Annotated in this window: 55 protein-coding genes, 1 pseudogene and 1 riboswitch (1 of these 57 cut by a window edge); of the genes and pseudogenes, 41 read left to right on the forward strand and 15 right to left on the reverse strand. The window is 73.4% G+C overall.

Features of this window, described 5'->3' with window-relative positions; all coding sequences use genetic code 11:
* Positions 1-218: 218 nt before the first annotated feature.
* Positions 219-631: pseudogene (locus BXY45_RS24710) on the forward strand (VOC family protein); the annotation flags it as partial.
* Here the strand turns inward: BXY45_RS24710 and BXY45_RS11900 are convergent.
* Positions 589-1,428 (reverse strand): TetR/AcrR family transcriptional regulator C-terminal domain-containing protein, encoded by an 840-nt coding sequence (locus tag BXY45_RS11900; protein WP_109774731.1) that lies wholly within the window; start codon positions 1,426-1,428, stop codon positions 589-591. The pseudogene BXY45_RS24710 and the gene BXY45_RS11900 overlap by 43 nt on opposite strands.
* Positions 1,429-1,501: 73 nt before the next feature.
* On the opposite strand from BXY45_RS11900, the gene BXY45_RS11905 reads away from it, so the two are divergent.
* Positions 1,502-2,200 (forward strand): DUF998 domain-containing protein, encoded by a 699-nt coding sequence (locus BXY45_RS11905; protein ID WP_211319504.1) that lies wholly within the window; start codon positions 1,502-1,504, stop codon positions 2,198-2,200.
* Between the two features lie 7 nt (positions 2,201-2,207).
* On the opposite strand, the gene BXY45_RS24545 is transcribed toward BXY45_RS11905, so the two are convergent.
* Positions 2,208-2,339 carry a hypothetical protein gene (locus tag BXY45_RS24545; protein ID WP_281270588.1) on the reverse strand — a complete coding sequence of 44 codons (132 nt, stop codon included), beginning with the start codon at positions 2,337-2,339 and terminating at the stop codon, positions 2,208-2,210.
* Positions 2,340-2,490: 151 nt separating this feature from the next.
* Entirely contained in the window at positions 2,491-2,949 is a 459-nt protein-coding gene (locus BXY45_RS11910) for an Lrp/AsnC family transcriptional regulator (protein ID WP_109774732.1), read from the reverse strand.
* A gap of 85 nt (positions 2,950-3,034) precedes the next feature.
* Here BXY45_RS11910 and BXY45_RS11915 point away from each other — a divergent pair, with 85 nt between their 5' ends.
* On the forward strand, positions 3,035-3,481 hold the full coding sequence (locus BXY45_RS11915; protein WP_109774733.1) for a rhodanese-like domain-containing protein: 447 nt from the start codon (positions 3,035-3,037) through the stop codon (positions 3,479-3,481).
* Positions 3,482-3,497: 16 nt separating this feature from the next.
* Positions 3,498-4,043: a DUF1990 domain-containing protein gene (locus BXY45_RS11920; protein ID WP_211319506.1), complete on the forward strand. Its 546-nt coding sequence runs from the start codon at positions 3,498-3,500 to the stop codon at positions 4,041-4,043.
* A 76-nt stretch (positions 4,044-4,119) separates the two neighbouring features.
* Here the strand turns inward: BXY45_RS11920 and BXY45_RS11925 are convergent, their stop codons facing one another.
* Positions 4,120-4,752, reverse strand: a complete 633-nt coding sequence (locus BXY45_RS11925) for an STAS domain-containing protein (RefSeq protein WP_146211172.1) — start codon at positions 4,750-4,752, stop codon at positions 4,120-4,122.
* A 154-nt stretch (positions 4,753-4,906) separates the two neighbouring features.
* Positions 4,907-5,365, reverse strand: coding sequence for an STAS domain-containing protein (locus BXY45_RS11935; RefSeq protein ID WP_170131472.1), 459 nt, complete (start codon positions 5,363-5,365; stop codon positions 4,907-4,909).
* A gap of 190 nt (positions 5,366-5,555) precedes the next feature.
* Between BXY45_RS11935 and BXY45_RS11940 the strand changes: the two genes are divergently transcribed.
* The 10 genes from BXY45_RS11940 to treS all read left to right on the forward strand — a co-directional run bounded on the left by BXY45_RS11940 (position 5,556) and on the right by treS (position 17,775).
* The gene (locus BXY45_RS11940; RefSeq protein WP_109774737.1) at positions 5,556-6,251 is read left to right on the forward strand and encodes an SDR family NAD(P)-dependent oxidoreductase; all 696 of its coding nucleotides are present in this window, start codon (positions 5,556-5,558) and stop codon (positions 6,249-6,251) included.
* A 131-nt stretch (positions 6,252-6,382) separates the two neighbouring features.
* Positions 6,383-7,588: an MFS transporter gene (locus BXY45_RS11945; protein WP_170131473.1), complete on the forward strand. Its 1,206-nt coding sequence runs from the start codon at positions 6,383-6,385 to the stop codon at positions 7,586-7,588.
* Positions 7,589-7,802: 214 nt separating this feature from the next.
* Positions 7,803-7,923: riboswitch (SAM riboswitch) on the forward strand.
* A gap of 26 nt (positions 7,924-7,949) precedes the next feature.
* A complete protein-coding gene (locus BXY45_RS11950; RefSeq protein WP_109774739.1) occupies positions 7,950-8,897 on the forward strand; it encodes an LLM class oxidoreductase in 948 nt (315 codons plus the stop codon).
* An 82-nt stretch (positions 8,898-8,979) separates the two neighbouring features.
* Positions 8,980-10,233, forward strand: coding sequence for an LLM class flavin-dependent oxidoreductase (locus BXY45_RS11955; RefSeq protein WP_109774740.1), 1,254 nt, complete (start codon positions 8,980-8,982; stop codon positions 10,231-10,233).
* Positions 10,230-11,633 (forward strand): NtaA/DmoA family FMN-dependent monooxygenase, encoded by a 1,404-nt coding sequence (locus BXY45_RS11960; RefSeq protein WP_109774741.1) that lies wholly within the window; start codon positions 10,230-10,232, stop codon positions 11,631-11,633. Before BXY45_RS11955 ends, BXY45_RS11960 begins: the two co-directional genes overlap by 4 nt.
* Positions 11,630-12,790, forward strand: a complete 1,161-nt coding sequence (locus BXY45_RS11965) for an LLM class flavin-dependent oxidoreductase (protein WP_109774742.1) — start codon at positions 11,630-11,632, stop codon at positions 12,788-12,790. Before BXY45_RS11960 ends, BXY45_RS11965 begins: the two co-directional genes overlap by 4 nt.
* A complete protein-coding gene (locus BXY45_RS11970) occupies positions 12,787-13,539 on the forward strand; it encodes a GNAT family N-acetyltransferase (RefSeq protein ID WP_109774743.1) in 753 nt (250 codons plus the stop codon). Before BXY45_RS11965 ends, BXY45_RS11970 begins: the two co-directional genes overlap by 4 nt.
* Before the next feature lie 293 nt (positions 13,540-13,832).
* On the forward strand, positions 13,833-14,006 hold the full coding sequence (locus BXY45_RS11975) for a CsbD family protein (RefSeq protein WP_109774744.1): 174 nt from the start codon (positions 13,833-13,835) through the stop codon (positions 14,004-14,006).
* A gap of 10 nt (positions 14,007-14,016) precedes the next feature.
* The gene (locus BXY45_RS11980) at positions 14,017-14,433 is read left to right on the forward strand and encodes a hypothetical protein (protein WP_109774745.1); all 417 of its coding nucleotides are present in this window, start codon (positions 14,017-14,019) and stop codon (positions 14,431-14,433) included.
* Between the two features lie 1,083 nt (positions 14,434-15,516).
* Positions 15,517-17,775: a maltose alpha-D-glucosyltransferase gene (treS, locus tag BXY45_RS11985; RefSeq protein ID WP_109774822.1), complete on the forward strand. Its 2,259-nt coding sequence runs from the start codon at positions 15,517-15,519 to the stop codon at positions 17,773-17,775.
* Between the two features lie 115 nt (positions 17,776-17,890).
* Here treS and aqpZ read toward each other — a convergent pair whose 3' ends face one another.
* Complete coding sequence (gene aqpZ / locus BXY45_RS11990) at positions 17,891-18,619, reverse strand: aquaporin Z (RefSeq protein WP_109774746.1); 729 nt, start codon at positions 18,617-18,619, stop codon at positions 17,891-17,893.
* Positions 18,620-18,741: 122 nt separating this feature from the next.
* The gene (locus tag BXY45_RS11995; protein WP_170131474.1) at positions 18,742-19,200 is read right to left on the reverse strand and encodes an Asp23/Gls24 family envelope stress response protein; all 459 of its coding nucleotides are present in this window, start codon (positions 19,198-19,200) and stop codon (positions 18,742-18,744) included.
* A gap of 308 nt (positions 19,201-19,508) precedes the next feature.
* Here BXY45_RS11995 and BXY45_RS12000 point away from each other — a divergent pair, with 308 nt between their 5' ends.
* Entirely contained in the window at positions 19,509-20,207 is a 699-nt protein-coding gene (locus BXY45_RS12000; RefSeq protein ID WP_342799551.1) for a TetR/AcrR family transcriptional regulator C-terminal domain-containing protein, read from the forward strand.
* 7 nt (positions 20,208-20,214) lie between these two features.
* On the opposite strand, the gene BXY45_RS12005 is transcribed toward BXY45_RS12000, so the two are convergent.
* Positions 20,215-21,279, reverse strand: a complete 1,065-nt coding sequence (locus tag BXY45_RS12005; RefSeq protein ID WP_146211173.1) for an FUSC family protein — start codon at positions 21,277-21,279, stop codon at positions 20,215-20,217.
* Positions 21,280-21,477: 198 nt separating this feature from the next.
* On the opposite strand from BXY45_RS12005, the gene BXY45_RS12010 reads away from it, so the two are divergent.
* The 3 genes from BXY45_RS12010 (at position 21,478) to BXY45_RS12020 (ending at position 23,705) form a co-directional block, all read left to right on the forward strand.
* Positions 21,478-22,164, forward strand: coding sequence for a hypothetical protein (locus BXY45_RS12010; protein WP_109774750.1), 687 nt, complete (start codon positions 21,478-21,480; stop codon positions 22,162-22,164).
* Between the two features lie 72 nt (positions 22,165-22,236).
* On the forward strand, positions 22,237-23,019 hold the full coding sequence (locus BXY45_RS12015; RefSeq protein WP_211319508.1) for a YcnI family copper-binding membrane protein: 783 nt from the start codon (positions 22,237-22,239) through the stop codon (positions 23,017-23,019).
* A 56-nt stretch (positions 23,020-23,075) separates the two neighbouring features.
* Positions 23,076-23,705 carry a copper resistance CopC family protein gene (locus BXY45_RS12020; RefSeq protein WP_170131475.1) on the forward strand — a complete coding sequence of 210 codons (630 nt, stop codon included), beginning with the start codon at positions 23,076-23,078 and terminating at the stop codon, positions 23,703-23,705.
* A 429-nt stretch (positions 23,706-24,134) separates the two neighbouring features.
* Here BXY45_RS12020 and BXY45_RS12025 read toward each other — a convergent pair whose 3' ends face one another.
* Positions 24,135-24,539: an ArsR/SmtB family transcription factor gene (locus BXY45_RS12025; protein ID WP_211319509.1), complete on the reverse strand. Its 405-nt coding sequence runs from the start codon at positions 24,537-24,539 to the stop codon at positions 24,135-24,137.
* 74 nt (positions 24,540-24,613) lie between these two features.
* Here BXY45_RS12025 and BXY45_RS12030 point away from each other — a divergent pair, with 74 nt between their 5' ends.
* The 4 genes from BXY45_RS12030 (at position 24,614) to BXY45_RS12050 (ending at position 30,022) form a co-directional block, all read left to right on the forward strand.
* Entirely contained in the window at positions 24,614-25,675 is a 1,062-nt protein-coding gene (locus BXY45_RS12030; protein WP_109774752.1) for a HoxN/HupN/NixA family nickel/cobalt transporter, read from the forward strand.
* On the forward strand, positions 25,672-26,388 hold the full coding sequence (locus BXY45_RS12035; protein WP_218566923.1) for an HAD family hydrolase: 717 nt from the start codon (positions 25,672-25,674) through the stop codon (positions 26,386-26,388). The genes BXY45_RS12030 and BXY45_RS12035 overlap by 4 nt, the downstream gene beginning before the upstream one ends.
* Positions 26,389-26,543: 155 nt before the next feature.
* The gene (locus tag BXY45_RS12045; RefSeq protein WP_146211174.1) at positions 26,544-28,553 is read left to right on the forward strand and encodes a hypothetical protein; all 2,010 of its coding nucleotides are present in this window, start codon (positions 26,544-26,546) and stop codon (positions 28,551-28,553) included.
* 50 nt (positions 28,554-28,603) lie between these two features.
* The gene (locus BXY45_RS12050; RefSeq protein ID WP_109774825.1) at positions 28,604-30,022 is read left to right on the forward strand and encodes a M20/M25/M40 family metallo-hydrolase; all 1,419 of its coding nucleotides are present in this window, start codon (positions 28,604-28,606) and stop codon (positions 30,020-30,022) included.
* Between the two features lie 54 nt (positions 30,023-30,076).
* On the opposite strand, the gene BXY45_RS12055 is transcribed toward BXY45_RS12050, so the two are convergent.
* Entirely contained in the window at positions 30,077-30,313 is a 237-nt protein-coding gene (locus BXY45_RS12055; protein ID WP_109774826.1) for a DUF5703 family protein, read from the reverse strand.
* Between the two features lie 36 nt (positions 30,314-30,349).
* Between BXY45_RS12055 and BXY45_RS23285 the strand changes: the two genes are divergently transcribed.
* Positions 30,350-30,670, forward strand: coding sequence for a primosomal protein (locus BXY45_RS23285; RefSeq protein WP_109774756.1), 321 nt, complete (start codon positions 30,350-30,352; stop codon positions 30,668-30,670).
* Between the two features lie 44 nt (positions 30,671-30,714).
* On the opposite strand, the gene BXY45_RS12065 is transcribed toward BXY45_RS23285, so the two are convergent.
* Complete coding sequence (locus BXY45_RS12065; RefSeq protein ID WP_109774757.1) at positions 30,715-31,650, reverse strand: aldo/keto reductase; 936 nt, start codon at positions 31,648-31,650, stop codon at positions 30,715-30,717.
* Between the two features lie 112 nt (positions 31,651-31,762).
* Between BXY45_RS12065 and BXY45_RS12070 the strand changes: the two genes are divergently transcribed.
* Positions 31,763-32,818: an LLM class flavin-dependent oxidoreductase gene (locus tag BXY45_RS12070; protein WP_109774758.1), complete on the forward strand. Its 1,056-nt coding sequence runs from the start codon at positions 31,763-31,765 to the stop codon at positions 32,816-32,818.
* Here BXY45_RS12070 and BXY45_RS12075 read toward each other — a convergent pair.
* Positions 32,796-33,782 carry a magnesium and cobalt transport protein CorA gene (locus BXY45_RS12075; protein ID WP_211319510.1) on the reverse strand — a complete coding sequence of 329 codons (987 nt, stop codon included), beginning with the start codon at positions 33,780-33,782 and terminating at the stop codon, positions 32,796-32,798. The genes BXY45_RS12070 and BXY45_RS12075 overlap by 23 nt on opposite strands.
* 128 nt (positions 33,783-33,910) lie before the next feature.
* On the opposite strand from BXY45_RS12075, the gene BXY45_RS12080 reads away from it, so the two are divergent.
* Genes BXY45_RS12080 through mshC form a run of 4 tightly spaced genes read left to right on the forward strand, consistent with a single transcriptional unit; the run spans position 33,911 to position 37,449 of the window.
* Positions 33,911-34,684 carry a histidine phosphatase family protein gene (locus BXY45_RS12080; RefSeq protein ID WP_109774760.1) on the forward strand — a complete coding sequence of 258 codons (774 nt, stop codon included), beginning with the start codon at positions 33,911-33,913 and terminating at the stop codon, positions 34,682-34,684.
* A 21-nt stretch (positions 34,685-34,705) separates the two neighbouring features.
* Entirely contained in the window at positions 34,706-35,269 is a 564-nt protein-coding gene (locus BXY45_RS12085; RefSeq protein ID WP_109774761.1) for a DUF3090 domain-containing protein, read from the forward strand.
* On the forward strand, positions 35,266-36,123 hold the full coding sequence (locus tag BXY45_RS12090; protein WP_425468324.1) for an SCO1664 family protein: 858 nt from the start codon (positions 35,266-35,268) through the stop codon (positions 36,121-36,123). Before BXY45_RS12085 ends, BXY45_RS12090 begins: the two co-directional genes overlap by 4 nt.
* A gap of 51 nt (positions 36,124-36,174) precedes the next feature.
* Complete coding sequence (gene mshC / locus BXY45_RS12095; protein ID WP_109774762.1) at positions 36,175-37,449, forward strand: cysteine--1-D-myo-inosityl 2-amino-2-deoxy-alpha-D-glucopyranoside ligase; 1,275 nt, start codon at positions 36,175-36,177, stop codon at positions 37,447-37,449.
* A 131-nt stretch (positions 37,450-37,580) separates the two neighbouring features.
* Here mshC and BXY45_RS12100 read toward each other — a convergent pair whose 3' ends face one another.
* On the reverse strand, positions 37,581-38,408 hold the full coding sequence (locus BXY45_RS12100) for a PAC2 family protein (protein WP_109774828.1): 828 nt from the start codon (positions 38,406-38,408) through the stop codon (positions 37,581-37,583).
* A 180-nt stretch (positions 38,409-38,588) separates the two neighbouring features.
* Here BXY45_RS12100 and BXY45_RS12105 point away from each other — a divergent pair, with 180 nt between their 5' ends.
* From BXY45_RS12105 to BXY45_RS12150, 10 genes are all read left to right on the forward strand, one after another.
* Positions 38,589-39,890, forward strand: a complete 1,302-nt coding sequence (locus tag BXY45_RS12105) for a sensor histidine kinase (RefSeq protein WP_109774763.1) — start codon at positions 38,589-38,591, stop codon at positions 39,888-39,890.
* A gap of 50 nt (positions 39,891-39,940) precedes the next feature.
* Entirely contained in the window at positions 39,941-40,840 is a 900-nt protein-coding gene (locus BXY45_RS12110) for an ABC transporter ATP-binding protein (RefSeq protein WP_109774764.1), read from the forward strand.
* Positions 40,840-43,743: an ABC transporter permease gene (locus BXY45_RS12115; protein WP_109774765.1), complete on the forward strand. Its 2,904-nt coding sequence runs from the start codon at positions 40,840-40,842 to the stop codon at positions 43,741-43,743. Before BXY45_RS12110 ends, BXY45_RS12115 begins: the two co-directional genes overlap by 1 nt.
* A 32-nt stretch (positions 43,744-43,775) precedes the next feature.
* Positions 43,776-44,462, forward strand: coding sequence for a response regulator (locus tag BXY45_RS12120; RefSeq protein ID WP_281270590.1), 687 nt, complete (start codon positions 43,776-43,778; stop codon positions 44,460-44,462).
* An 11-nt stretch (positions 44,463-44,473) separates the two neighbouring features.
* Complete coding sequence (locus tag BXY45_RS12125) at positions 44,474-45,253, forward strand: HAD family hydrolase (RefSeq protein WP_245961778.1); 780 nt, start codon at positions 44,474-44,476, stop codon at positions 45,251-45,253.
* A gap of 168 nt (positions 45,254-45,421) precedes the next feature.
* On the forward strand, positions 45,422-47,149 hold the full coding sequence (locus tag BXY45_RS12130) for an ABC transporter substrate-binding protein (protein WP_245961779.1): 1,728 nt from the start codon (positions 45,422-45,424) through the stop codon (positions 47,147-47,149).
* 29 nt (positions 47,150-47,178) lie between these two features.
* Positions 47,179-48,183: an ABC transporter permease gene (locus tag BXY45_RS12135; protein WP_109774768.1), complete on the forward strand. Its 1,005-nt coding sequence runs from the start codon at positions 47,179-47,181 to the stop codon at positions 48,181-48,183.
* 17 nt (positions 48,184-48,200) lie between these two features.
* Entirely contained in the window at positions 48,201-49,127 is a 927-nt protein-coding gene (locus tag BXY45_RS12140) for an ABC transporter permease (protein ID WP_109774769.1), read from the forward strand.
* Complete coding sequence (locus BXY45_RS12145; RefSeq protein ID WP_109774770.1) at positions 49,127-50,167, forward strand: ABC transporter ATP-binding protein; 1,041 nt, start codon at positions 49,127-49,129, stop codon at positions 50,165-50,167. The genes BXY45_RS12140 and BXY45_RS12145 overlap by 1 nt, the downstream gene beginning before the upstream one ends.
* A complete protein-coding gene (locus tag BXY45_RS12150) occupies positions 50,164-51,312 on the forward strand; it encodes an ABC transporter ATP-binding protein (protein WP_109774771.1) in 1,149 nt (382 codons plus the stop codon). Before BXY45_RS12145 ends, BXY45_RS12150 begins: the two co-directional genes overlap by 4 nt.
* Here the strand turns inward: BXY45_RS12150 and BXY45_RS12155 are convergent.
* On the reverse strand, positions 51,309-52,211 hold the full coding sequence (locus tag BXY45_RS12155; RefSeq protein ID WP_245961780.1) for a RecB family exonuclease: 903 nt from the start codon (positions 52,209-52,211) through the stop codon (positions 51,309-51,311). The genes BXY45_RS12150 and BXY45_RS12155 overlap by 4 nt on opposite strands.
* A gap of 49 nt (positions 52,212-52,260) precedes the next feature.
* On the opposite strand from BXY45_RS12155, the gene BXY45_RS12160 reads away from it, so the two are divergent.
* The 3 genes from BXY45_RS12160 to arc all read left to right on the forward strand — a co-directional run bounded on the left by BXY45_RS12160 (position 52,261) and on the right by arc (position 56,462).
* The gene (locus BXY45_RS12160) at positions 52,261-53,427 is read left to right on the forward strand and encodes a site-2 protease family protein (RefSeq protein ID WP_109774773.1); all 1,167 of its coding nucleotides are present in this window, start codon (positions 52,261-52,263) and stop codon (positions 53,425-53,427) included.
* 54 nt (positions 53,428-53,481) lie between these two features.
* Entirely contained in the window at positions 53,482-54,612 is a 1,131-nt protein-coding gene (locus BXY45_RS12165) for a tRNA (adenine-N1)-methyltransferase (protein ID WP_109774774.1), read from the forward strand.
* Between the two features lie 68 nt (positions 54,613-54,680).
* The gene (gene arc, locus BXY45_RS12170) at positions 54,681-56,462 is read left to right on the forward strand and encodes a proteasome ATPase (protein WP_109774775.1); all 1,782 of its coding nucleotides are present in this window, start codon (positions 54,681-54,683) and stop codon (positions 56,460-56,462) included.
* Between the two features lie 30 nt (positions 56,463-56,492).
* Here the strand turns inward: arc and BXY45_RS12175 are convergent, their stop codons facing one another.
* Positions 56,493-56,665, reverse strand: partial view of a DUF3054 domain-containing protein gene (locus BXY45_RS12175; protein ID WP_342799553.1) — the final stretch only. It continues 283 nt past the right edge of the window; 173 of the gene's 456 nt are visible here — the last part of the coding sequence; its start codon lies off the right edge, out of view; the stop codon is at positions 56,493-56,495.

Consider the following 56,665-nt stretch of genomic DNA (forward strand, 5'->3'; position numbering starts at 1 on the left):
GGGGGGGGAAAAGAGGGGGGGGGGGGGGGGGGGGGGGAGGCGTCACCGGTGACGATCTCTGGTGCTGCGATTCGCGGGGCTCGGAGAATGTGCCCCTTCGTTGTGACGACGCGACTACTCCCAAAGGGCCGATTCTCCGAGCTCTCCCGGCAGAGCGGAGAACGTCCCGCTCCCGCGCGCTGTGCGGATGGCGCACGCCTGTGCCTGGAGCCTCGTCCGTGAGCGCGGCCTCCGCGTCGAGGGGCTCGCTGCACCACGTCGAGCTCTGGGTGCCCGACCTTGCCCGCGCGGTGCCGCGGCGCTCCCGCGGTGGTCGTGGCTGCTCGGTGAGCTCGGCTACACGCTCTACCAGTCGTGGGAGCGCGGAGCGAGCTACCGGCTCGGGGTCACGTACATCGTGCTGGAGCAGTCGCCAGCGCTGGCGGGTGACCGGCATGAGCGGCTGCGGCCCGGCCTGAACCATCTCGCGTTCCGCGCCGGCACCCGTGAGCAGCTCGACGCGCTCGTCGCTGCCGCTGGTGAGCACGGGTGGCGCCTGCTGTTCGTTGACAAGCACCCCTTCGCCGGCGGTCCTGACTACTGCGCCGGCTACCTCGAGGACGACGACGGCTTCGAGGTGGAGCTGGTCGCGGAGTCCGAGTCTGACGCCGGGTCCGAGTCTGACGCCGGGTCTGAGTCTGACGCCGGGTCCGCGTGTGATGCCGTGCCGGAGACCGCGCAGGGCGTTTGAGTCTGGTCGGGTCGGTAGGCCCGCCAGAACACTTCGACGCCGGTGGCGGCGCGCTCGCGACTGCGCTGTGACGACGGCGGCGGCTCGCCGAGCATGCCGCGGTCGAGGTCAGCGCCCATGACGAGAAAGGCGAAGTGCTCGGCTGCGATGCTCGGGTTGTCAATGCTGAGTCGGCCGTGTTCGGCGAGTACGGCGAACGTGCCGGTCAGAGCGGTGAGCACGGCCTCGGGGGCGCGGCGGCGGTAGTCGGCGAGCAGCTCGGGGAAGCGCTCGCCCTCGCGAGCGAGCAGCCGTCGCAGCGGGACGACGGGGCCGGCGAGCACCGTGAGCGCCAGCTCCTCCGCGAGCGCTCCCAGGGGTGCGCGTACGTCGGGGGCCTCGGCCAGTTCGTGCACGTGGGCGAGCAGCTGGCACGTGAAGCGCTCCGCGGTGTCGAGGGAGCACTCCAGCGCGGCGCGGAACAGCGACGGCTTGTCGGCGTAGAGGTTGAACACCGTCCGCTTGGCCAGTCCAGCCTTCGCGGCGACCTGCTCGACGGTGGTGGCGTCGTAGCCGTGAGCCAGAAAGCAGGCCGTCGCGGCGGTCAGCACGCGGTGGCGTGAGCGCGCGGCCCGTGGGTCCTCGCGGCGTGCGTCGTCGTCGTGATCCTTGGTGACCGCCACCAACCCTCCCTCCGCGTGGAGTCCTGGGACGTGCATCCCGTCGGCGCTACCGTACGACCGGCACTCTTGCACTGACCGGTGCAAGATCGTGGGGGGAGAGGTGGCGGTCGTGGCACGGGCAGAACTCGACGGGTCGGCGGCGGTGACGCGCAGCCTGCTGGGCTGGGGCGTGGTGGCAGGACCGTTCTACGTGGTGCTCGGGCTGGCGCTGGCCCTGACCAGGCCCGGGTTCGAGCTCTCCCACCATGCGCTGTCGCTGCTCATGCTGGGCGAGCACGGATGGTTGCAACGGACCAATCTCGTGCTGACCGGGCTGATGGTGCTCGCGGCAGCGCTGGGCGCCGCGCGGGCGCTGCGTGATGGTCGCGGGTTGGCGATCGCGACGACGACGGCGATCTACGGCCTGGCGTTGCTCGCCAGCGCTGTCGCGCTGCCCGACCCCGCGGCGGGCTTCCCACCCGGATCGGCCGATGTGCCGACAGCGACAACCATCAGCACCCACGGGCTGCTGCACATCGTCTTCGGGGCGCTCGGGTTCCTGGCGCTGGCGGTGGGGACGTTCGCTGAGGCGACGTGGCGCGCGTCGCTGGGGGAGCGCGGCGCCGCCCGGCGCTCGCGGCTGCTGGGTGCGGTGGTGCTGGTCGGCTTCCTGGCCGGGGCGGCGCTGGCCCAGCTGGTGATCGGGACGCTGCTGCTCTGGGTGGCCGTGCTCGCCGGGTTCGCGTGGTTGGCGCTGGCCACCGCGCGCCTGTACGCGCACGTGCCGCACCCGCTGTACGCACGGCGCTCGGCCCCAGCCGCCGGCTGAGGGCGTCTCACTGCTCTGCGGTGAGCGAGACGCTGCGGACGGGCACCGGAACCGGCAGCGCCGCTGCATCCGGCGGCCCGGGATGAGGTGGGCGCGGGGCGCCGACCAGCGCGCCGGCCTCGCCCGGGCCGTCGTCCACCTCCCCTGGGTGGATCCGCGCCACTCCCCGAATGGCACGGGGTGGCCCTGTGCCAGTAGGAGTGGCACAGGGCCACCCCGTGCCATTCAGGGGCGGGCGGCACGGCGGCCAGGGGCGGGCGGCACGGCGAGAGCGGGCGCGCCAACGCTGCCTACGCGGGCGTGAGGCTCCGGCGGGGGAGCGGGCTCGAGTAGACGACGTTCGTCGTGATGCCGCCGAGCGTCGCCAGCTTGCCGGCGATGCGTTCCAGGTCCCGCATGCTGCGCGCGAGCACCTTGAGGATGAAGCAGTCGTCACCGGTGACGTGGTGCGCTTCGACCACTTCCGGCAGCACGGCGAGCAGGTCATGGAACGGCTTGTAGTTGCCGCTCGGGTAGGCCAGCCGCACGAACGCCTGCACGCTGTAACCGAGTGCCTCCGGATCAACCACGGCGGTGTACCCGGTGATGACGCCGAGGTCGGTGAGCCGACGTAGCCGGTCTGCGGTGGCGCTGGGGGAAAGGTTCACCGCGCGGGCGAGGTCGGCGACGCTCATCCGCCCGTCGCGCTGCAGCACCTCCACGACGCCGCGGTCCACGGCATCCAGCGCGATCTGTGGGTTCGACGGCACGAGCGCCAGGATGCCAGCGGATCCACGGCACAACGACGCCAATGCCGTGGATCACCCCTGTCCAGCGCAACACCGCGCCGCTTCCATGGACGCCATGACCACCAACTCCACAGCCCGCCCCGCGGTCTCCGCCGTCGACTTCTTCACCGCCAAGCTCGCCCACCAGACCGACCCGGCCGACCTCGCGCACGCCCGTGCCACCGGCGCCGCACCGCTCGTCGTCGACGTCAGGTCCGCCGCCGGGTGGGCCCAGGGCCGCATCCCCGGCGCCGTGCACATCCCCCTCGCCGAGCTCACCGAGCGCATCGGCGAGCACGCACCCGACCGCGACGCCGACGTCGTCGTCTACTGCTGGGGACCCGGCTGCAACGGCAGCACCCGCGCAGCGCTCGCCCTCGCGCTCGCGGGCTACTCGCACGTCAAGGAGCTCATCGGCGGCTACGAGTACTGGGTGCGCGAAGGCTTCGCCGTCGCCAGCGACGCCGGCCGCACCCGCCACGCACCCGACCCGCTGACCGCCCCCGTCGGCTGACCCGCAGGATGAGAGCGTGGCGCGCGACCTGACCTACGAGCACGTCGGCGCCACCCACCCCGCCGACCCCGATTGGCCGCCCGTCGCAGCGCCCGCCGGCTTCCGCCGCCACGAGTCCACCACCCTGATCGGGCAGGACGACGACGGCGACGACGCCGTCTGGCGCTCCGCCGCTGACGCCGCGCTCTCGTGGGGAGTCAAGACGCGCAGCGGCTTCACGGTCCACCCGTCGCCAGGGCCCGGCGGGGTCACGCTCGGCGAGGAGCTCTGGGTGCACGCCGCGTTCGGTCCGCTGACCGTGCGTGAGCCGGTGCGCGTGGTCGCTGTCGTCGACACCCCTGACCGCTGCGGGTTTGCGTACGGCACGCTGCGCGGTCACCCCGTCAGCGGCGAGGAGGCCTTCGTCGTCCACCGAGACCCCGACGGCCGGGTGTGGCTGACGCTGCGCTCGCTCACCCGACCCGCCCCCGGCGGCCTGTGGCGCGCCGCCTTCCCGGTGCTGCTCGTCGCGCAGCTCCTCTACCGCCGTCGGTACCAGCGCGCTCTGGTCACCTCGCGCTGATCAAGCAGAAGACCCGCACATCCGGGCCGGACGTGCGGGTCTTCTGCATGATCACCAACGGGCCTCGGGGCGCACCTCAGGCCGAAGCGGCTCTCGGCACGATCTCAGTTCTCGTCTGCGACGGCGTCCACGCCCTGGACCTCGCCGGGGTCCACGCGGAGACGGCGTCAGCGAGCCTCGCGTGGAGGCGGACCTCGCCGTCGTCGTCCCCAGCGGTGAGCAGGGTCCGTACGTGGTCGCTCGCCCCGACCACGGCCGCACGGCCGCCCAGGGCCGTCGTGCGGCGCAGCGTGCTGAGGAGGACGGCGATGCCGTCGTCGTCGGCACGATCGACCCCCGCCGCATCGACCACCACGTCCGGAGCGGCGGCGGAGGCCGACGCACCGGCGGCCGTGTCGTCCCGCGGACGCCGAGGGGCCCAGGTCTGCAGGAGCGCCCGTTCCAGTGCGGAGCGAAGGTTCGGACCGGCGCCGTGATCGAGGCGTCCGGTGAGGGTCATGACGCACAGGGCGGGTGCCCGGGCGCCTCGCGAATGGACCTCCACGGCCACCAGCAGCAGCGATCGGCTGGGTCTGCTCGGGCTGGTGGGGGTGGGCAACGCCGACACGGAGGGGGTGGTGCTCTCGGTGGATGAGGAGGGTCTGGCGGCGTCGGTGGGGCTGGTCGGCGGGGTGTTCGGGGCGGTGGAGCGGATGACAGACAGGGGCATCGGGCGCCTCCTCATCGTGCGCTCTGTGCCTGATGGGTGACTTAAGGTAGTCACAGGAGTCACAGCTGAACAAGGGGCTAACGGCCCTTCCATCAGGCACATCGGGGTGTCGCCGGAGTGGCGCCGACGTGTCGCGCGACACGCCCCGGCGGCGTCAGGCGAGCGCTGCCCTCGGCGCTGCGCTGTGGCCGAATCCGGGGCCGCGGGCGATGGCCTCGGCCAGGGTCGCGTGCAGGGAGACCACGCGGTTCACGCCGGTCATGGTGAACAGTCGGATGGCCTGCTCGCTGGCGCCGACCAGGGCGAGACGCCCGCCGAGCTTCGTGGTGCGGCGCAGGGTGTTGAGCAGCGCGCCGAGTCCGGCCGAGTCGATGAACTCGACCGAGGCGAGGTCGACCACCACGTCGGATGCTCCGCCGGTGCCGTCGGCGGGCAGGGCGAGGTCGGTGGCGGAGCGCAGGCGGGGGACGGAGGCGAGGTCGAGGTCGCCGACCAACGTCATGACGCGCAGCGGCAGTGCGGTTCCGGCACGAGGGTGGTCCTGCAGGTCGACGTGCAGGTTGCCCATCGTCTCGGGGTGATCGCTGGACGGTGCGGCAGGTGAGCAGCTCATGGACGGACCCGTCAAGGAGGGCGCGTCGAGGAGCACGGGCGCGCGAGCCGGCGGTGCAGGAAGTCCCCGGGCCATCCGCACCGGGGCGGACGGGGCTGGAGATCACCCAACGTAGTCCTGTGATCGCGGAGGATCAAGACCACGGCGGACATACAGGGCAGTCGCGATGTTCCGGACCTAGCCTTGACGGATGGACCTGGGACTGAGCGGCCGCGTGGTGCTGGTGGTCGGGGGCACGGGCCTCGTCGGGAGTGCCGTGGTGCAGCGACTGCGCGAGGAGGGGGCGACCGCCGTGGTCGCCTCCCGCTCCACCATTCCCGATGAGCACGGCACGAGCCTGCGGCTCGACGCTCGCGACGACGCCTCCGCAGCGGCTGCCGTCGACGCCGTGCTCGCTCACCATGGGCGCCTCGACGGCCTCGTGGTGACCGCGGCGCCCAGCGCGCAGACGCTCGACCCTTCCCGCAACGACGACCCGGCCCAGGTGCTGGAGGCGTTCGACGCCAAGGCCGTCACCTTCCTGCGACTGGCCAACGCCGTCCTGCCCGTGATGCGGGAGGCCGGCTACGGGCGCGTGGTCGGCATCAGTGGGCAGAACGCCTTCATCACCAGCAACACGACCGGCGCGGTGCGCAACGCGGCGCTCATCGTGATCGCCAAGAACCTCGCCGACGCGGTCGCTGGCAGCGGCATCACCGTCAACACCGTGAGCCCGAGCACTGTCACCCCGACGCCGGCTGCAGAGGTGGCACCGGGCCGAGGTGGCGAGTCGAGCCCGGACGAGATCGCCGACCTCGTGACGTTCCTGCTCTCGCCGAGGGCGCGCGCCATCTCGGGGGAGTCGATCACCACCGGTCACCGCGTCCGCGGCGTCGTCTCCTTCTGACCCGGGATCGCGACGACGACGGCGGCGGCGAGGCGTCGCCGCTGTCGCCACCTGTTCCTGCAGGTCGACAGCATCGAGAAAATCAGCGTGTGCACGGAACGTCAGTCGAGCCAGCAGGCTCGGCATTCACGGTGCGCCCTTTCCGGTGGCTATGGATCGCGACGCTGTCTGCGCAGGGCGCATCGGCGGTCGCTTCGGTGGCCGTCCCGGTCATCGCTATCAGGACCCTGGAAGCAACGCCCGCCGCCATCACGGTGATGGCCACCTCGGCCGCGTGCGTCGGTCTCGTCATGGCGCTCCCCGTCGGCACCTTCGCCGAGTTTCGTCGCAAGCGCCCCCTGCTGGTGGGTGCGGATGCCGTGCGCTTCTTGGGCTTCGCCTCCCTCACCGTAGGAGCAGTCAGCGGCAGGCTGTCGATGCCCTGGCTCATCGCCGTCCTCTGCCTCAACGCGGTGATGCAGATGCTCTTCGGCAGCGCCTCGCTGGCGCACACGAAAGACCTCATGCCCCGTGAGCAGCGCGCTGACGCTCTGGGCAAGCTGCAAAGCGCCACGTGGATCGCGTTGATCGTGAGTCCGGTGCTCGCTGGCGTGCTCACCGCCTGGGCGCCCGACGTCGTCGTCCTCGGCTGCATTGCTCTGGGCTTCCTGGGGAGTGCGCTGTCGATCTCGAGGATCCGCCAGCCGGAATCTGCGCCCCCTCGCCGAGAGGCGCACCAACGCCGGCTCGCCGACGTGCTGGAGGGCGTCACTTTCTACGTCAGCAACCCCACGCTCCGCCGGCTGCTCCTGTACTGGGTGCTCTTCGCGGGCGCCGTTGCTGCGCTGACGCCTGTCACCCAAGTGTTCTTCCTGCGCGACCTGGGGTTCTCTGCCGCGCAGTACGGCCTGGCGATGGGCATCCCGTCGATCGCCGCGCTCGGCGGGGCGCTCGCTTCGGCGACGGTGATGCGCCGGCTCGGTACGAACCAGGTCATCGTGCTGGGGACGTTCGCGCGGGTGCCCTTCTACTTCCTCTACCCGGTGTTGCCTTCGGGGGAGCTGGGTGTGGCCCTCGCTGTCGTGGCGTTCTCCGGGGTGCTCTTCCTCTCGGCGCTCATCAACACGTCGCTGTCGACGCTGAGGATCGAGTTGGTGCCCGATCACCTCCTCGCCCGCAGCAGTTCCACCTGGCTCATGGCCACCGCCGTGGCCGGGCCGGTGGCGATTCCGCTGGTGGGAGCGGTCATGTCGATCGCGTCTCCGCGCGCAGCCCTCGTCTGTATCGCAGTGATCGTCGTCGTCGCAGCGTTCGTGCTGCCGTTGACGCTTCTGCGGTCACAGACCGAGTCCCGCTGACGCACAGATCTGGATCAACGAGCCCATGGGGATCTCTGGTCCGGATCACTGTGGCGGACTTCAGGGTCACAGAAGGCCCGATCCTGACCCTGAACTCCGCCACGGCGGTGCTGAGGCAGGGCCGACCAGTCGGCGATTGCTGTTGACGGAGTGGGCGGAGATCGGTCACCCTTCTCCTAGCACCACCTGAACCATCAGCTTCATCCGTTCCATAGGTCATGAGCGTCAGCAACAAGCCCTGGCTAGCTGACCGGCAACCCTCGCTCTGCGGCGGGGTGCCCCAGGTGACGACCCGACCGGACTCCGCACCACGCGGCGCCCGGTAAGCGCGAGGCCCCGAAGGGGGCGAGAGAGGTCTCCGATGTCCCAGGTCCACCTGGCGCTCGCCCTCGGCGATGCCCACCCCGACCGACCGTCGTCCTGGCTGCAGCTGGTCTGGGCGGCCCGCGAGGCGGAGCGCGCCCTGCTCGACCTCGTCACCCTCGATGCTCCCGCCGGACGTGGTGTCGCCGGATACGAGGACGACGAGCTCGCCGCCGTCCTGGCTGCCACCAACCTGGCCACGGTCACGCGCAGCACCGGTCTGTTGCCCACCGTGCACGCCGGGCACACCGAGCCCGGTCGGCTGGCCCGTGCCGTCGAGGAGCTCCACCGCGTCAGCGGTGGCCGCGCGGGCGTGCAGCTGCGGGTGCCCGTGCCCGCTGACGAGGAGGGCTGGGTCCGCACCATCCGTCGTCGCTGGATCGGCGACGACGACGGCGATGCTCCGCTCGTGGCGCTCCCAGGACGCGCCGTGGGCCGGCGCGGCCGTGGCCGGCATGCTGCGCCGCCCGCCTCCGCGGACCTGGCGTTCGTCGCTCCCGACGACACCGCCGCAGCAGCACGCCAGGCGGCTGCGCTGACAGCGGGACGCCGCAGCGACGGTCCGCGGCACCTGCTCGGCGACGTCGTTGTCGTCCTCGATGACCGCGCAGACCGAGCGCGCGCTCGGGCGAAGCAGCTCCTGAACGGCGAGGGTGCGCACTCGAGCACCGCGCCGGAAGGCGCGCTGCGGTTCGTGGGGACGCCGTCGCAGCTGGCGGACCTGGCCCAGCAGTGGCGCGCCGCCGGGCTCGCCGGGCTGCGGCTGCACCCCGCCGACCCCGTCCGTGACCTGCTGGCCGTGACACGGGGCCTCGTGCCCGAGTTGCAGCGGCGCGGGGCCTTCCGCCGCGACTACGCGGAGGCGACGCTGCGGGACCGGTTCGACCGGCAGCACACGGGCCAGCGCAAGGGCGTCGCGCCGCAGGTGCGCCGCGTGGCCGCCTGAGCAACGGCGCCGGAACTGGAGCTGGAACAAGCGCGCCTTCACTCTCGCTGACCCGAACGTGGCTGCCCACCCCGCAGATCCGATGCGCCCCCTCCACCTCGCTGTCGCCCTCGACGGCGCGGGGTGGCACCCCGCCGCCTGGCGCGAGCCCACCGCCCGCCCGCGCGACCTGTTCACCGCTCGCTACTGGACCGACCTGGTCCGCGAGGCCGAAGCCGGTCTGCTCGACCTCGTGACCATCGAGGACGCGCTGCGCCTGCAGTCCGACGACCCGCGTCGCCCCGACGAGCGCACCGACAGGGTCCGCGGCCGCCTCGACGCCGTGCTCCTGGCGGCGCGACTCGCGCTGGTCACGCGGCACATCGGCCTCGTGCCGAGCGCCACGGCCACGCACACCGAGCCGTTCCACCCGTCCAAGGCCATCGCCACGCTCGACCACACCACCCGCGGGCGCGCCGGGGTGCGGGTGCAGGTGTCACTGCGCCCCGACGAGGCCGCGCAGTTCGGCCGCCGTCCCGAGCTGGCGGCCCTGGCCACCCTCGCCCCCGGCCAGACCCCGCCGGCGGCCCTCGTCGAGGACGTCTTCGACGAGGGCCGCGACTGGGTGGAGGTGCTGCGCCGCCTCTGGGACTCCTGGGAGGACGACGCCGAGATCCGCGACGTCGCCACCGGCCGCTTCATCGACGCGGACAAGCTCCACACCGTCGACTTCACCGGCCCGCACTTCTCCGTGCGCGGCCCGTCCATCACGCAGCGCCCCCCGCAGGGCCAGCCGCTGGTGGCGGCCCTGTCCCACGTGCCCGTGGCGCACCGGTTCGTCGCGCGCAGCGCGGACCTGGGCTTCCTCACCCCTCACGACGACGACGAAGCGCGCCGCCTCGTCGCGGCTGTCCGCGACGAGCGCGAGGTCCAGCCCGCCTGGCCGGACGGCGTGGGCGACCAGCCGCTGCGCCTGCTCGGTGACGTCGTCGTCGTCCTCGATGAGACCCCCGGCGCGGCGGCGGAGCGGCTGGCCCGCCTCGACGCCGCCGCCGGCACCGCCCTGGCGCGCACGAGCGACGCGCTGGTCTTCGCGGGGACCCCGGCCGAGCTCGCCGACCTGGCCCTCGCCTGGCAGCACGCGGGGCTGGACGGGCTGCGGCTGCGGCCCGCCGTCCTCCCCGACGACCTGCACGCCATCACGCGCACGCTCGTGCCCGAGCTGCAGCGCCGCGGGGTCTTCCGCACCGCGTACGCCGAGCGCACCCTGAGGGAGCGCCTCCGGCTGCCGCGCCCCACCAACCGCTACGCCCTCAGCTCCACCGCTGACACGGCCGACAGAGAGGCTGCCCGATGAGCCGCCACAGCACGCGCAAGCGCCAGGTGCACCTCGCGGCGCACTTCCCCGGCGTCAACAACACCACCGTGTGGTCCGACCCCGCCTCGGGCAGCCACATCGACCCGGACTCCTTCGTCCACTTCGCGCAGACCGCCGAGCGCGGCAAGTTCGACTTCCTCTTCCTCGCCGAGGGGCTGCGGCTGCGCGAGCACGCCGGGCGCATCTACGACCTCGACGTCGTCGGTCGACCCGACACCTTCACCATCCTCGCGGCGCTCGCGGGCGTCACGACGCACCTCGGGCTGACCGGAACGATCAACTCCACGTTCAACGAGCCGTACGAGGTGGCGCGGCAGTTCGCCACGCTCGACCACCTCTCCGAGGGACGGGCGGCGTGGAACGTCGTGACCAGCTGGGACGCGTTCACGGGGGAGAACTTCCGCCGCGGGGGCTTCCTCGCGGCGGAGCAGCGGTACGAGCGGGCGCGCTCCTTCCTCGACACCGCGTTCGAGCTGTTCGACTCCTGGCGCGGTGACGAGGTGCTCGCCGACCAGGCCACGGGCCAGTTCCTGCGCGCGCCCGGGCCAGGGGCGTTCGAGCACCACGATGCGCACTTCGACATCGCCGGTCACACCACCGTGCCCCGCAGCCCGCAGGGCCGGCCGGTCATCTTCCAGGCCGGTGACTCCGAGGAGGGCCGGGAGTTCGCCGCGCAGCACGCCGACGCCATCTTCAGCCGCCACGGCACGCTGGAGGAGGGCCGGCCCTTCTACGCCGACGTCAAGGCACGCCTGGCGAAGTACGGGCGGGAGCGCGACGAGCTGCTCGTCCTGCCCGCCGCCACCTTCGTGCTCGGTGACACCGACGCCGAGGCCGAGGAGCTGGCCCGTGAGGTGCGCCGCGCGCAGGTCAGCGGCGCCACGGCCATCGTCTTCCTCGAGCAGGTGTGGAACCGCGACCTCTCGGCGTACGACCCCGACGGTCCTCTTCCTGACGTCGACCCGGTGGTCGGCGAGGAGCTCATCAGCAAGGGCCGTGCCAGCGTGCGGATGTACCGCGACCCGCTGGCCACCGCGAAGGCGTGGCGCGAGCGCGCGCAGGCCGAAGGCCTGTCGATCCGCGAGCTCATGATCGAGCAGACCGCGCGGCAGACGTTCGTCGGGTCACCGACCACCGTCGCCGACCAGATCGAGCACCTCGTCGAGGCTGAGGCCGCCGACGGGTTCATCCTCGTCCCGCACATCACCCCGGCCGGGCTCGACCCGTTCGTCGACCGGGTGGTGCCGATCCTCCAGGAGCGCGGCGTGCACCGCACCGACTACGAGGGCACCACCCTGCGCGAGCACCTCGGCCTGCGGCCCCTGCCCGTCCCGAGCCTCCTCACGACGACGGTGGGGGCAGCGGGGGTGTCAGCGTGAGCACGCCGCTCGCCGTCCTCGACCTGACGCCCGTCCCCTCGGGCAGCACGGTCGCGCAGGCGCTCGCGAACAGCGCCGACCTCGCGGAGTCCGCGGAGAGGTTCGGGTACGCCCGCTACTGGGTGGCCGAGCACCACCTCAACCCTGGCGTGGTGGGCGTCTCGCCCGCGGTCGTGCTGGCCCTGGTGGCAGGGCGGACGCAGCGCATCCGGCTCGGCGCAGCCGCCCTGCAGACAGGACACCGCACGGTGCTGAGCGCCGTGGAGGACTTCGCGCTGCTCGACGCCGTCCACCCCGGGCGCATCGACCTCGGCATCGGGCGCCCCGGGGGGCCGCCGCGCGGGCCCGACGGCTCGCTGCCGGCACCCCCGCCGCCGCCCACGCCCGAGCAGGCCGAAGGCACGGTCGTCGATGGGCTGCGCATCCCCGGCCCGTTCCCGCTGGGCCCGCTGCTCACGTCGCCGCGGTTCGCGGCGATCCCCGAGCTGGTTCCCGTCCCCGCGGCCGACGCACCGAGCTTCGGGGAGCAGGTCGACACGATCCTGGACCTGCTGGCCGGCACGTGGAAGTCCTCCACGGGCGTGCCCCTGCAGGTGCACCCCGGCACCGGCGCGGACCTGCAGCTGTGGCTGTTCGGCAGCACCGGCGGCACCACCGCGGCGGTGGCGGGGGAGCGCGGTCTGCGCTTCGGCGCGAACTACCACGTGGCCCCGCAGGGCGTCCTCGACGCCGCCCGTGCCTACCGGGCGGCGTTCCGCCCCGCTGACGGACCGCACGGCCTGGCGCAGCCGCACCTCACGGTGTCCGCCGACGTCGTCGTCGCCGAGACCGACCAGGAGGCCGCCCACCTGGCCGCCGGCTACGGCCCGTGGGTGCGTTCCATCCGCACGGCCGCCGGGGCCATCCCCTACCCCAGCCCGTCCGAGGCCGCCGAGCTGACCTCGCCGGACCACTGGACCGACGACGACGACGACGCGCTGGTCCGCGACCGGCTCGCGACGCGCTTTGTGGGATCCGCCACGACCGTGGCTGACGGCCTGGAACGCCTGCGCGACGCCACCGGCGCCGACGAGCTGCTCATCACCACCACCACCCACGACCACGCCGCCCGTATCCGCTCCTACGAGCTGCTCGCCGCCGAGTGGGGAGACCGGTGACCCAGCTCGCCCCCGACCCGCGCGGCACGGACCTGCCCGTGCTCGACCAGCTCGACAGAGCGGTGTGGAACGCCCTCCACGGCCCGCACGCGGCGCTCGCGGTGCGGCAGGGCCGCGTGGTGACCTACCCGGCCGACGTCTCCGTCTTCGCCTCGCTGCCCGCATCCCCGACCCCTGCCGACTGGGACGACGCCGCAGCGCTGGCCCGTGCCGGCGCCGACGGGTTGCTCGTGGTCACGGGCGATGTGCCCGAGCCGCCCGCCGACTGGACCGTGCTCATGGACCTGCCGGGCGTGCAAATGGTGGCCACCGATGCCGTGGCATCCGCGCCGTTCCCCGAGGCCGTGCAGCTGGACCTCCATGACCGGCGCGACGTGGCCGACGCGCTCGCCCTGGTGGAGCGGACGAAGCCGGGTCCGTTCTTCCCTCGGACCATGGCGATGGGGACCTACCGCGGCGTCCGGCGTGGCGGCGAGCTGGTCGCGATGGCGGGGGAGCGGCTGCACCCCGAAGGCGCCGTGGAGATCAGCGCGGTGTGCACCGACGCCGCCTGGCGGGGGCAGGGACTGGGCACGCGCCTCGTACAGGCGGTGACGCACGGCATCCGCGAGCGCGGTGAGGTGCCGTTCCTGCACGCGTCGGCGACGAACACCGGCGCGATCCGGCTCTACGAGCACCTCGGGTTCCGCCTGCGCCGCACCACGCGCTTCACAGCCCTGTGTCCACCCACCCCCACTCCCCGTCCGTGATCATGGGCCTCCGCCACCTCGCTGCGGCGGTTCGTGGACGTTGTGTTCCGGTGTGGCCAGGTATGCCGGAACACAGCGCCCACGAACGGCGTCTGCACCCTCTGGACGACGACGATCAAGCGCCTTCGCGCCACATCGAGGGCTCGCCCACCGGCGCGGCGAACGCGCCAGCCGAGACCGTGTGAGAAGACCCTCAGCCGCCAGCGCCTGCCTGGCCGGGCGGAACCGCAGCAGCGTTCTTAGCGTCGATGAGGTCGGTATTCGCCGGCGACCTTCGAGCAAGGGAGGCTGACATGTCCACGACGGACAAGCTCAAGAACGCGGTGCAGCAGGTGGTCGGCAAGGCCGAAGAGGCCGTCGGCAAGCGCACGGACGACCCGGAGCTCACCGCCCAGGGACAGAAGGACCAGGCCATGGGCGCCGCGCGGCAGAACGTCGAGAAGGCCAAGGACGCCGTCAAGGGCTGAGAGCCCGGCCATGAGCACAGCCACGACGCCGAGCAGCTCCGCTGCTGGGCTGGGCGCGGTCGCCGTGAGCGGCGCTGCTGAACCTGTCGTGCACCACCTGGTCAGCGCTGTGAGCGCCTCCCCGGAGCTCACCGCGCTGGACCTGCACGAGCAGCTGGAGCTGCTGGCCGCGGTCAGCGAGCCGTGGCGTCACCCCGGTGGTCGCCGGCACTCCCGCGTGCCGGAGCTGCTGGCGCTCGCGCTCGGGGGCGACTGGCCCAGCCGCATCCACGCCGGGCTCACCGAACGCCTCGGTGAGCCGGTGGCCCCGCATCAGCTGCCGCGTCTGGAGGACGACGTCGTCGCCGTCCTCGATGGCCCCGACGCGCGTCGCGCGGCGTTCGTGACCGACGTCGTCCGTCTCCTGCGGACAACGCCCGCCCGCTGAGGTCTGTCCCTCCACGAGCACGCACCGCCGTCGCCGTCGCCCCGGATCGCGCCCACGCGGCCGGGGCGTCGCGCTGCCCGAGCTGCCGAGCGCCCTTCTGCTGGGCAGGCTCAGGTCCGGTGGGGAGTCTCCAGTCCGCATCCGGGCCCAGAACCGGGCATCAGCCTGCCCACCGGACATCAGCCTGCCCACCCAACACCACCGGACTCGCCCTGACGTGCTCCGCCGACAGCGATCCGGGTGCAGCCGGCCCGGGACCTCGAGATCTCCGCGCGCCAGCCGCGGCCCGCATGGGTAGCGTGGTCAGCCGTGCTGACGGTGCCCTCCGACGACCAGGCCCAGACCGACACGAGCGCCGAGAGCAGCTCTGAGACGAGTTCCGACGCCACCCAGGTGGTGCCCACCGGCGTGGTGCTGCCCGACGGTGAGCCGCTGGCCGGTCCGTGGCGGCAGGTTCCGCTGAGCGGCCTGGTCGCGTTGCTGGAGCATTCGGCGGACGTGCCCCCGGACCGGCCGCGCGTCGTCGCCGTCGACGGTCGTGGCGGCAGTGGCAAGTCAGCCCTGGCCGACCGCCTGCTGGCCGCCGTCGAGGGTGGCGTGCTGGTCCGCACCGACGACATCGCCTGGAATCACGGCTTCTTCGATTGGACCGACCTCATCGTCGACGGGGTGCTGCGGCCTGCCCGTGATGGCCAGGCCGTGAGCTTCCGCCCGCCGGCGTGGGACGAGCGCGGTCGCGAGGGGGCCATCGAGGTGCCCGAGGGCACCCGGTGGCTGTTCCTCGAGGGCGTCGGCGCCGGGCGCCGTGAGCTGGCCGACTACGTCGACGTGTCGCTGTGGGTGCAGTCCGTGCCGGCCGAGGCCGAGCGGCTCGGCATCGACAGGGACGTCTCCCTCGGCGTCAACGGTGAGCGCGAGGAGGCCACGCGCTTCTGGCACGAGTGGCAGGCCGAGGAGCTGCCGTTCCTCGCGGAGCAGCGGCCGTGGGAGCGCGCCCGCATCGTCATCGCCGGGGCCGGGCTCGCGGGGGTGCTGCGCGAGGAGGTCGTCGTCGCCCCGCGGCCTCTCGTCGTCCCGACGGTCATCTCGAGTGGTGGTGCCCCGAGCGAGGACACTGGCGAACCCACGGAGATCACCTACGACGAAGCGCGCTACCCCGCCCGCCCGCGCCGTCTGCGCCCGCAGGCCCAACTGGGCACCCGCCGCCGCCGAGCCCCACACCGTCGCACCGCCGACGGCACCAACCCGGCGTACGTGGCGTGGCTCGTGCAGCAGTCGATGCTCGCCGACGCCGAGGGCCTGTCCCGCCAGCTGAGCGGCAGCCCGGCGATGTGGCGTAACCCCTACGCCCGCCCGAACGCGCGGCGGGCTGTCTCGACGTCGTCGGTGTGGTTCACCGCCTACCCGATCTCGCTGATCACGCGGCCGGGGGAGTCGTTCCTGGCGTCGGTCGCCGACGAGCGCCTGTGGACCGCGTTCGAGCAGATCGGCATCGACGGCATCCACACCGGCCCGGTGAAGAAGGCCGGCGGCATCACCGGCTGGGAGGAGACCCCCAGCGTCGACGGGCACTTCGACAGGATCAGCACCCAGATCGACCCGCTGTTCGGCACCGAAGACGAGTTCCGCGCGGTCTGCGAGGTGGCGGACGCGCACGGCGGCTCTGTCATTGATGACATCGTTCCTGGTCACACGGGTAAGGGCGCTGACTTCCGCCTGGCCGAGATGGGCCACGGTGACTACCCCGGCATCTACCACATGGTGGAGATCCCCCGGGAGGACTGGCACCTGCTGCCCGACGTGCTCCCGGGCCGCGACGCGGTCAACCTCGACGCCATCACCGAGGCCCGTCTGGCCGACGCTGGGTACATCATCGGCGCGCTGCAGCGCGTGATCTTCTACCAGCCGGGCATCAAGGAGACCAACTGGAGTGCCACCGCCGAGGTCACCGGCGTGGACGGGCAGGTTCGTCGCTGGGTGTACCTGCACTACTTCAAGCAGGGCCAGCCCTCTATCAACTGGCTCGACCCGACGTTCGCGGGCATGCGCCTGGTCATCGGTGACGCCCTGCACTCCCTGGCCGAGCTGGGCACGAGTGCCCTGCGCCTGGACGCCAACGGCTTCCTGGGGGTGGAGAAGTCGGCCGAGGGAGCCCCGGGCTGGTCGGAGGGCCACCCGCTGTCGGAGGCCTCCAACCACGTCATCGCGAGCACGGTCCGCAAGGTCGGTGGGTTCACGTTCCAGGAGCTCAACCTCGGCATCGAGGACATCCGCGACACCGGCCGTGTCGGTGCCGACCTCTCCTACGACTTCGTCAACCGCCCCGCCTATCAGCATGCCCTGGTCACCGGTGACACGGAGTTCCTGCGCCTGACGCTGAACACGTCGCTGGAGGTCGGTGTCGACCCGGCCTCCCTCGTCCACGGCATGCAGAACCACGACGAGCTCACCTACGAGCTCGTCCACTGGGCCACCGCGCACACGAACGACGAGTACGTCTTCCGCGGTCGGCCCACCACGGGCGCGGAGCTCGCCGAGGCCATCCGCGGCGACCTGCTCGCCGGCATCACCGGCGACGCCGCTGACTACAACCACGTCTTCACCACCAACGGCATCGCGTGCACCACCGCCTCGGTGATCGCCGCTTCCCGCGGTCACAAGACGCTGGATTCGATCGGCGACGACGACGTCGAGATGATCCGGCGGGCGCACCTCCTGCTGGCGATGTTCAACGCCTGGCAGCCCGGGGTGTTCGCGCTGTCCGGGTGGGACCTCGTCGGCGCGCTCCCGGTGCCGATCGAGCAGGTGGCGGCCCTCACGGACACCGGTGACACGCGCTGGGTCGAGCGCGGCGCGCACGATCTGCTCGACGTCGCCCCCGACGCCACGGCCTCGGCGAGCGGCATGCCGCGGGCGCGGGTGCTCTACGGGGCGCTGCCGGCGCAGTTGAAGGACGAGACGTCGTTCGCGTCGCGGCTCAAGGGCCTGCTGGCGCTGCGCGCGAAGTACAACATCGCGACGGCGACGCAGGTCGACGTCCCCGCCGTCGCCCACCCGGGGATGCTCGTCATGGTGCACCGCCTCGATGGCGGAGACTCGAACCGTTCGGCCGGGCTGCAGGTCACGGTGCTGAACTTCACCGGCGAGCGCATCGAGGGCACCGTGCGCTCGGAGCACTTCACGCCGCGGATGGCCGTCATCGACGCTCGCGACGACGGCGAGATCGGCTGGGTGGACGACCTGCAGAGCTTCGGCGTCTGGCTCAGCCCCTACAGCGGCCTCTTCTTGATCCTCAAGGACCCGGGCTCCCCCGACGAGGACCTGCGCCGCGCCTCTCGCTAACTCTCCCCTCCGTGATCATGGACTTCCGCCACCTTCTCCTGTCGTGATCATGGGCGTCCGCCACCTGTCCACGGTGGCGGACGCCCATGATCACGGAGGGGGTGATCACGAGGGGTCAGGCGCGCTCCTCGCGGTGGGCCAGCACGCCCTTGTGGATGAATGCGGCCAGTACGCCCCCGACCAGCGGCCCGACGATGAACAGCCACACCTGCCCGAGCGCCGCCGGTCCGGCGAACAGCGCCGGAGCGATGGAGCGGGCCGGGTTGACGGAGGTGTTGTCGACCGGGATCGAGATGAGGTGGATCACCACGAGAGTCAGGCCGATGGCCAGCGGCGCGAAGCCGACAGCCCCCTTCGGTCCGGTGGTGCCGAGCACGACGAGCACGAACACGGCCGTCAGCACCACCTCGATGAGCAGCGCCGCCGCGAGGCCGTATCCCTCGGGGGAGCGGTCGGCGTAGCCGTTGGTGGCGAACCCGCCGGTGGCGTCGAAGCCCGCTCGACCGCTGGCGATCGCGAACAGCGCCGCGGCTCCCGCGACCGCGCCGACCAGCTGGGAGACCACGTACAGCGGCAGCTCGCGCCACGGCAGCCGCCCCGCGGTGGCCAGTCCCAGGGAGATGGCGGGGTTGAAGTGCCCGCCGGAGATGTGGCCGAACGCGTAGGCGCCCGTGGTCACCGCCAGGCCGAACGCCAGGGCGACTCCGAGCCAGCCGATCGCCACCTGGGCCCCGGTGTCCCCGGGGGCGGCGCTCGTGGCGAGCACGGCCGAGCCGCACCCTGCGAACACCAGCCAGAACGTGCCGAGGAACTCGGCGCCAGCCTTCTGCACCGTCGAGCTCATGGTCCTGTGCTCCTCTCCGCGGGTCTCACCCGCGCTCCGTCATGCGGACGGCGCGGGCAGTGCCCGCGCCGTCGTCGATCAGCATCGTGGCGCGGTCGGGGGGCGGACCGCGCGTGAACCCGTCAGGTGGCGCGCCCCGATCCGGCGAGGCCAGCAACGTCAGCCACGTCAACTACCCCAGCGACCTCCGTGACGTCGCTGATCTCGACGTCCACCGCGGTGACTTCCAGGCCGACGAGGTCGCGCAGTGCCGTCGTCACGGCCCTGCGGACGTGCGCGGCCACCTCGGGCGCGTTGCATCCCAGCTCGGTGACCACGCTTACCTCGACCAGCGCCTCGCGCTCGCCCACCTGGACCTGCACCCCCGGAGGCCCCGCCCACGACGGCCCCGGGACCAGCTGCCCCACCGTGCCGAGGGCCCGCTGGGTCCGCGTGCCGAGGTCGTGGACGCCGGGCACGTCGCGGGCGGCCAGACCGGCCACGGTGGCGATGACGTCGTCGGTGGTGGTGGTCGCGCCGGCGACCCGGACGTCCGCCGGTGTGGTCGTCACCGGCGCACTCGGAGCTGACAGGTCGGTCATGGCCCTCCTCGCAGTTCCGGTGGCCGCCATGACGACCGGATCACTGCCCCGCACGAGGCTTACACCGTAAGAAGCACCCCGCCACTCGGTGGAGCCTCACGCTAGGGACACCGCTGCTCACGCAGGGCAATTGGCAGAGTGCAAGGCTGACGCTGTGTGACGAGAATGACCAGCGAATGATCTCCCACCGACCTGCGATCGCCCCGCGTCGGTGCCAACCTCTGCGGGTGGCGATCAGCGGGGGACCAGGGCGCGACCGGCCGGAGCCTTCAGGCGAGCCCGAGCTCCCGGACGTCGACGAGCTCGCCATCAGCGGCAAGGAGCCACCCTCGGCGCGGGTGCCGCTCAGCCGTGGCCGGATCCTCTCGGCGGCGCTCGCCTTCATCGACGAGGAGGGCATAGGAGCCCTGACGATGCGCCGGCTGGGCGCCCGCCTCGGCGTCGAGGCCATGTCCCTGTACCGCTATGTGCCCGGCCGCGAAGACCTCCTCGACGGCGTCGTTGACGCCCTCGTCATCGAGCTCGACGGGGACCTCGACGTGCTGCGCACGCCCGAGCACGGCTGGCAGGACTTCCTCCAGCGCATGGCGCACGGCGTCCGCCGGATGGCCATCGCCCACCCCCGGGCGTTCCCCCTCATCGCGTCCACGCCACCCGAGGCGCCCTGGCTGCGGCCTCCGCTGCGTTCGATCCGCTGGGTCGAGACCTTCTTGGCCGGGCTGCTCGCCGAGGGCTTCGACGACGAGCAGGCCGTGGCCGTCTACCGCGCCTTCACGAGCTTCCTGCTCGGCAACCTGCTGCTGGAGGTGTCCCAGCGGGGTGCCGCCCTCGGACCGCTGGACCTCGTCGAGGAGGAGGAACCTGCGAACGGCCTCTCGGATGCCCCGACCATCGAGCGCCTCAGCGCGCTGCTCGCCGACGACAACTCTCTTCAGGAGTTCGAGGAGTCCCTGGAGAGCCTCATCGACAGGATCACGATCCAGATCGTCGCCGGAAGCGGCGCCTGATCAGCCGTCACCTCGCCGGGGTGGGCTCCCGTGGTCTGGTGAGCAGGACGACGACGACGGCGACCGCCACGCCCAGCAGCGTCTCCACGCCGCGGTCGGCCAGCAGCGCCATCACCGGTCGCGGGTGTGCGAGCTGCCCCACGATCAGCGCGAGCGGGGTGATGACCAGCATCGCGGCTCCGTAGTGCCGCACGATCAGTAGCTCCGCCAGCACCTGCAGGACAGCGGTGACGGCCACCGTGCCGGCGCTGCCCAGCGGCAGGCTGAGCAGCACGCCTGCCACGACCAACCCGCCGACGGTGCCGAGCACGCGGTGCATCGCCTTGAGAAGCCGCGACGAGGGCGTGGCCGCTGACAGTGGGGCCACCGCCGCGACGGAGGCCCAGTACGGGTGGTCTCCCGTGAGCGCGGCCCCCGCGGCTCCGGCCAGGCCGGCGGCAGCCGCGCTGCCGGTCACATCCAGGCGACGCTGCCGCGCCGGCACCGGTGGTGGGGGGATCGGGGTGGCGCCGTGGGCCGCCGGTCCCGCGGACGCATCCCGTCGACCGTCCCTGCGACGTCGCCGCTCATGCTCGATCCGCCGAATCAGCGGCCCCGACGCAACGGTCAGCAGCACCCCGAACGTGGCCGTCGCCGCGGCGGTGGCCACGGCCACGCCGATCTCGCCGGCCGAGGCCACCGGCACCGCCGAGCACGCGCCCACGGCGAAGACGACGAACAACGGCCCCGGAGGGCGCCATCCCTGCCGCTGCGACAGGTACGTCGCCAGGGCCGCCCACACTGCTGTGGCCACGACCCCCAGCCAGGTGCGCGCATCGCTGGCGGCGACGACCACGCCGGTAGCCACCGACGAGACCATGACGACGGCCATGCGGACCTGCACTCGGGGGTCTGCCGAGCCGTCAGGGCGCCGTCCGTACACCGCCGCGAAGGCTCCGAAGGTGGCGTAGAGCGCCAGCTCCGTGCGTCCAGTGGCCACGAGGAGCGCCAGGGGTAACGCCACGGTCACGCCGACGCGCAGCGCGGCGGGCAGCGTTCCGGACTGCGGGGTGTGCTGGACGAGGGATCGCATCACGGCTTTCGTCCGCGACGGCTCCCCGTGGTCGCGCATCACGCCGACACCGCCTCCGTCATCCCTGACCTCCACATCTCCCTGCGCATCTCCACCGCAGCTGCGCTGGGTCCACGCTGGGTCCCCACCTGCGCGCCGCCGGTGCTGTTCAAGCGCGGACCGCTCCGCGCCGTGCGTCACCGTCGGTAGCGTAGGGGGGTGATCTCCCCCGACCGCGGCGCGCTGCGCGTGCTGCGGTCGGCGGTGCTGGCCTTGTTCGTCGTGGGACTGTCGGCAGCCGGGCACGCCCTCGGCGGAGGTCACCTCCCCTCGGCACCGGCGATGGCGGCCCTGGCCGCCGCGGTGGCGATCTGCTGCGCAGCGGCGACCCGATGGAGACTCCCCGCGGGCGCCGCCGCGGGGTTGCTGACCGCCAGCCAGGTGGTGCTGCACGCCCTGTTGGAGCGTCTCGCCCCCGCCGCGCCCGCCCACACCAGTGCCTGGGGCTCCCACGCCCCGCAGGGCCAGCCCCTGTCGTCGCTGCAGCCCCTCGACATCGCCGCGCACGGCGGTCACCCCACCCTCGTCCACGGCCTGGGGGAGCTCGCGCCCGCTGCCCCGCCGACGCTGTGGCTCGGCGGCCCGACCACCGCCGACTCGGCCATGCTGCTGGCGCACTGCGCCGTCGCGGTGGCCTTGGCGCTGGTCTACAGCCGTGGCGAGGACGCCCTGTGGGCGCTGTGCGCCTGGTTGGCGCCGCTGGTCGCCGTCGTCGTCGCCGTGGTGCTGCCCGTGCTGCCGCGGCGACAGCTGGCACCCGGCGGCGCCGTCGTCGTCGCCCGGCGACCTCTGTGCGTGCTGCGCGGTGTGCGGCGGCGCGGGCCCCCGGTGCTGGCCGCCGGCTGACCCGTGCGCGGGTGCGGCCGGACTCGAGCCACCCCCACCAGCCGCTGAGCGGCCGCACCCCTGGAGTCCTTCGTGTCCTCGACGTCCCTGCCTTCTGCCCTGCCCTCCGCACTGATCCCTGCCCGCCTGCTGTTCCGCCGCGCCACCGCGACGGGAGCCCTCGCGGCGGGGTTGCTGCTCGTGCCCGTCGCCGCGGCGTCCGCCCACGTCCACGTCACCCCCGACACCACCACCGCGGGCAGCTACGCCCTGGTCACCGTCCGGGTGCCGACCGAGTCGGACACCGCCAGCACCACCAAGGTGGAGCTCACGCTGCCCACCGATCACCCCTTCACCTACGCCGCCGTGCAGCCCGTGCCCGGGTGGTCGGTGCAGGTCACCGATGCCCCGCTGCCGGAGCCGGTGGTGGTGGAGGGGACGACGCTCACCACCGCGCCCCGCACCATCACGTGGACCGCGCAGGGCGGTGGCATCGCCCCCGGCCAGTTCGAGCAGTTTCCCGTCTCTCTGGGGGCGTTGCCTGCTGCGGGAACCACCGTGGAGCTGCCCGCCACGCAGACCTACTCCGACGGCAGTGTCGTGGCCTGGGACCAGCCCGTCCCGTCCAACGGTGCGGAGCCCGAGTACCCCGCCCCCTCCTTCACCACCACGGCCGCTGCCGGCGACGGCGGCCACCAGCACGGCGCCGACGCCACCGCAGCAGCTGACAGCTCGGCTGGCACCAGCGGCACGGCTGGCGCCGGCATGTCCAGCGGAAGTGCCGGCACGTGGCTCGGTGCGACGGGCGCCGTGCTCGGGGCGGCCGCTCTCGCGGTGTCGCTGCTGCGCCGTCGCCCCACGGCGGTGGGGCAGTGACGGATCAGGCAGTGACGGATCAGGCAGTGACGGGTCGTGCATTGACGGATCAGGCAGTGACGGATCAGGAACGGGCCACGCGCCCGCGTCCCCGCCTCCCGGCGGCGCTCGCGCTTCTGCTCCCAGCTCTGACCTCGGCGCTGCTCCTCGTGCTGATCCCGGCGCTGCCTGCGCAGGCGCACGACAGGCTCGAGTCGTCGGCTCCCGCCGACGGCGCCGTGCTGGACATCGCTCCCACGTCGGTGGTGCTGACTTTCAGCGCACCGCCGATCGGGCTGGGAGCGAAGGTGGTCGTGACTGGACCCGACGGCGCCGTCGTTTCCTCCGGCGACCCGCGCGTCGTCGATCGCACCGTCACGGAGGACCTGGCCGGTGACCTCCCGGCCGGGCAGTACCGCGTGGAGTGGCGGGTGACGTCGTCCGACGGCCATCCGGTCTCGGGGGAACTCACGTACACGGCGTCGGCTCCCGCGCCGTCGACAAGCCCGCCCAGCAGCTCGTCGACGAATGCCGCGCCTGCCACTGCGTCGCCCGCGTCACCGAGCAGCTCGCCGGCGGTCGACGACGACGTCCCGGCGGGCGCGGCGTCCTCCTCCGGCCCACAAGGCTGGGTGCTCGCGGGTGTTGCGGTGCTGGCGCTGGCCCTGGCGGCCGGGGTGGGGACGGCGCTGCGCCGTCGCCGCTGATCTCGTCCGTGATCATGGGGACTCGGCCACCACCGCCGACCTGGACGCCTACTCCGCCGCCGAACCAGCCGTCAACTCAGCCCGTGGCCGGGCCGAGTCGGCGTGCGGTTGACGGTCGCTATCTGTCGGCACGCTGATCTTGGCGATCGATCGGACCTTCCCTGCGTGGGGACCCGATCGATCGCCAAGATCGGCTCGCCGTGACGATCGATGTGCGGCGGTGCACCCCATCGACGGCCTCGGCGGCCCGAGCGGCAGTCCTGTTGGGGACGCTCCGTCCCGGTGGGGACGCGCCGCCCCGGTGTGGGCGGCCGTAGCCGGGTCTGTCCGTCCCCACCGGGGTCCAGCGTCCCCAACCCACGAGCGCCCAGAGCCCCTCGCGCACAACGTCCATGATCACGAAGTGGCCGGCGGGCGTGGCGAGGAGCGTCAGTGCTCCGGATGCAGCGGGGAGTGCCCGGCGCCGAGCTGGTGTAGCAGCTCGTGCGCGGTGTCGTCGGCGAGGTGCCACCGGCTGAGGCGCCCGTCGCGCACGCGTTCCACCAGGCCGCAGGCGCGCAGCGCGGCCAGGGCCTGCGTGGTGGTGTTCGGGGTCAGGCCGGTGGCTGCTGCCAGCACCTTCACGGGCGCACCGGGCGCGGCGTGGATGGCCACGAGCAGCTCCAGGCGCGTCGGGTCGGACAGTGCGGCGAAGCGCGCCAGCGCCCGGGGCATCCCGGTGCGCGCCGAGGCCACCGCCTCGCGCGCCGTCTGCTCCAGCGGCAGGGCCGCCGCCTCTCCTGGCGGGGCTACGCGAGCCGCCTCGGGCGGCACCGCCTGCTCGACCACGGTCACCACCCCATCCCTACGTCGAGGTCATGTGTGCGGGCACACACCTCTTGCGAACCAGCTGGTCCTAGCATCCCCCCATGAGCGCCGCCACCACGGTCAACCGGCACACGCTGCTCACCTCCAGCGGCAGGGCGGCGCTGCCGTTCCGGCGGCGCGTCGGTGCCGCGCTCGCCGTCGTCGTCGTCCTGCACCTGGTGGGGCTGTCGCTGCTGACCCTCGGGGTCGTCTCGGGGACGGCGGGGGCTGTCACCGTGGCGCTCGCGGCCACGGCCTATCTGCGTGGGCTGGTGCATGCCTTCGACTTCGACCACGTCGCGATGATCGACAACTCGACCCGCAAGTTCGTGGCCGAGGGGCGCAGCCCGGCGTCGGTGGGTCTGGCCTTCTCCCTCGGGCACTCCACGGTGGTGATCCTCACCGGGATCCTCGTCATCGCCGGGGCGGGCTTCATCCGCACCGCTCTCGATGACTCCTCCGGCGCGGCCCACGTGCTCGGGGTGATCGGGGTGTCCGTCTCGGGGCTCTACCTCGTGCTCGTGGCGGTGGCCAACCTGGCGACCTTCACCCAGGCCTGGAAGCTACGCGGCGCGCTCCGACGAGACCCCCACCTCGTCGTGCCGCCCGACGCCCTCACCCCGCGCGGTCCGGCCGCGATGCTCATGACCGCGCCCCTGCGCCGCATCCGGCACCCCTGGCACGTGTACGTCATCGGGTTCCTCTTCTCCCTGGGCTTCGACACCTCGAGCCAGATCGGCGTGCTCGTGCTCACCGCGGGGGCCGCGCTGGCCGGGGCGCCGCTGGTGTCGCTGCTGTGCCTGCCGCTGCTGTTCACCGCCGCCATGACCCTGGGCGACACCGTCAACGGCCTCGTGATGCTCAAGATGTACACGGCGGCGCAGGAGGATCCCGCGCGCAAAGTGACCTACAACCTGCTGGTCACGGGGGTGGGTATCGCGTCCGGGCTGCTCGTGGGCGCGCTCGCTGCGGCCGCTCTGCTCAGCGAGGAGCTCGGCATCAGCGGTGGTCTCGTCGGTGCCCTGACGTCCCTGGAGACCGAGCACGCCGGCTTCGTGCTCGCCGGGCTGTTCGCCGTGGTGTTCGCGGTGTCCGCCGTCGCATGGAAGCGTGCCCGAGCGTGAGCCCCGACGTCAGCGATGGCCTGCCGACCCCGCCCAGCACCCCGTTCGAGGCGGTGCTCTTCGACTGCGACGGCGTCCTCGTCGACTCCGAGCCGATCACCAACGAGGTGCTGCGGGTCATGCTGGGAGACCTCGGCTGGCACCTGGAGCCCGAGGAGTCGATGCGGCGCTTCATCGGGGTGGCGGTGGCCGACCAGGCCGACCTCATCGAGCAGCACACGGGCGTGCGCATCGACGACGCGTGGATCGCGGAGTTCCGCCGCCGCCGCAGCGAGCAGCTGGCCGTGCGGGTGCAGGCCGTCGACGGCGTCGCGGAGGTCCTCGCGGCCGTGGCCGACGCCTACGGCGAGCGCATCGCGTGCGCGTCGGGTGCCGACCGACCCAAGGTCCAGCTCCAGCTCGACACCACGGGGTTGGCGCGGTGGTTCGGAGATCGTCTCTTCAGCGGCCTGGAGCTGCCGCGCACCAAGCCCGCCCCCGACGTCTACCTGCAGGCCGCGCAGGTGCTCGGGGTCGACCCGCGCCGTTGTGCGGTCGTGGAGGACTCCCCGGCCGGGGTGCGTGCGGGCGTCGCGGCCGGCGCCACGGTGTTCGGGTACTGCCCGGGTGGACCGGCGAGCAGCACCCCGGAGGCCCTGCGCGCGCTCGGTGCCTCCACGACGTTCTCCGCGATGCACGAGCTCCCGGCTCTCCTGGGTGTCGCTCGCGGCTGACGGCGACGACGTCCGCTGGGTCACCCTCAGCGGATCCCGAGGGGCGGGCATGATGGGACACGCCGCCGCTGTCGTGGTGGCGACGCGCCGCAGCGGCTTCGGTGAGTTCTTCTCATCGCCGGACAGCGCCGTCCTGCTACGCCAGACTGGGGACCGTGGTGGGTCAGACCGACGAGGGCGGTGAGCGCCGGCGCGCGCTGCGCGAAGAGCGCTCGAGCGCCGGGCGACGGGCCCCCGGGCACGCAGCCGGGGCCGCGAACGTCCCAGCCGCCCCCCACGACCCCTTCGTCACGCCGGCCGGCGGCGGACCCGCGGTGACCCCGCCGCCCAGCACGTCGGCGCAGGCCACTCCGCCGCTGGGGACCCCGCTGCCCAGCCGCCGCGACCGCGCCGCGCTGCGCCGCCCGACCGTCCTCGACGAAGCCGCCGTCCAGGCCTCCGACACGGCCGCCTGGCGCACCTCGCCGGCCCTCGAGGACCCCCGCACCGCCAGCGCCATCTCCCGGCCCGCCCCGCTGACCCGTGCGCTGGCCCGCGCCCTCACCGAGCACCTCGACGCCCTCACCCCGCCGGTCACCCCGGCCGCGGGGGCGCCGGCCTCGCCGTCCGCCGGCGCGGCGGCGTCCGTGTACGTCCCCCGGCGTCGGTCGGCCCCGGAGATCTCGGGTCCGCTGCCCGTGGTGGGGACGACGACGACGGCGACCCCGGCGACGCTGTTCCCGCCGACGCCCACGCCGACACCAACGCCGACGCCGGCACCCCTCCCGCCGACGACACCCACGAGCCGTCGCGAGCCCTGTTGGGTCACCGAGCCGGTCGCGACCCGTCGCTCACGCCGCCCCGCCACCGGGCCGCTGTTCGGCGAGCCGCCCGCAGGGCTCCTGGACGACCCCCTGACCAGCCCCCCCACCCGCCCTCAGATCAGCCCGGTGGCCAGGCCCGCCGCCGGCGTGCCCGCCACGCAGGAGCTGCCCCCGCCGCCGCCCGCCGCGCAGGTCGAGGCCGAGGTCCGCGCCCGGGCCGCCGCCATCCCGACGGCCCCGGTGCCGCCTCCCGCGCCGGGGCGCACCGCTGCGGATCCCGCCGACCGCACGTCGGTGGTGGTCCCCACCGCCGGGCTCGCTGCTGCGCCGCCGCCGCTGCTCCCGTGGGCGGGCGCGACCGCCGCCCTGACCGCCGCCGACGTCGCCGCGCTGCGTGCGACGGTCCTGGCGCCCACCACGGCGACCCCGGCCACACCCACCGTGGCGACCCCAGCAGCGTCGGCCACAGCACCGTCGAGCACAGCACCGTCGCCCACGACGGGTCGTGCCGAGCGCAGCCAGGGCCGAGGCCGCGCCTCCGCCCGGTCGGCGGGGCCGATCGGGTCGACCAAGCCAGCCAAGTCGACCAAGTCGACAAGGCAGACCAGCCGGAGCGCACGGACCACGGGGCGCGCGGGTGCCCCGTCCGGCCCCAGCTCTCCGAACCACCCCAAGGCCCCGGGCCACGCGACCAGCGCTGGTGCTGCCGCCGGGCGCCACTGGCACCAGCGCCGAGCCCTCGGCGTGCCCGTTGGCCTGCTCGCAGCGGCGGGGGCGCTGGTCGCCGCCGTCGTCGTCGGGGTCTACTCCTCCCCACTCACCGACGGGACCTCCCTGACGTCCGCGGAGAAGCCCCCGGGGAGCAGCACCACGCCGCCCGCCGCCGACACCGCGACCGGTGGGACCTCGCCCAGCGCCGCCTCGGATGACACCGCCCAGGGCGCCGCCGCCCCGCCGGCCAGCGCCAGCGCAGAGCCGAGCAACGCTGCGCCCGCAGCCCCGGCGGCGTCGCCGTCGTCTCCGGCCGCGTCCGCGGTGTCCTCCGATCCCGCCGCCGCCCTCATCCCCACCGGCGATGTCACCTACGAGGTCTTCGGCACCGCCAAGGAGACCTACGTCGAGCTCGGCACCGCCGACTCCCGCGAGGAGCGCACCGACCTCGGCTCCACCTACAGCCAGACGATGGCTGGCTCGAAGGACTGGCCGGGCTGGTACGTCGCCGTCAGCGCCCTGGGCGACAAGGGCAACGGCAGCGTCGGGTGCCGCATCAAGGACGCCGACGGCCGTGTGCTGGAGGAGCAGACCGCGGCCGACGGCACGCTCGTCATGTGCGTGCTGGGAACGCCGAAGGGCGCTGCCTGATCCTCCCGCCGGGCTGAGCCTGCGCCGGGCCGCTGCGTACGGTGGGTGCCGTGAGCGCCGTCCCGCAGCACAGCTCGTCGACCACCCGTCAGCACGACCCGCAGCCTGACCCGCAGCGGGAGGTCGTGGACATCTGCCGCGACCTGCTGCGCCTCGACACCACCAACCCCGGTGACGGGTCGGGCCCTGGTGAACGGGCCGCTGCCGAGCTCGTCGCGGAGCTGCTCGCCGAGGTCGGCCTGGAGCCGCAGATCTTCGAGAGCGAGCCCGGGCGCGCGAGCGTCGTCGTGAGGGTCGAGGGTGACCCCGCCGGCACCGCGGAGCGGGGGGCGCTCCTGTTGCACGGGCACCTCGACGTCGTCCCCGCTCGCGCCCAGGACTGGAGCGTCCACCCCTTCTCCGGCGAGATCACCACCGCGACCACCGCCGACCCCGAGACGCCGGAGCAGGAGTTCCTCTGGGGCCGCGGTGCGGTGGACATGAAGGACATGGACGCGATGCTCCTCGCGGTGGTGCGCGACCGGGTCCGCCGCGGCGAGCGGCCCCCGCGCGACCTCGTGCTGGCGTTCATGGCCGACGAGGAGGCCGGGGGCGTCCAGGGCGCCCGCTGGCTGGTCGACCACCACCCCGGCCTGTTCGAGGGCGTCACCGCCGCTGTCAGCGAGGTCGGCGGGTTCTCCACCACCATCGGCGGCGCCGGCGGGACCGCCGGGCAGCGCGCCTACCTGCTGCAGACCGCGGAGAAGGGCATCGCTTGGCTGCGGCTGGTGGCCCACGGCCGCGCCGGTCACGGTAGCCAGGTCAACACCGACAACGCCGTCACCCGACTCTGCGAGGCGGTCGCCCGCATCGGCGCGCACCCGTGGCCCATCGATGTCACCCCCACCGTGCGCCGCTTCCTCGACGGCGTCACCGACATCACCGGTGTCGAGTTCGACGTCGACGACCCAGCCAGCCACCACCGGCTCCTCGACCAGCTCGGGACGACGGCCCGCTGGGTCGGTGCGACGCTGCGCGACACCGCCAACCCGACGGTGCTCGAGGCCGGCTACAAGCACAACGTCATCCCGGGCTCGGCGACGGCCCTGCTCGACTGCCGCTTCCTGCCCGGGCACGAGGAGCGCCTGGTGGAGACCATCCGGGAGCTGGCAGGCGAGGGCGTCGAGGTGCAGGACGTGCACCGCGACGTCGCGCTGGAGACCGACTTCGAGGTGCCCCTGGTCGACAGGATGGTGGAGGCGCTCCTCGCGGAAGACCCGACCGCCCGGGTGCTGCCGTACTGCCTGTCCGGCGGCACCGACAACAAGTCGTTCAGTCGGCTGGGCATCCCCGGATATGGCTTCGCGCCGCTGCGGCTGCCGGCGGGCCTCGACTTCGCGGGGCTGTTCCACGGCGTCGACGAGCGGGTGCCGCTGGACGCGCTCCGCTTCGGCACGAGGGTGCTGCAGCGGTTCATCGCCGCCTCTTGAGCGGCAAGCCGAACGTGCTGATCAGCAGCTGGTCAACGGCTGCTCAGCAGGTCATCAGCCTGGTCGGACCACTCTGACGATGCGTCGGCGGAGCTGCACCTGGCGTCGTCCGCCGAGGTAGAGGCGCACCCGGGTCAGCTCCCAGTGGCCGTGCTCGGCGGCCTCGGTGATGAGCCGTCGCGCCTCGCTGCGGGTGGTCTCGCGCGACATGGTGATCGTGCGGTACTCGTACTCGACGTCGGACCGGCCGGGTCGGCGGCCGCTGGCTCGGGGCGAGGGGATCTGCTCCATCACCACCCATGATGCCCACCCGCTACCGTTCGGGCTATGGCGACCGATCCGCGCGCGGCCCTCGACCGACTCGTCGCTGCGCTGGAGGCCCACCTGGCAGCGGCCCAGCGGCGGCGCGGTGAGGAAGACCCGGCGGTCCAGGACGCCTACTCGGCCCTGGCTGATGCCTTCGAGGTCTACGAGGAGGCGCTCTACGCCGCCTACGACGAGGTGACGCCGTTCGAGCTCTTCGAGGACGACGACCTCGACGACGAGGACGACCTCGACGAGGACGACGACGACCTCGACGACGAGACCCCCGAGGACGACGACCTCGACGACGGCGCGGACGCCGCCGGGGGCCTCAGCCGGCGCTGAGCCGGTCGAAGCGCCTCAGCCGGCGCTGAGCCGGTCGAAGCGCCTCAGCCGGCGCTGAGCTCGTCGAGCACCGCGCGGATCTCTGCGGGGAGCTCGAGCTCGGTGGCCGCGAGGCTGCCGAGCAGCTGGCCCGGGGTGCGTGCGCCGACCACGGCGCTGGCGACCCCGGGGTGGTCGCGGACCCACGCGAGCGCCACCTCCAGGGGGGCGACGCCGAGGCCGTCGGCGGCAGTGGCGACGGCCTGGGCGACGCGACGCGGGCCGGGGCCGAGGTAGGGCTGGACCCACGCCGCGAGGTGCTCGGAGGCACCGCGGGAGTCCGACGGGGTGCTGGTGCGGTACTTGCCGGTGAGCACGCCGCGCCCCAGCGGTGCCCAGGCGAGCACGCCGAGCCCGTGGTGGGCGGCGGCGGGCAGCACGTCGGCGTGGTCTCCCGCAAGCACGGACAGCTCGCAGCCGGCAGCCACGAGCGGCTGGCCGGCGGAGCGCGCCGCCGCCGCGGCCGTCGCGATCTGCCAGCCGGAGTGGTCGCCGACGCCGGCGTAGCGGACCCTCCCGCTGCTGACGGCGAGGGCGAGGGCGGCCGCCACCTCCTCCGGCGGTGTGGCGGGGTCCCAGGTGTGCACCATCCACACGTCCACGTGGTCGGTGCCGAGGCGGCGCAGCGACGCGTCCAGGCCCGACAGCAGGGCCCGCGCGGAGGTGTCCGGCCCCGGACGGCGCCCACGCCCGGACTTGGCGACGAGCACGACGTCGTCGCGGAGGACGACGTCGTCGAGGAGTTCCCCGAGCAGCTGCTCGGCGGTGCCACCGCCGTAGACGTCGGCGGTGTCGACCAGCGTGCCCCCGGCCTCGACGAAGGGGACGAGCAGGTCGCGCGCCTCGTCGGCGTCGGTGATCCCGTCGCCTCCCCACCCCATGGTGCCCAGGCCGAGGGACGAGACGCGCAGCCCGGACCTGCCGACGGTGCGCTGTTCCACCGCGGCAACGTACTGGAGCCCGGTGACGCTCCGTGCTGGGTCCCGGGTGAGTTGGGTCCCGGGTGAGTTGGGCCGCTGGGGCGCCCTGCGCGTCGGTCTAGGGTCGGCGCGCATGAGGCTGGCGCTGTCGCTGGGGTACTTCGGGTCCGACCGTCCGGTCGGCGAGCAGGCCGCCGACGCGCTGGCACTGGTGCAGCGCGCCGAACAGCGGGGGTTCGAGTCGGTGTGGGCCAGCGAGGCGTACGGCTCCGACGCGGTGAGCGTGCTGTCGTGGCTGGCGGGGCAGACTCGCTCGATCGGCCTGGGCAGCGCGGTGCTGCAGGTGCCGGCGCGCAGCGCCGCGGCCACCGCGATGACCGCTGCCACGCTCGACGGGATCTCCGGCGGCAGGTTCCGGCTGGGGCTGGGCGTCTCGGGTCCGCAGGTCTCCCAGGGGTGGCACGGGGTGCAGTTCGCGGCGCCGCTGGCCCGAACCCGCGCCTACGTCGCCGACGTGCGCCGGGCGTTGGCCCGCGAGCCCGGTCTGCACGGCTCCTCCCGGCTCCGGCTGGCGCTGCCGGCGCCGCGGCCCGACCTGCCGGTGCTGCTGGCGGCCGTCGGCCCGAAGAACGTCGAGCTGGCAGGGGAGATCGCGGACGGGTGGCTGCCGGCGTTCCTCGTGCCCGAGGCCGCCGGGGAGCAGCTGGAGGCGCTCGCGCGGGGCCGGGCGCGCTGCGAACTGCCCGGGGGAGCGGATCGGCCGCTCGACGTCGTCGCCACCGTCACCGCGGTGCTCGTGGAGGCCGGGGCCGACCTTGACGACCCCGCCGTCGCCGCCCCGCTGCGCGCCCACACCGCGCTGTACCTGGGCGGCATGGGCAGCCGGGAGAAGAACGTCTACGCCGAGCAGGCGGCGCGCCTGGGCCATGGCGCCGCGGCGGCCGCCGTCCAGGACGCCTACCTCGCGGGCGACCGCGCGCGCGCCGCGGCGCTCGTCCCCACCGACCTCCTGCGCGCCGCATGCCTGCTGGGGACGGCGGCCGAGCTGCGGGAACGGCTGGGCGCCTACGCCGCGGCCGGCGTGACCACGCTTGCGGTGGCCCCGATGGCCACCACCCTTCACGAGCGGGTGCAGGAGCGGCTGGCCCTGCTGGACGCGCTGGCGCCTACAACCAGCCCGACCGCTTGAACGCCCGCCAGAGCACCACGCACACGAGCGCCATGAGGCCCAGCGCGTACGGGTACCCGTACCGCCAGGCGAGCTCGGGCATGTGCGTGAAGTTCATGCCGTAGATCCCGGCGATGAGCGTGGGCACCAGGGCCATCGCGGCCCACGCGGAGATCCGGCGCGAGTCGGCGTTCTGCTGGACCGAGACCTGCGCCAGGTGCACGCTGAGGATGTCCGTGAGCGACCGCTCGTAGCTCTCCACCCGGTCCTCGGTGCGGACGAGGTGATCGAGGACGTCGGCGAAGAACGGCCGCAGTCGCTTGGTCACGCTGCCCACCTCCCCGCGCGCGAGCGACGCCACCGGCTCCACCAGCGGTGCCACCGCCCGACGCGCCTCGGAGACCTCCCGCTTGAGCCGGTAGATCTCCGCCGCGTCGACGTCGCTGACCTCGCCCCCGGCGGCGGTGAACACGCGGCGCTCGAGGTCGTCGAGGTCGTCGCCGAGGGCGTCGGCCACGACGACGAAGTGGTCGACCACGGCGTCCAGCACCCCGTGCAGCGCCCCCATCGACGTCGCGCGCAGGGGGCCGCGCGCCGCGTCGAGGGAGTACCGCACGTTCTTCAGCGGCGTGTGGCCGCCGCGACGCACGCTCACCACGTAGTGCGGACCCACGAAGAGCGTCAGCTCCCGGGTCTCGACGCTGGACGTCTCGTCGTCGTACTCCAGGGGCCTCAGGACGACGAGCAGCGTGTCGCCGTCGTAGCTGTCGATCTTGGCGCGTTGCCCGCCCACCTCGGCGTCCTCGACGGCGAGCGGGTGCAGGTGCAGCTGCGCAGCCAGGCGTTCCAGCTCGGCCGGGTCGGGCTCGTCCATGCCGATCCACACGAATCCCTCGCCGCCGGCCTGGCAGCCCTCCAGCGCGCTCTGCCAGTCGGCGACCTGCCGGTGGCCGGCTGCGTCCCACACCCAGGTGCCCACGATCACCCCTGCATCCTCGTCCGCGCGCCCTGAGATCGGCACCGAATCCAGACTCAGGCGGGACTCAGGTGGCCCTGAGGCGGCGCTGTGGCCTTGCTGCGGGTCGCCCGCCGGGGCTGCCGTAGCGTCGGGGCGTGCCCGTCCTCCTCCTGGTCCGCCACGGCCGCACCGCCGCCAACACCGGCGGTGTGCTGGCCGGACGTACCCCCGGCGTCACCCTCGACGAGACCGGCCGCGCCCAGGTCGCCGCGCTCGCGCAGCGCCTCGCCCCGCTCCCGCTGGTCCGCGTGGTGTCCTCGCCCTTGCAGCGTTGCCAGGAGACGGCCGCGGCGCTGCTCGCCGTCGCCGGACCCGAGGGCACGCCCCGACCGGAGCTGCTCACCGACGACGGCCTGTCCGAGTGCGACTACGGCGACTGGACCGGCCGCCCCATCGCGGAGCTCCTCAAGGAGCCGCTGTGGGGCGCGGTGCAGGCCCACCCCAGCTCGGTGGTCTTCCCGGGGGGTGAGCCGATGCGACTGATGCAGCAGCGCGCCCTCGACGTCGTGCGGCGGGTCGACGCGGAGGTCGCCGCCGAGCACGGGCCCGACGCCGTCTGGGCCGCCGTGAGCCACGGCGACGTCATCAAGGCCGTGCTCGCCGACGCCCTCGGCGTGCACCTGGACGGCTTCCAGCGCATCGTCGTCGACCCGGCCTCCGTGTCCGTGGTCAGGTACACCCCGCTGCGCCCGTTCGCGGTGCGCACCAACGACACCGGCGGCGACGTCACCTCCCTGCTGCCACCCCCACCGAAGCCGGCCACCACCGGCGAGCAAGCCGGCGGGCAGGACGGTGAGCAGGACGGCGACCAGCCCACCGTTCCGTCCTCCGACGCTGTCATCGGCGGTGGCGCAGGAGGCGGTCGCTGAGCGGGAGGTAGGTTCGCCACCATGCCCCGGCAGGTCTTCGACTACGACCCCCCGGAGCGGTTCGTGGCCGGCACCACGGGCCCGCCGGGGGCGCGCACCTTCTTCCTCCAGGCGCGATCGGGGGCCGCCCTCACGTCGGTGGCGCTGGAGAAGACCCAGGTCGCGGCGCTCGCGGAGCGGGTGGAGGAGCTCCTCGACGAGGTGGTCCGCCGTAGCGGCGGTGCCGCTCCGGTTCCTGCGGTGACCCCCGCCGACGCCCGCGACGACGCCCCCCTCGACACCCCCATCGAGGAGGAGTTCCGCGTCGGCACCATGACGCTCGCGTGGGACGGCGACCGCCAGCTCGTCGTCATCGAGTGCTTCGAGGTCGGCGAGGACGACGACGCCGAGGCCGCGCTGGCAGCCGGAGGCGACGACGACCCGCGCTCCCTGCTGCGGGTGAGCCTGTCCGGCGCCAGCGCCCGGGCGTTCTGCAGCCGGGCCCTCGCCGTCGTCGCCGCCGGCCGACCGCCGTGCCCGTTCTGCGGAGACCCCCTCGACCCGGCCGGGCACGTCTGCCCGCGCGCGAACGGGTACCGCCGCTGAGCAGCACCCAGCACGGCGAGGGAGACGTCCTCTCGATCCTCGCCACGGGCGAGCTGGAGGTCGTCGGCCGGGTGCTCGGCGCCTCCAACACCACGCTGCTGGCGCGGGCGAGGCTGGGGGAGCGGTCCCTGGCGTGCGTCTACAAGCCCGTCGCGGGCGAGGCCCCGCTGTGGGACTTCCCCGACGGCACCCTCGCCGGGCGTGAGGTCGCGGCGTCGCTGCTGTCGGCGGCCGGCGGGTGGGGCGTCGTCCCCCCGACCGTGCTGCGCGGCGGGGAGTTCGGCACCGGGTCGGTGCAGGCCTGGGTGGGGCCGGGACCCGACATGCCCGACGACGATCACGACGACGACGGCGCGGGGCGCACGCCCGAGCCGGGCGCGGGCGTCATCGACGTCGTCCCGCCGTCCCGCGTGCCGCCCGGGTGGCTCACGGTGGTGCAGGGCGAGGGCTACCGCGGGGAGGCGGTCAGCCTCGTGCACGCCGACGACCCGGCCCTTGCGCGGATGGCGGCGTTCGACGCGGTGGTCAACAACGCCGACCGCAAGGGCGGCCACGTGCTGCGCGGCCTCGACGGGGTGGTCTACGGGGTCGACCACGGCCTGACGTTCCACCAGGACCCGAAGCTCCGCACCGTGCTGTGGGGATGGGCCGGGCGGCCCCTGCCCGAAGACGTCATCGTGCGGCTCGAGGCGACGGCGGCGGCCCTCGACAGCGACCTCGCCGACGCGCTCGCGCCACTCATCACGCAGGACGAGGTGCTGGCGGCGCAGCTGCGCGTGGAGCGCCTGCTGGAGCGCCAGCGCTTCCCGAAGCCTCCGCCCGGTGGTCGTGCCCTGCCCTGGCCCCCCTTCTGACCGGAGGGAGGGGTCACTCGCGGTGCCGACCGCTGGGTAGGGTCGCGGGCGATGCGTCCCTGGTCAGCCCCCGCCGTCCCCGACCTCCCCGGACGGGGCGGCCCCGTGCAGCTGCACGGCACCTCCACCGGTCGGTTGCAGGTCGCAGCCCCCGGTCCGAAGGCCCGCCTCTACGTGTGCGGCATCACCCCGTACGACGCCACGCACCTCGGCCACGCGGCCACCTACCTCGCCTTCGACCTGCTGCAGCGCGCCTGGCGCGACGCCGGCCTGCAGGTGCGGTACGCGCAGAACGTCACCGACATCGATGACCCGCTGCTCGAGCGCGCCACCCGCGACGGCGTCGACTGGCGCGAGCTGGCCGCCTCCCAGGTGGAGCTGTTCGCCACCGACATGGAGGCGCTGCGCGTCCTGCCGCCCGACGCGTGGGTCGGCGCGGTCGAGGCGATCCCGCGGATCGCCGCCAGCGTCCGCGCGCTGCTGAACCGCGGCGCCGCGTACACCGTGGAGCCCGAACCAGGCTGCGAACACGGAGACGTCTACGCCGACCTCTCCGCCGACCCTGGCTTCGGCGCCGTCGCCCACCTGGCCCGCGAGCAGATGCTCGCCCTGTCCGCCGAGCGCGGCGGAGACCCGCAGCGCCCCGGCAAGCGCGACCCGCTCGACCCGTTGCTGTGGCGCGCCGCCCGCGACGGCGAGCCCCACTGGGACGGCGGCACCCTCGGCGCCGGTCGCCCGGGCTGGCACGTGGAGTGCACCGTCATCGCCGCCGACGACCTCGGCTCGGGCTTCGACGTGCAAGGTGGTGGCTCCGACCTCGCCTTCCCCCACCACGAGATGAGCGCCAGCCACGGCGCCGTCCTCTACGGCCCGCCGTTCGCGCGCGTCTACGCGCACGCCGGCATGGTCGGGCTCGACGGCGAGAAGATGAGCAAGTCCAAGGGCAACCTCGTGCTCGTCTCCAAGCTCCGCTCCGCCGGGGTGGAGCCCGCCGCGATCCGCCTGGCGGTGCTCGCCCACCACTACCGCTCCGACTGGTCGTGGACGCAGGCCGGCCTCGACGACGCCGTGGCGCGCCTCGTGCGGTGGCGCGCGGCTGTCGCCGTCGGCGGCGAGGACGACGACGCCGGCCAGCTCGCGGTGCTCGCGGACCTGCGCGCCCGCCTGCGGGAGGACCTCGACGCCCCCGGCGCTCTCGCCGTCCTCGACGCGTGGGCCTCCACCGTCCTGGCGGCGCCGGGGAGCACGGGCAGTCAGGGTGCGGGCGGTCAGCGCGCGGACCTCGTCGCGGACGCCGTCGACGCCCTCCTGGGCATCACCCTCTGACGGACTGCTCGCCCCGGATGTGGCCCCGGTTGTTCCGGTGGCGGAGAACAGGGACAGATCAGGCGCGTTCCTGACCCTGTTCTCCGCCACGGCGGGCGGAACTGGCGCGGACCGTCGGGCTTCTATCGGCCTCAGAGGCCGGTGAGGCCGTCCTTGCCCTCGTCGGGTCGTCGGCGCAGGTACCGCTCGAACTCCCGGGCGATCGCCTCGCCGGTGGCCTCGGGCAGGTCGGCGGTGTCCTTGGCCTCTTCGAGCTGACGGACGTACTCGCCGATCTCGGCGTCTTCACCGGCGAGCTCGTCGACGCCGTGCTCCCACGCGCGGGCGTCGTCGGTGAGGTCGCCCAGGGGCACCGCCTCGCCGAGCACCTCCTCGATGCGCCCCAGCAGTGCGAGCACGGCCTTCGGTGAGGGCGACTGGCCCACGTAGTGCGGCACCGCGGCCCACAGCGACAGCGACGGCAGCCCGGCGCTGGCGGCGGCCTCGGAGACGACACCGACGATGCCGGTGGGCCCTTCGTAGGTGGAGCGCTCCAGCGACAGGCGGCGCAGGAGCTCGGTGTCGTCGGTGGTCGAGGAGACCGGGATGGGGCGCGTGTGCGGGACATCGGCGAGCAGTGCCCCCATGGTGATCACCGTCTCGACGCCGAGGTTGCGGGCGTGCTCGAGCAGCTCGCCGGTGTAGCGCCGCCACCGCATCGACGGCTCGATGCCGTGGACGAGCACCACGGTGCGTCCGCTCACGGGAGCGGTGGCCGCAAAGATCCGCGTCGTGGGCCAGCTGATGCTGCGCTTCCCGTCGTCGTCGAGTGACACCTGAGGTCGGTTGACCTGGAAGTCGTGGTACTCCTCGGGATCGAGTTCCGCGACCAGCTCCGCGCCCCAGACGCGGCGCAGGTGGTCGAGCGCGCCGCTGGCCGCCTCGCCGGCGTCGTTCCAACCCTCGAACGCCGCGAGCATCACCGGCTCGGCGAGCGGGTGCTCTTCAGCTGCCACGTGTCCCTCCCGTCGGCGCCCTTCGTCTCACGGGCGCCACGCGGCCAGCCTAGGCGTGGCCTCGCCCCGCAGGTGGAGGCGGCAGGCGGCGCGCTCACCCGGCAGGACGACGACGCACCGCCCGTGCGGCTCTAGCGTGGGCCCGTGCAGGAGCGGCGCCCGGGATCGCGCGGCCGCGTCGCCGCCTCCGAGGTGTGGGTCAGGACCCACCACGCGGTGGTCGACGCGGCCCTCTTCTGCCCTCCCGCGCTGCTCCTGGCGCTGGTCTTCGCCTCCGCGGGGCAGTACTGGCAGTCGCTGTCCTCGCTGGTGCAGGTCGGCGTGCTGTCCGTGCGTCGCACCCGGCCGGTGCTGGCGGTCGCCGTCGTCGACCTCATCGCCGCGCTCCACCTGCTCACCGGTGTACTGCATCGGGGATCGGCGGAGGCCCTGCTGTTCTCGCCGTCCGACGTCGCCGTGCTCGTGGCGCTGTACTCGGTGGCAGCGCACGGGCCGCGCTGGGCTCGCTCCACCGCCCTCGTGGTGGCGCTGGCCGGGGCGCTGGGGCTCGGTGTGGCGCTGGCGTGGGCGTATAACGACCTGCGTCAGGCGCTCTTCGTGGTGGTCGCCGCGACCACCACCACCGGCGTGCTGGCCCTGCTCGCCTGGACGCTGGGCCAGTGGCGGCGCACCCGACTTGCCCACGTGAGGACGCTGGAGGAACGCGCCCGCGGCGTCGAGACCGAGCGCGAGCAGCTGCAGGCGCTGGCCGCCGCCGCGGAGCGGGCGCGGATCGCCCGGGAGATGCACGACGTCGTCGCCCATTCCCTGTCGGTGGTCATCGCCCAGGCCGACGGCGGGCGCTACGCCGCCGCGGCGGACCCGGCCGCCGCTGCCCGTGCGCTCGAGTCGATCGCCGCCACCGGACGAGCGGCGCTCACCGACATGCGCCGGCTGCTGGGGGTGCTCCGGGAGGACGGCGGCACGGTGCTCGAGCCGCAACCGGGCGTCGAGGACGTGCCCGCCCTCGTCGCCTCGGTGCGTGCCAGCGGTCTGCCGGTGGCGCTGGTGACCACGGGTGAGGTGCGCCAGCTGCCCGCCGGAGCCGGCCTCGCGGTGTACCGGGTGGTGCAGGAGGGCCTGACGAACGTGCTCAAGCACGGCGGGCCGTCGGCGCGCGCGACGGTGCGGCTGCACTGGTCACCGGGCCGGCTGGAGGCGCACGTCGAGGACGACGGCCGCGGCGCCTCGACGGCGGTCGACGGCGACGGCGACGGCATTGGCAGCGGGCTGACCGGCATGGCCGAGCGGATGGCCCTGTACGGGGGGACGGCGCACGCGGGCCCGCGCAGCGGCGGCGGCTTCGCGGTGCACGCCGTGCTCCCCGTGCCCGCCTCGGGGCGGACCGGTCATACCGTCGGCGGTCCGAGCAGGTCAGCCGACGGTATGACGGCCCCGCGCACCTGAGGTCCCTGGTACCGATGCGCCGGGCGCCGCCTGGCGCCGAAGCTGGTGGCATGACCTCGACAGCCCCTGCCGGTGGCACCCCGTTCCCCGGCCCGTCGACAGGCTCCAGTAGCGGCCTGCCGACCGCAGCCGCCACGGCCGTGGGCCTGGCCAAGACCTACGGGCGCGGACCCGCCGCGGTGCACGCGCTGCGCGGGGTGGACGTGAGCTTCTCCCGCGGGGCCTTCACCGCGATCATGGGCCCGTCAGGGTCCGGCAAGTCGACGCTGCTGCACCTGCTCGCGGGCCTGGACACCGCCACCGCCGGGCGGGTGCTCCTCGGTGACACCGACCTCACGTCGCTGTCCGACACCCAGCTGACGCTGCTGCGCCGCCAGCGGCTGGGTTTCGTCTTCCAGCAGTTCAACCTGCTCCCCGTCCTCACGGCCGAGCAGAACATCACCCTGCCCCTGGAGCTCGGCGGCACCACGGTCGACCGTGAGTGGATGGGCGACCTCGTCGACGTCCTCGGCCTGCGGGAGCGCCTCACGCACCGCCCGGCCGAGCTGTCCGGCGGCCAGCAGCAGCGCGTCGCCATCGCCCGCGCCCTCATCACCAAGCCCGAGCTGGTGCTCGCCGACGAGCCCACCGGCAACCTCGACTCCCGCTCCGGCGCGGAGGTACTGGAGTTCCTGCGCCGCAGCGTGCGCGAGCTCGGGCGCACGGTGGTCATGGTCACGCACGACGCGGTGGCCGCCTCCTACGCAGACCGCGTGGTGCTCCTCGCCGACGGCGCGCTCGCCGGGGAGGTCACCGACCCCACCCCGGAGGCCGTCACGTCGGCCCTCGACGCCCTGCGCACGTCGCTACCCGTGGCCGGTGTCACCACCGGCTCCATCCCCGTGGTCCGTGCGTCGAGTGGCCCCCTCGGCGGCCCGAACAGCGGTTCCGCCGGCGGGAACGGTCGCTGATGTTCCTCCTCACCCTGCGCCAGGCCCGCTCCACGGCGGGGCGGCTGCTCCTGGCCGGTGTCGCCGTGGCCCTCGGGACCGGCTTCGTCGCTGCCGTGCTCCTCACCTCGGCGCTGTTCACCCGCACCATCAGCGACTCGGTCGCCGCCCAGTACGCCGGCGCCAACGTCATCGTGCACGCCAACGGCGCCCCGCTCAGCGACGCGGACGTCGAGCTGCTGACCGGCACGCCCGGCATCGCCGTCGCCGAGGGTCGCGTCGACGCGGGGGTGCAGCTGGTCGGCGCAGACGGCACGGAATACACGACCCTGCGCAACACTGCCACCGCCCCGGCGCTCGCCGCGGCCGATCAGGGGCAGCTCGCCGAGGGGGTTCTGCCCACGGCGACGGGGCAGGTCGCGTTGAGCGCGTCCACCGCGAAGCGCCTGGGGGTGGAGCTCGGCGGCACGGTTGCCGTGCGCATCTACCCGCCCGCCGTCCCCAGCAGCGCGTCGAGCAGCGGGTCCTCGAGTGCGGAGCAGTCCTCCGGTGATCAGGCTCCCGTTGATACCGGCGATGCCGACGGCTCCACGACCCAGGACCCGGCGCCCATCGACACGACCGTCACCGTGGTCGGCCTCCTCCACGACCCGACCGGCGTGTTCCTCGCTGACGGCCCCGTCACCCTCGCGACGACACCCGATGCGCTTCGGTGGTCCTCTGACCAGTACGGCGACCTTCCTCCGGGATCCCCGAGGAGTGGTTTCGGCACGGTGCTGGTGGCCGAGGCTCCTGGGGCGAGCCCCGAGCAGGCGCGGGACGCCGCCGCGCGGCGCCTGAGCGCCGCGGGCATGAGCGTGCAGACCGGCGGATGGGATCCCTCGCAGGGGTGGACGGGCGACGCGCCCCCCGTCGACGTGCTCACCAAGGAGCAGATGGTCGACAGGTCGGTCGACAGCGCGCTCGACGGCACGCACATTCTCACGAGCGTGGTGCTGGCCTTCGCCGCCGTCGCCCTCTTCGTAGCGACGACGGTCATCACCAACACCTTCTCCGTGCTGGTGGCCCAACGGACACGTCAGCTTGCGCTGCTGCGCTGCGTCGGCGCCACGAAGGGCCAGGTCCGTCGCAGCGTGCTCCTGGAGGCCGCAGCCCTCGGTCTGGTGGCGTCGGCGGCCGGCGTGGTCGCCGGCACCTGCCTGGCTGCCATCGCTGCCCTCGTCCTCAAGCACTTCGCCCCGGACGTGCCCGTGCCCCGCGGTGTGGTGCTGACGCCGGTGGCGGTGCTCGCGCCGCTGGCTGTGGGCACAGGCGCGACCGTGCTGGCGGCGCTGGCCCCGGCCCGGGCGGCCACTCGCGTCTCCCCGCTGGCCGCGCTGCGGCCCGAAGCCGCTCCGGATCTGCGCACGCGCACGTCGCGGTGGCGTCTGGCGCTGTCCCTGGTCCTGCTCGTCGGTGGGGGCGCGCTCCTCGTCCTCGGGACGCTCTTCGCGGCGGGTGCGTTCTCCGAGTCCGCGGGGCTGCAGGGCACCGGGCAGGAGCTGAGCGTCTACGGCGTCGCGGCTGCCGTGCTCGGGGGCATGGCGTCCTTCACCGGGGTGCTCGTCGGGCAGGTCTTCCTCGTGCCGCGCACGGTGGCGCTCGTAGGCCGCCTGGTCTCCCGCGCCGGCGGCGCCCCAGCGCGCCTGGCCGCGCTCAACGCCGTCCGCAACCCCCGCCGCACCGCGTCGACCGCCGGTGCCCTCCTCATCGGCACCACGCTGGTGTCCCTCATGGTGGTCGGCGCCGCCACCACCAGCCGCACGCTCAACGCCGCGCTCGACCGGCAGTACCCGGTGGACGTCGAGGTGAGTTCCGTGATGCCTGGCTTCGGGGAGAGCCGTGGCATGTCGACGGCAGTCCTCCAGGGCGCCTCGGCCGCGCCGGGGCTGGGGGCTTCCGCTCCTGTGCTCACGGCCCAGCTGGCGATCGCCCCGGGTACTGACGGCGGTGGTGCTGATGCGCCGTCCGGTTCCATCGTCGACAGCGTCGCCGCGACGCGTGAGCAGTTCCAGAGCGTGCTGAGCGACCCCTCGACGGTGGCCCCGTTGCAGCGAGGGACCGTGGTGGTGCCGTTCGACATCGCGAGGCAGCTCGGGCTCGGTGACGGCGCGCCCGTGACGGTGAGGCCCACCATCTCGGAGTCCACCACGAGCGCCGACGGGACGATGGTGAGTGGCTTCACCTCGCCTGACACGAAGGCCCCGGGACTGCCGATGCGGATCGCCGTGAGTCAGGTGGGCGGTCGCGCGGTCCTCGTGGTCCCTGACGACCTGCGCTCCCTCGACCCGGCGGCGCCCACCGGTGCGCTCTGGATGCGCCTGGCTCCCGGCGCCGACCCGGTGGAGGTCTCCGACGAGGTGCAGACCGCCGTGACCAAGGCCACCGGCGACGACAGTCAGAACGCCCCCGTCTACGTCAGTGGTCTCGCAGCCCAGCGCGCCAGCTACGAGCGCGTCATCGACACGATGCTCCTCGTCGTCGTCGGGCTGCTCGCCGTCGCCGTGATCATCGCCCTCATCGGGGTGGCCAACACCCTCAGCCTGTCGGTCATCGAGAGGACCCGGGAGAACGCCGTGCTGCGCGCCCTCGGGCTCACCCGCGGCCAGCTGCGCCGGATGCTCGCCTTCGAGGGGGCACTCGTGGCAGGCGTCGGCGGGCTCCTCGGAGTGGTGCTCGGATCCGTCTACGGCTGGGCGGGCGCGGCGTCGCTGCTCGGGGGCGCCGCCAGCGCCGGCGGGAGCGCCATCTGGACCCCGTCGCTGCCGTGGGACCAGCTCGGGCTGCTGCTGGCCGTCGCCGTCGTCGCCGGGCTCCTCGCCTCGGTGCTGCCGGCGCGGCGCGCCGTCCGCACGCCCCCGGTCGCCGCCCTGGCTGACCAGTGAGCTCACCGGACCCCTCGGCTAGGTTCGGGGGCGTGTCAGGCGCCGACGACGTGATCCGGGTCCTCCTCGTCGACGACCAGCAGCTGCTGCGCGCCGGCTTCCGCATGGTCATCGACTCCCAGCCCGACCTGCAGGTGGTGGGGGAGGCCGGCGACGGCGAGCAGGCCGTGTCGATGGCGCGGGCGGTGACGCCCGACGTCGTCCTCATGGATGTCCGCATGCCGCGCCTCGACGGCATCGAGGCCACCGCCCGCATCACGGCGTCCCTGCCGGAGTCGAAGGTGGTGGTGCTCACCACCTTCGACATCGACGAGTACGCCCTGGCCGCGATCCGCGCCGGCGCCAGCGGCTTCCTCCTCAAGGACGCACCCCCGGAGGAGCTGCTGGCCGCGGTGCGCACCGTGCACGCGGGAGACGCCGTCATCGCGCCGTCCACCACCCGGCGCCTGCTGGAGCACGTCGCGCCGCTGCTGGCGGCGGAGGGAGCCGACGACGGCACCGGCGCCAGCGCCCTCGACGCCCTCACCGAGCGCGAGCGCGAAGTGCTCGTGCTCATGGCGCGCGGCCGGTCCAACACCGAGATCGCAGGAGACCTCCACGTGGCAGAGGCCACGGTCAAGACTCACGTCGGCCGGGTGCTCGCCAAGCTCGGCGCCCGCGACCGCGTCCAGGCCGTGGTCACCGCCTACGAGACCGGCCTGGTGCGACCCGGCGGGTAGCCTCGCGGCACGTGAGCCACGCGCCCTCCAGCCAGCCCGCCCAGCAGCCCCACGTCAGCCAGCAGCCCCAGAACGCCCAGCAGCCCCAGAACACGCAGCACCCGCTCCCGCAGGCGGTGCTGTGGGACATGGACGGCACCCTCGTCGACACCGAGCCGTACTGGTTCAACGCTCAGTTCGGCCTGGTCGCTGATCACGGAGGGTCCTGGTCGGAGGACCAGGCCCGCTCCCTGGTAGGGGCCGACCTGCGCGAGTCGGCCCGCCGGCTGCGCACCGAGGGCGGGGTGGACCTCCCGCTCGAGGACGTCGCCGCCGAGATCCTTCGCCGCGTCGTCGCGCAGTTCCAGGCCGGGGCGCCCTGGCGTCCCGGCGGCCGTGAGCTCCTGGCGGCCGTCCGCGCCGCCGGTGTGCCGTGCGCCCTCGTGACGATGTCGTGGGAGGTGCTCGCCCGCGAGTTCGTCGCGCTGCTGCCCGCGGGCACTTTTGATGCCGTCGTCACCGGCGACGTCGTCAAGCGAGGCAAGCCCGCCCCCGACCCCTACCTCGAGGCCGCCCGGCGCCTCGGCGTCGACCCTGCCCGCTGCGTGGCCCTGGAGGACTCGACCACCGGCATCAGCAGCGCGCTCGCGGCGGGTGTGCCGACGGTCGGCATCCCGTGCGTCGTGGAGCTGGAGGCGCGCCCGGGTCTGGTGCGGGTGGCGTCCCTGGAGGGTCGGGACGTCGCTTGGCTCGCGGCGGTGGCCGCCGGTGCCGCCGGTGACGAGGGAGCCTCCACGCCGCTGCAGCGATAACGGGCAGGCGGTCTCGCAGGCAACACGGATGAATCGTGCGCGTGACCGGATCGTGACGCTTCAATCGTCACCTCGACTGTCCGCCGAGGTTCTTACGGCCTAGCGTGCTGCGCGCTGCCGATCCGCCACCCGGATGCGGCCCGACCGTCGATGCTCGAGGAGAACCCTGTGCGAGCCCTCCGCCGTCCTGCCCGACCTGGACCCGGTTCCACTGCCCGCCGCGGCCAGCGCCTGCTGGGAGCGGCGGCCGCTGTCGTGGCCGCCGCCGTCGCCCTGACGGGCTGCGCGCAGAGCGAGCGCGACACCGCGACGAGCGATGGCTCCAGCGGGTCCGGGGGTGGGGGCGGCACCTTCGTCTTCGCGGCCTCGTCCGACCCGGTCATGCTCGACCCCGCCTTCGCCTCCGACGGCGAGACGTTCCGCGTGGCCCGGCAGATGTTCGAGGGCCTGGTGGGCACCCAGCCCGGCACCGCCGACCCCGCCCCGCTGCTCGCGGAGAAGTGGACCGGCAGCGCCGACGGCCTCACGTGGACGTTCGACCTCAAGCAGGGCGTGAAGTTCTCCGACGGCACCGACTTCAACGGCGAGGCGGTCTGCGCGAACTTCGACCGTTGGTACAACTGGACCGGCGTCAACCAGTCCGGGAACATCAGCTACTACTACGGCTCGATCTTCAAGGGCTTCAAGGCCAGCGAAGACCCGACCAAGCAGGGCGGCATCTACGGCGGCTGCACCGCCCCGTCCGCCAGTCAGGCCGTGGTGACGCTGACGCAGCCGTTCGCGGGCTTCGTCCAGGCGCTGTCGCTGCCGGCTTTCTCCATGCAGAGCCCCACGGCGATGGAGAAGTACGACGCCGACAACACCGGCGGCACCGAGGACGACCCGCGCTTCTCCTCCTACGCCACCGAGCACCCGACCGGCACCGGCCCGTTCGTCTTCGAGTCCTGGGAGCGCGGCCAGGAGGTCAGGCTCAAGCCCAACCCGACCTACTGGGGCGAGAAGCCCAAGGTCGACGAGGTCATCATCCGCACCATCGCCGATGGCAACGCCCGCCTTCAGGCGCTGCAGGCCGGTGACATCGACGGCTACGACCTGGTGGCCCCCGGTGACATTGAGGGCCTGAAGTCGGGTGGCTTCCAGGTGCTCAACCGCCCGGCGTTCAACATCCTCTACCTGGGCTTCAACCAGGCGAACCCGGCACTGGCCGACGTCCGCGTCCGCCAGGCGATCTCCTACGCCATCGACAAGGACGCCGTCATCAGCCAGTCGCTGCCGGAGGGCAGCAAGCCGGCGATCGAGTTCATCCCCGACACCGTCGCGGGCTACAACCCGAACGTCACGACGTACCCCTACGACCCGGCCAAGGCCAAGCAGCTGCTCGCCGAGGCCGGGCAGTCGAACCTGACGCTCGACTTCAACTACCCGACCGACGTGTCCCGCCCGTACATGCCGGCGCCGGAGGCCACGTTCACGGCCATCCAGAGCCAGCTGCAGGCCGTGGGCATCACGGTCAACCCCGTCGCGAACAAGTGGAGCCCGGACTACCTGGACAAGATCCAGGGCGGTTCCGACCACGGCATCCACCTGCTGGGCTGGACCGGTGACTACAACGACCCCGACAACTTCCTCGGTGTCTTCTTCGGCCAGAAGTCCAACGAGTGGGGCTTCGACAACCCGCAGCTGTTCCAGGCGCTGACCGCGGCTCGCGGCCTGCCCACCCGCGACGAGCAGGTGCCCGCCTACCAGGCCATCAACGAGCAGATCGCGCAGTTCGTGCCGGGTGTGCCGATCTCCTCGCCGGTGCCGTCCCTGGCGTTCTCCAAGGCCGTGCAGGGCTACCAGCCCTCGCCCGTCCAGGACGAGGTCTGGAACACCATCAGCATCGCGACGTCCTGACACTGGGCTGACGGCCCGCTGAGGTCACCGTGCTGAGGTTCGTCGTCCGGCGCCTGCTGCTGCTGGTGCCGGTGCTGGCGGGGCTCGTGGTCTTGCTCTTCGCATGGCTGCGGGCCCTGCCCGGCGACCCGGCCCGCGCGCTGCTCGGGCAGCGTGCGACGCCGGCGTCCATCGCGCAGGTCAACGCCGCGTACGGCTTCGACCAGCCGCTGCCGGTGCAGTTCGTCACCTACGTGGGGCGCCTCCTGCGCGGTGACCTGGGCTCCTCCAGCGCTTCGGGGGAGCCGGTGCTGGACGCGTTCCTGTCGCGCTTCCCCGCGACCATCGAACTGAGCATCGCGGCGCTGCTGTTCGCCGTCGTCCTCGGCATCCCGCTGGGGTACGCGGCGGCGCAGCGCGCCGGGGGACTGCTCGATACGATCATGGTGGGTGGCTCGCTGCTCGGCGTGACCATCCCCGTGTTCTTCCTCGCGTACCTGCTGAAGATCGTGTTCTCGCAGTGGCTACCGCTGCTGCCGACGTCGGGTCGGCAGGACCCGCGCATCGACGCCACCCACGTCACGGGGTTCTACGTGCTCGACGGGATCCTCACGCGCGAGTGGGACGCCAGCTGGGACGCGATCGTCCACCTCGTCCTCCCGGGCATCGCGCTCGGCACCATCCCGCTGGCGATCATCGTGCGCATCACGCGCGCGTCCGTGCTGGAGGTGCTCGGAGAGGACCACGTCCGCACCGCGCGGGCGAAGGGCCTGCCACGCGCGCTCATCAGCCGTCGGCACGTGCTGCGCAACGCGCTGCTGCCGGTGGTGACCACCATCGGCCTGCAGACCGGTCTGCTGTTCTCCGGGGCTGTGCTCACCGAGTCGGTGTTCGCGTTCAACGGCATCGGCAGCTACCTGTTCCAGGCCATCAGCCAGCTCGACTACGCCGTGCTGCAGGGGTTCATCCTCTTCATCGCGCTGACGTACGCGCTGGTCAACCTCGTGGTCGACATCCTCTACGGAGTCATCGACCCCCGCGTGAGACTGAGCTGAGAGGGGCTGGGACGGACATGACCCAGGTCTCCGACGCCCTCGGACCCGCCACCCCCACCGCGCCCGACCCGGACGCGGTCGGCAGCGGCGGGCTGTGGCACAGCGCGTGGCGCCGGCTGCGGCGCAACCCCACGGCCATCGCTGGTGCCGTCATCGTGCTGGCGTTCCTGCTGGTGGCGATCTTCGCGCCGCTCATCGCGCCCGGAGAGCCCGGCGTACCGCTGCCCAACAGCGGCGTGACGCCGAGCTCGGTTCCGGGGCCGTCGCCAGGGCACCCGCTGGGCCTGGACAGCCCCGGCACCGACCTGCTGACGCAGCTGGTGTTCGGTGCGCGGCAGTCGCTGCTCATCGGCGTGGTGTCCACCGCGCTGGGCCTGGCCGGTGGGGCCGTCCTCGGTGTGCTGGCCGGCGGCATCGGCGGCTGGGTCGACACCGTGGTGATGCGCCTGGTGGACATCCTCCTGTCCATCCCGTCGCTGCTGCTGGCGGTGAGCGTCGCGGCGATCCTCGGGCAGCGGCCGATCTCGGTGATGATCGCCATCGCGGCAGCGCAGGTGCCGATCTTCGCGCGACTGCTGCGCGGCTCGATGCTCGCGCAGCGCGGCTCCGACTACGTGCTGGCCGTCCACTCTCTGGGCGTGCGACGGCGCACCGTCGTCATGAGTCACCTGCTGCCCAACTCCCTGGGCCCGGTCATCGTGCAGGCCACCCTGACGCTGGCGACGGCGATCATCGAGGTGGCGGCGCTGAGCTACCTGGGCCTGGGCGCCTCCAACCCCTCCACGGCCGAGTGGGGACGCATGCTCGTCAACGCGCAGTCGCGCCTGGCCACCGACCCGCACCTGGCGATCTGGCCGGGGGCCTGCATCGCCGTCACGGCGTTGGGTTTCACCCTCCTCGGCGAGGCCCTCCGCGAGGCACTCGACCCCAAGGGCAGGAAGTAGTGGCGCTCCTCGAGGTCAGGGACCTCTCCGTGGCGTTCCCCGGCGGGTCGGGGCGTGGTGCGTCGTCGTCGAAAGCCGTTGACGGGGTCACCTTCGACGTGGAGGCCGGTCAGGTGGCCGGGCTCGTGGGGGAGTCCGGGTCGGGCAAGTCGGTGACGTCGCTGGCCGTCATGGGTCTGCTGCCGAAGACGGCGCAGGTCACGGGCACGGCGTCCTTCGACGGGCGCGACCTGCTGTCGCTGCCGGAGAAGCAGCTGGAGGGAGTGCGGGGCCGCGACGTCGCGATGGTCTTCCAGGACCCGATGACCTCGCTGAACCCCGTGGTCACCGTCGGCACGCAGATCACCGAGGTGCTGCGGCGCCACACGGGCGCCTCCCGGAAGGCCGCGCGTGACGAAGCGGGCGAGCTGCTGGCGCGGGTGGGCATCCCGGCGCCGGTGCGGCGACTGCGGGAGTACCCGCACCAGCTCTCCGGCGGCATGCGGCAGCGGGCGATGATCGCCATTGCGCTGGCCTGTCGGCCGAAGCTGCTCATCGCTGACGAACCGACGACGGCGCTCGACGTGACCATCCAGGCGCAGGTACTGGAGCTGCTGAGCGACCTCGTGCGCGAACGAGGCACGGCCATGCTGCTCATCACCCACGACCTGGGCGTGGTCGCGGGCCTGTGCGACACCGTGACGGTCATGTACTCCGGCCGTGTGGTGGAGCGGGCGGGCCGGCACGAGCTGTTCGCGCGGCCGCGTCACCGGTACACCTCGGGGCTGCTGGCGTCGGTGCCGAGGCTGGACGCGCCGCGCGGGCAGCGGCTCACGCCGATCCCGGGCACCCCCCGCGACGTCATCGGCTGGACCGACGGCTGCGCCTTCGCGCCGCGGTGCACCGCGGTCTCCGACGACTGCCGCGTGCCCGACCTGCCGTTGGAGCAGGACGATGACGCGCCGGCCGCGGCCGGGCAGCACCTGCTGCGTTGCGCCCACCCCGTCCCGGCCGCAGAGCCGCCGCCATCACAGCAGGAGCAGCAGGAGCGCAGCGCATGAGCACCCCCGACTCCAGCGCCCCCGACTCCAGCGCCCCCGGCTCCAGCCGCCAGGTCGACGTGCTGCTGTCCGCGCGCGGCGTCGCGGTGCACTACCCCGGCCGCGGCTCGCTGCTGCGGCGCGCGGCCTCGCCCATCAAGGCGGTGGACGGCGTCGACCTCGACGTGCGGCGCGGGGAGACGTACGGCCTCGTAGGGGAGTCCGGCTGCGGCAAGTCGACGCTGGGGCGGGCGCTGTTGCGCCTCACCGAGCCGACGGCGGGCACGATCACCCTCGACGGCACGGACCTGCGGTCGCTGGGCACAGAGCAACTGCGCCGGGCGCGCCGCCGGATGCAGATGGTCTTTCAAGACCCGATGGCCAGCCTCGACCCGCGGATGGACGTCGAGGCCGCTGTCTCCGAGCCGCTGCGGGCCCACGGCCTGTTCCCCGGGAGGGGGGAGCGGGCGGCGCGGGTGCGGGAGCTGCTCGGCCTGGTCGGGTTGCCGGCGTCAGCAGCGAGGCGGTACCCGCACGAGTTCTCCGGCGGGCAGCGTCAGCGCATCGGCATCGCGCGGGCGTTGGCCGCCGAGCCGGCGCTCGTCGTCGCCGATGAGCCCGTCAGCGCCCTCGACGTGTCCGTGCAGGCGCAGGTGCTCAACCTCCTGGAGGACCTGCAGGAGCAGCTGGGCCTGACGTACCTGATCATCGCGCACGACCTCGCGGTGGTGCGGCACTCCAGCGACCGGGTCGGCGTCATGTACCTCGGTGGCATCGTGGAGGAAGCCGACTCCGACGACCTCTACGCCCAACCGCTGCACCCGTACACGCTGTCGCTGATGTCGGCGGTGCCGGTGCCGGACCCGACGGTGGAGGACTCCCGCGAGCGGATCCTCCTCACGGGAGACCTGCCCAGCCCCGCTGACCCGCCGTCGGGCTGCCGGTTCCACACCCGGTGCCCGTTCGTGCAGCCGACGCGGTGCGCCGACGAGCGGCCGCAGCTGCGGGAGCTGGGTCTTCCGGACATCGGGGCTCCCGGGGCCTCTGGGGCGACGACGGGCGGGACGCCCCACCGGGTGGCCTGCCACTGGGCCGAGGCGATCCGCGACGGCCAGCTCGCGCCGTCGTCGGCCTCGCACGACCCCACCGCTGTCGAGCCGGTCTAGCTGGCCGGCCCCGATAACGGTCCAGACAGCGGCCCAGACAGCGGCACGGGCAGCGGCGGGGGTGTGCCGCCGAACTCCGGGCACAGCGCCTGGTGGGCGCACCAGCCGCAGAGCTTGCTGCGTCGGGGCCGCCAGTCTCCGCTCTCGCGGGCCTTCTCGATGGCCGCCGACAGCGCCTCGAGCTTGCGCTCGGTGGCGAGCAGGTCTTCCTCGGTGGGTTGCAGCCGCAGCACCACGCCGTCTCCGAGGTAGACGAGCTGCAGGAGCGCCGGCACGACGCCCTTGAGCCGCCACACGGCCAGGGCGTAGAAGCGCATCTGGAACAGCGCTTTGCCTTCGAAGCCCTCCCCGGGGCTGCGGCCTGTCTTGTAGTCGACCACACGCACCATGCCGTTGGGGGCGACGTCGACCCTGTCGATGATGCCCCGCAGCAGCAGGCCGGAGGCGAGCTCCGTCTCGATCCGCATCTCCCGCTCGGCGGGCTCGAGGCGGGTGGGATCTTCCAGGGTGAACCAGGTCCGCACGAGCGCCGCGGCGGAGGCCAGCCACTCGGCCTCCTCCGGGGAGGACTCCTCGAACAGCGCCGTGACGTCGGGTTCGTCGACGCGCAGCTGCTCCCACCGCCCCGGCAGCAGCCCCTCGGCCGCCTCGGGCGTGCGCTGTGCGGCGGGCAGGTCGAAGAGGTGCTCCAGCGCGGAGTGCACCAGCGTGCCCCGCACCGCCGCGGCCGACGGCGGCTCGGGCAGCTTGTCGACCGTGCGGAACCGGTACAGCAGCGGGCACTGCTGGAAGTCGCTCGCCCGTGACGGCGACAGCGACCGACGGCTCACTACCGCTTGGGCAGCACCGGCCTGGGCAGCACTGTCGGGTGCGACCTGGAGATCGGAGGAAGCGGACACGGGAACCACGGTAGGCGGCACCACCGACAGCCCCCCGTACGCTGTGACGATGGCTGGGGCGACGTCCGAGCGCTCCGAGGGTCTGGTCCTGGGGCGCCTGCTCGGTGTCCCCGTGATCCTGGCGCGGTCGTGGTTCGTCATCGCCGTCGTCATCACCCTCCTCTTCCACGGCTCGGTGGTGCGCACCGCGCCCGACCTCGGCCCGGTCGCCTCCTACGCCGTCGCGTTCTGCTACGCCGTGTTGCTGGGTGTCTCGGTGCTCGTCCACGAGCTGGCGCACGCGCTGGTGGCTCGCTCGTTCGGCCTGCCCGCGACGCGCATCGTGCTGACCCTGTGGGGCGGGCACACCCAGTTCGAGTCCGACCTGCCCTCGCCCGGGCGCAGCTTCGCCGTCGCCGTCGCCGGCCCGGTCGCCAACGGGCTCCTCGCGGTGCTGGCGTGGTTGCCGCTGCAGCTGGCCGACGTGCCGCCGCTGCCGTCGCTGCTGCTGTTCGCGGCGGTGCTCACCAACGCCTTCGTCGCGGTGTTCAACGTGCTGCCGGGGCTTCCGCTGGACGGTGGTCGGCTCCTCGAGGCGGTGGTCTGGCGCCTGGGCGGAGACCGTGACCTCGGCACCCTCGCCGCAGGCTGGGCGGGCCGGGTGCTCGCCGTCGTCGTGCCCGTCGTGGCGCTCGGGTGGCCGCTGCTAGAGGGCAGCCGGCCCGACATCGTCACGGCCATCTGGGCGTGCGCTCTCGGCGCCCTGCTCTGGACGGGCGCCGGTGGTGCGCTGCAGGGCGCGAACATCCGCCGCCGTGCCCCGAGGGCCCGCGCCCGCGATCTCGCCCGGCCCGCCGTGGGAGTCCCCGCCGACGCCAGCCTGGCTCACGCCCTCGAGATCGCCGCCGCAGCAGGGGCCACCGCAGGGGTCTCCGGCGGTGCCTGGGTGGTGCTCGTCGGCCCGGACGGACGCCCTGCGGCGCTGCTCGACCCCGACGCCGTGAGCGCCGTACCGCCCGACCGGCGGGCGCTGGTGCCCGCGAGCTCGGCCGCCCGTGCGCTGCTGCCGGGCACCGCCCTGCCGGACCATCTGACCGGCACCGACCTGCTGCGTGCCATGTCGGGCCAGTCGAGCGAGGAGTGGGTGCTGATCGATGCCGGGGGCGCCGTCAGCGGTCTGCTGCTGGCCCGCGACGTCGTCGCCGTCGTCATGGGTTCCCGAGCACAGACCCGCTAAGTCCTCCTGAACACGCATCCCAGATCCACGAGAACCACAAGGAGTGATCGAGCCGTGAGCACCGGCTCCGCGCTGCGGCGCGGCCCGTTCCGGGTGGGTGACCGGGTGCAGCTGACCGACCCGCGCGGTCGCCTGCACACCATCACCCTGGCGCCCGGCGCCACCTTCCACACCCACCGCGGGCACCTGCAGCACGAGCAGCTCATCGGCTCACCGGACGGCTCCGTGGTGGTGAGCACCTCCGGTCACGAGTACCTGGCCCTGCGCCCGCTCCTGGCCGACCACGTGCTCTCGATGCCGCGCGGCGCGGCGGTCGTCTACCCCAAGGACGCCGGGCAGATCGTCGCCATGGCCGACGTCTTTCCCGGGGCGCGCGTGGTGGAAGCAGGCGTCGGCTCGGGCGCGCTGTCGATGTCGCTGCTGCGGGCCGTCGGTGACGACGGGCACGTGCACTCCTACGAGCGCCGCGCCGACTTCGCCGACATCGCCCGCGGCAACGTCGAGGGCTTCTTCGGTGGCCCGCACCCCGCGTGGCGGGTCACCGTGGGTGACCTCGCCACCGCGTTGGTGGACCCCGAGGACGGCGAGGAGCCGGGCAGCGTCGACAGGGTGGTGCTCGACATGCTCGCCCCGTGGGAGTGCCTGGAGTCGGTGGCGACCGTGCTGGCCCCTGGCGGCGTGCTCATCGCCTACGTCGCCACCGCCACGCAGCTGTCACGGCTCGCGGAGGACCTGCGCGGCGCCGGCTGCTGGACCGAGCCCAGCGCGTGGGAGTCGCTCGTGCGCGGCTGGCACCTGGAGGGCTTGTCCGTCCGCCCGGAGCACCGCATGATCGGCCACACGGGCTTCCTGCTGACGAGCCGGCGCCTCGCGCCGGGCACCAGCGCGCCGCAGCGGCGCCGCCGTCCGGCGCCCGGTGCCAGCGACGAGACCGGCACGCTGGTCTCCCCGTGGGCGGAGGAAGAGTTCGACGACGCCGCGCTCGGGGTCCGCGGCACCTCGGACAAGAAGCTGCGGCGTTCGGCGCGGGACGCCGCGCGGATCGCCGACGCCGCGTCCGCGTCGTCGTCGTCATCATCAGCTTCGTCATCTGCCGGGCTATCTGCGGCCGCGGGGGAGTCGGCTTCGTCACAGCCGGGTGACGGTCCTGTTGCAGCAGGGGGGAACACCCCGCGCGAGGTCTGAGCCGGGAGTTATCGTCGAGCACGGACTCGACTCCGGCCCGCTTCGTGCGGGCCGTGCGGAGGTGTGCCATGTCAGACGCGAACGCAGATCGTCAGCAGGTCCAGGCCGAGGCGGACCGCCCGGCCGAGCACCACGAGCCGCCTGCCCAGCGGCGCGCGGCGGACGGCTTGCGCGAGGAGGTGGGTGCCCTGCGCCGGCGCCTCGCCGAGACTCCTGCCCGCACTCGCGCCCTGGAGGAACGGGCGGCTGAGCTGGAGCGGCAGTTGTCGGCGTCCACCTCGCAGAACGACAGGCTGGTCCACACCCTCACCGAGGCGCGCGCCCGGTTGGTCGAGCTCAAGAGCGAGGTGGAGCGCCTCGCTCAGCCCCCGTCGGGCTACGCGACGTTCCTGGAGCTCCACGAGGACGGCTCCGCCGACGTCGTGCAGGCCGGCCGCAAGGTGCGTGTGGCAGTCAGCCCCGCAGTCGACGCCGCCGCCCTCGGCCACGGCCAGGAGGTGCTCCTCAACGAGTCCCTCAACGTCGTCAAGGCCGGCGGATACGACCGCATCGGTGAGGTGGTCACCCTCAAGGAGGTGCTCGACGGCGGCCGCGCGCTCGTGACGGCCCATGCTGACGAGGAGCGCGTGGTGCGTCTGGCGGCGCCGCTGCAGGCCGCCAAGCTCCGCGTCGGTGATGCGCTCAACCTCGACCCGCGCAGCTCGGTGGTCTTCGAGAAGGTGCCGAAGGCCGAGGTCGAGGAGCTCCTCCTGGAGGAGGTCCCCGACATCGAGTACACCGACATCGGTGGTCTGGCCGGGCAGATCGAGGCCATCCGCGACGCCGTGGAGCTGCCGTTCGCCCACCCGGAGCTGTTCCGCGAGCACGGGCTCAAGGCGCCCAAGGGCATCCTGCTGTACGGCCCGCCGGGCTGCGGCAAGACGCTCATCGCCAAGGCGGTGGCGCGTTCGCTGAGCAAGCAGGCCGCCGAGCGCCAGGGCAAGTCCGAGGTGCGCAGCTACTTCCTCAACATCAAGGGCCCGGAGCTGCTCAACAAGTACGTGGGCGAGACCGAGCGGCATATTCGCCTGATCTTCGCCCGCGCCCGTGAGAAGGCCTCCGAGGGCACGCCCGTCATCGTCTTCTTCGACGAGATGGAGTCGCTGTTCCGCACGCGCGGGTCCGGCGTCTCCTCCGACACCGAGACGACGATCGTGCCGCAGCTGCTGGCCGAGATCGACGGCGTGGAGCGGCTGGAGAACGTCATCGTCATCGGCGCCTCCAACCGCGAGGACATGATCGACCCGGCCATCCTGCGACCCGGCCGCCTCGACGTGAAGATCAAGATCGAGCGTCCGGACGCCCAGGCGGCGCTCGACGTCTTCGCCAAGTACCTGACGCCCGACCTGCCGCTGCACGCGGACGACCTTGCCGCCCACGGCGGGTCTCCGAGCGCCACGGCCGCCGCGATGATCGAGCGGACCGTCGAGCGGATGTACGCGGAGTCCGAGGAGAACCAGTTCCTCGAGGTCACCTACGCCAACGGTGACAAGGAGGTCCTGTACTTCAAGGACTTCAACTCCGGCGCGATGATCCAGAACATCGTCGACAGGGCCAAGAAGTCCGCCATCAAGGACCTCCTGACCACCGGGCAGCGCGGTATCCGCATCGAGCACCTGCTCGACGCCTGCGTGGACGAGTTCAAGGAGAACGAGGACCTGCCCAACACCACCAACCCCGACGACTGGGCGCGGATCTCGGGCAAGAAGGGCGAGCGGATCACCTACATCCGCACGATCATCCAGGGCAAGCAGGGCTCCGAGCCGGGTCGCAGCATCGACACCGTCAACGGGACCGGGCAGTACCTCTGACGGCCTGACCGTGCCGGCTCAAGGGCCGGTTCATCTGCTGGCCCGCTTGCCATCCGGCAGGCGGGCCAGCAGTGCGTTCACCCCTCGAACGGCGACCCGCCACCCGAGGAGGAACACCGCCAGGACGACGGCGCTCACCACCACGAAGCTGGGTGCGCTGCCCTGGCCGGACACCAGGCGCAGCAGGTGACCGCCCACCAGCG

The sequence above is a fragment of the Quadrisphaera granulorum genome, from assembly GCF_003149145.1.
Classification (GTDB): domain Bacteria; phylum Actinomycetota; class Actinomycetes; order Actinomycetales; family Quadrisphaeraceae; genus Quadrisphaera; species Quadrisphaera granulorum.

Excerpts from the sequence above, each read along its gene's own strand:
- BXY45_RS11900 (WP_109774731.1), bottom strand. The coding sequence starts at position 1,428 with ATGCACGTCCCAGGACTCCACGCGGAGGGAGGGTTGGTGGCGGTCACC.
- BXY45_RS11915 (WP_109774733.1), top strand. The coding sequence starts at position 3,035 with ATGGACGCCATGACCACCAACTCCACAGCCCGCCCCGCGGTCTCCGCC.
- BXY45_RS11925 (WP_146211172.1), bottom strand. The coding sequence starts at position 4,752 with ATGCCCCTGTCTGTCATCCGCTCCACCGCCCCGAACACCCCGCCGACC.
- BXY45_RS11935 (WP_170131472.1), bottom strand. The coding sequence starts at position 5,365 with ATGAGCTGCTCACCTGCCGCACCGTCCAGCGATCACCCCGAGACGATG.
- BXY45_RS11940 (WP_109774737.1), top strand. The coding sequence starts at position 5,556 with ATGGACCTGGGACTGAGCGGCCGCGTGGTGCTGGTGGTCGGGGGCACG.
- BXY45_RS11950 (WP_109774739.1), top strand. The coding sequence starts at position 7,950 with ATGTCCCAGGTCCACCTGGCGCTCGCCCTCGGCGATGCCCACCCCGAC.
- BXY45_RS11955 (WP_109774740.1), top strand. The coding sequence starts at position 8,980 with ATGCGCCCCCTCCACCTCGCTGTCGCCCTCGACGGCGCGGGGTGGCAC.
- BXY45_RS11960 (WP_109774741.1), top strand. The coding sequence starts at position 10,230 with ATGAGCCGCCACAGCACGCGCAAGCGCCAGGTGCACCTCGCGGCGCAC.
- BXY45_RS11975 (WP_109774744.1), top strand. The coding sequence starts at position 13,833 with ATGTCCACGACGGACAAGCTCAAGAACGCGGTGCAGCAGGTGGTCGGC.
- BXY45_RS11980 (WP_109774745.1), top strand. The coding sequence starts at position 14,017 with ATGAGCACAGCCACGACGCCGAGCAGCTCCGCTGCTGGGCTGGGCGCG.
- aqpZ (WP_109774746.1), bottom strand. The coding sequence starts at position 18,619 with ATGAGCTCGACGGTGCAGAAGGCTGGCGCCGAGTTCCTCGGCACGTTC.
- BXY45_RS11995 (WP_170131474.1), bottom strand. The coding sequence starts at position 19,200 with ATGACCGACCTGTCAGCTCCGAGTGCGCCGGTGACGACCACACCGGCG.
- BXY45_RS12005 (WP_146211173.1), bottom strand. The coding sequence starts at position 21,279 with ATGCGATCCCTCGTCCAGCACACCCCGCAGTCCGGAACGCTGCCCGCC.
- BXY45_RS12030 (WP_109774752.1), top strand. The coding sequence starts at position 24,614 with ATGAGCGCCGCCACCACGGTCAACCGGCACACGCTGCTCACCTCCAGC.
- BXY45_RS12055 (WP_109774826.1), bottom strand. The coding sequence starts at position 30,313 with ATGGAGCAGATCCCCTCGCCCCGAGCCAGCGGCCGCCGACCCGGCCGG.
- BXY45_RS23285 (WP_109774756.1), top strand. The coding sequence starts at position 30,350 with ATGGCGACCGATCCGCGCGCGGCCCTCGACCGACTCGTCGCTGCGCTG.
- BXY45_RS12070 (WP_109774758.1), top strand. The coding sequence starts at position 31,763 with ATGAGGCTGGCGCTGTCGCTGGGGTACTTCGGGTCCGACCGTCCGGTC.
- BXY45_RS12085 (WP_109774761.1), top strand. The coding sequence starts at position 34,706 with ATGCCCCGGCAGGTCTTCGACTACGACCCCCCGGAGCGGTTCGTGGCC.
- mshC (WP_109774762.1), top strand. The coding sequence starts at position 36,175 with ATGCGTCCCTGGTCAGCCCCCGCCGTCCCCGACCTCCCCGGACGGGGC.
- BXY45_RS12100 (WP_109774828.1), bottom strand. The coding sequence starts at position 38,408 with ATGCTCGCGGCGTTCGAGGGTTGGAACGACGCCGGCGAGGCGGCCAGC.
- BXY45_RS12110 (WP_109774764.1), top strand. The coding sequence starts at position 39,941 with ATGACCTCGACAGCCCCTGCCGGTGGCACCCCGTTCCCCGGCCCGTCG.
- BXY45_RS12115 (WP_109774765.1), top strand. The coding sequence starts at position 40,840 with ATGTTCCTCCTCACCCTGCGCCAGGCCCGCTCCACGGCGGGGCGGCTG.
- BXY45_RS12140 (WP_109774769.1), top strand. The coding sequence starts at position 48,201 with ATGACCCAGGTCTCCGACGCCCTCGGACCCGCCACCCCCACCGCGCCC.
- BXY45_RS12150 (WP_109774771.1), top strand. The coding sequence starts at position 50,164 with ATGAGCACCCCCGACTCCAGCGCCCCCGACTCCAGCGCCCCCGGCTCC.
- BXY45_RS12160 (WP_109774773.1), top strand. The coding sequence starts at position 52,261 with ATGGCTGGGGCGACGTCCGAGCGCTCCGAGGGTCTGGTCCTGGGGCGC.
- arc (WP_109774775.1), top strand. The coding sequence starts at position 54,681 with ATGTCAGACGCGAACGCAGATCGTCAGCAGGTCCAGGCCGAGGCGGAC.